Source organism: Fulvivirga imtechensis AK7 (genome assembly GCF_000331535.1).
In the GTDB taxonomy this organism is placed as follows: Bacteria; Bacteroidota; Bacteroidia; order Cytophagales; family Cyclobacteriaceae; genus Fulvivirga; species Fulvivirga imtechensis.
The window spans coordinates 1-57671 of the sequence record NZ_AMZN01000039.1 but is presented as its reverse complement, the minus strand read 5'-3'; the positions used below and the strand labels follow the sequence as shown (position 1 = coordinate 57671).

Annotated in this window: 44 protein-coding genes and 1 tRNA gene (1 of these 45 running past the window's edge); 31 read left to right on the top strand and 14 right to left on the bottom strand. The window is 41.6% G+C overall.

The window, feature by feature from the left end; all coding sequences use genetic code 11:
• The 9 genes from C900_RS11240 to treF form a co-directional block, all read left to right on the top strand.
• A protein-coding gene (locus C900_RS11240; protein ID WP_009579982.1) for a SusC/RagA family TonB-linked outer membrane protein crosses the window boundary here: on the top strand, positions 1–1547 show its 3' portion. It extends 1582 nt beyond the left edge of the window; 1547 of the gene's 3129 nt are visible here — the last part of the coding sequence; its start codon lies off the left edge, out of view; its stop codon occupies positions 1545–1547.
• Positions 1548–1571: 24 nt separating this feature from the next.
• Complete coding sequence (locus C900_RS11235; protein WP_009579981.1) at positions 1572–3143, top strand: RagB/SusD family nutrient uptake outer membrane protein; 1572 nt, start codon at positions 1572–1574, stop codon at positions 3141–3143.
• Between the two features lie 245 nt (positions 3144–3388).
• Entirely contained in the window at positions 3389–6748 is a 3360-nt protein-coding gene (locus C900_RS11230) for a VCBS repeat-containing protein (protein ID WP_009579980.1), read from the top strand.
• Positions 6749–6757: 9 nt separating this feature from the next.
• Positions 6758–10012, top strand: a complete 3255-nt coding sequence (locus tag C900_RS11225) for a VCBS repeat-containing protein (RefSeq protein ID WP_009579979.1) — start codon at positions 6758–6760, stop codon at positions 10010–10012.
• 1 nt (position 10013) lies between these two features.
• Complete coding sequence (locus C900_RS11220) at positions 10014–10901, top strand: GyrI-like domain-containing protein (RefSeq protein WP_040496560.1); 888 nt, start codon at positions 10014–10016, stop codon at positions 10899–10901.
• Between the two features lie 57 nt (positions 10902–10958).
• On the top strand, positions 10959–12968 hold the full coding sequence (locus tag C900_RS11215) for a kojibiose hydrolase (protein ID WP_009579977.1): 2010 nt from the start codon (positions 10959–10961) through the stop codon (positions 12966–12968).
• A 280-nt stretch (positions 12969–13248) separates the two neighbouring features.
• Positions 13249–13806, top strand: a complete 558-nt coding sequence (locus tag C900_RS11210; RefSeq protein ID WP_040496577.1) for an REP-associated tyrosine transposase — start codon at positions 13249–13251, stop codon at positions 13804–13806.
• A gap of 268 nt (positions 13807–14074) precedes the next feature.
• Positions 14075–15439 (top strand): vanadium-dependent haloperoxidase, encoded by a 1365-nt coding sequence (locus C900_RS11205; protein WP_040496575.1) that lies wholly within the window; start codon positions 14075–14077, stop codon positions 15437–15439.
• A 29-nt stretch (positions 15440–15468) separates the two neighbouring features.
• Complete coding sequence (gene treF, locus C900_RS11200) at positions 15469–17082, top strand: alpha,alpha-trehalase TreF (RefSeq protein ID WP_009579974.1); 1614 nt, start codon at positions 15469–15471, stop codon at positions 17080–17082.
• Positions 17083–17265: 183 nt separating this feature from the next.
• Here treF and C900_RS11195 read toward each other — a convergent pair whose 3' ends face one another.
• Positions 17266–18207, bottom strand: coding sequence for an aldose 1-epimerase (locus C900_RS11195; RefSeq protein ID WP_009579973.1), 942 nt, complete (start codon positions 18205–18207; stop codon positions 17266–17268).
• A gap of 748 nt (positions 18208–18955) precedes the next feature.
• Between C900_RS11195 and C900_RS11190 the strand changes: the two genes are divergently transcribed.
• The 4 genes from C900_RS11190 to C900_RS11175 are packed head-to-tail and all read left to right on the top strand — an operon-like array spanning position 18956 to position 24560.
• Positions 18956–19759, top strand: coding sequence for an MIP/aquaporin family protein (locus C900_RS11190; RefSeq protein ID WP_009579972.1), 804 nt, complete (start codon positions 18956–18958; stop codon positions 19757–19759).
• Positions 19760–19771: 12 nt separating this feature from the next.
• Positions 19772–21265, top strand: a complete 1494-nt coding sequence (glpK, locus tag C900_RS11185) for a glycerol kinase GlpK (protein ID WP_009579971.1) — start codon at positions 19772–19774, stop codon at positions 21263–21265.
• Positions 21262–22887: a glycerol-3-phosphate dehydrogenase/oxidase gene (locus C900_RS11180; RefSeq protein WP_009579970.1), complete on the top strand. Its 1626-nt coding sequence runs from the start codon at positions 21262–21264 to the stop codon at positions 22885–22887. Before glpK ends, C900_RS11180 begins: the two co-directional genes overlap by 4 nt.
• 14 nt (positions 22888–22901) lie before the next feature.
• On the top strand, positions 22902–24560 hold the full coding sequence (locus C900_RS11175) for an alpha-glucosidase (protein ID WP_009579969.1): 1659 nt from the start codon (positions 22902–22904) through the stop codon (positions 24558–24560).
• Between the two features lie 287 nt (positions 24561–24847).
• Here C900_RS11175 and dapA read toward each other — a convergent pair whose 3' ends face one another.
• The 8 genes from dapA to C900_RS11135 form a co-directional block, all read right to left on the bottom strand.
• A complete protein-coding gene (gene dapA / locus C900_RS11170) occupies positions 24848–25720 on the bottom strand; it encodes a 4-hydroxy-tetrahydrodipicolinate synthase (protein ID WP_009579968.1) in 873 nt (290 codons plus the stop codon).
• Complete coding sequence (locus C900_RS11165) at positions 25720–26232, bottom strand: DUF6913 domain-containing protein (protein WP_009579967.1); 513 nt, start codon at positions 26230–26232, stop codon at positions 25720–25722. The genes dapA and C900_RS11165 overlap by 1 nt, the downstream gene beginning before the upstream one ends.
• Positions 26233–26235: 3 nt before the next feature.
• Positions 26236–28242, bottom strand: coding sequence for an NAD-dependent DNA ligase LigA (ligA, locus tag C900_RS11160; protein ID WP_009579966.1), 2007 nt, complete (start codon positions 28240–28242; stop codon positions 26236–26238).
• 308 nt (positions 28243–28550) lie between these two features.
• Positions 28551–30431, bottom strand: a complete 1881-nt coding sequence (locus C900_RS11155; RefSeq protein ID WP_009579965.1) for a M1 family metallopeptidase — start codon at positions 30429–30431, stop codon at positions 28551–28553.
• 80 nt (positions 30432–30511) lie between these two features.
• A complete protein-coding gene (gene xseB / locus C900_RS11150; protein ID WP_009579964.1) occupies positions 30512–30712 on the bottom strand; it encodes an exodeoxyribonuclease VII small subunit in 201 nt (66 codons plus the stop codon).
• A complete protein-coding gene (gene xseA, locus C900_RS11145; RefSeq protein ID WP_009579963.1) occupies positions 30709–31947 on the bottom strand; it encodes an exodeoxyribonuclease VII large subunit in 1239 nt (412 codons plus the stop codon). The genes xseB and xseA overlap by 4 nt, the downstream gene beginning before the upstream one ends.
• 304 nt (positions 31948–32251) lie before the next feature.
• The gene (locus tag C900_RS11140; RefSeq protein WP_009579962.1) at positions 32252–33172 is read right to left on the bottom strand and encodes a universal stress protein; all 921 of its coding nucleotides are present in this window, start codon (positions 33170–33172) and stop codon (positions 32252–32254) included.
• Between the two features lie 69 nt (positions 33173–33241).
• The gene (locus C900_RS11135; RefSeq protein ID WP_009579961.1) at positions 33242–34321 is read right to left on the bottom strand and encodes an aminotransferase class V-fold PLP-dependent enzyme; all 1080 of its coding nucleotides are present in this window, start codon (positions 34319–34321) and stop codon (positions 33242–33244) included.
• A 216-nt stretch (positions 34322–34537) separates the two neighbouring features.
• On the opposite strand from C900_RS11135, the gene C900_RS11130 reads away from it, so the two are divergent.
• Genes C900_RS11130 through C900_RS11120 form a run of 3 tightly spaced genes read left to right on the top strand, consistent with a single transcriptional unit; the run spans position 34538 to position 37064 of the window.
• The gene (locus tag C900_RS11130; RefSeq protein WP_009579960.1) at positions 34538–35386 is read left to right on the top strand and encodes a UDP-2,3-diacylglucosamine diphosphatase; all 849 of its coding nucleotides are present in this window, start codon (positions 34538–34540) and stop codon (positions 35384–35386) included.
• Complete coding sequence (locus tag C900_RS11125) at positions 35383–36378, top strand: glycosyltransferase family protein (protein WP_009579959.1); 996 nt, start codon at positions 35383–35385, stop codon at positions 36376–36378. The genes C900_RS11130 and C900_RS11125 overlap by 4 nt, the downstream gene beginning before the upstream one ends.
• A complete protein-coding gene (locus tag C900_RS11120) occupies positions 36375–37064 on the top strand; it encodes a response regulator transcription factor (protein ID WP_009579958.1) in 690 nt (229 codons plus the stop codon). Before C900_RS11125 ends, C900_RS11120 begins: the two co-directional genes overlap by 4 nt.
• A 262-nt stretch (positions 37065–37326) precedes the next feature.
• Here the strand turns inward: C900_RS11120 and C900_RS11115 are convergent, their stop codons facing one another.
• Together C900_RS11115 and pdxH are read right to left on the bottom strand one after the other, a co-directional pair.
• Entirely contained in the window at positions 37327–38607 is a 1281-nt protein-coding gene (locus C900_RS11115; protein ID WP_009579957.1) for a glycosyltransferase family protein, read from the bottom strand.
• Positions 38580–39224, bottom strand: a complete 645-nt coding sequence (gene pdxH, locus C900_RS11110; RefSeq protein ID WP_009579956.1) for a pyridoxamine 5'-phosphate oxidase — start codon at positions 39222–39224, stop codon at positions 38580–38582. The genes C900_RS11115 and pdxH overlap by 28 nt, the downstream gene beginning before the upstream one ends.
• 187 nt (positions 39225–39411) lie before the next feature.
• Here pdxH and C900_RS11105 point away from each other — a divergent pair, with 187 nt between their 5' ends.
• From C900_RS11105 to C900_RS11075, 7 genes are all read left to right on the top strand, one after another.
• The gene (locus C900_RS11105; protein WP_040496557.1) at positions 39412–39996 is read left to right on the top strand and encodes a MiaE family protein; all 585 of its coding nucleotides are present in this window, start codon (positions 39412–39414) and stop codon (positions 39994–39996) included.
• 1 nt (position 39997) lies between these two features.
• Positions 39998–40573: a YqgE/AlgH family protein gene (locus tag C900_RS11100; protein WP_009579954.1), complete on the top strand. Its 576-nt coding sequence runs from the start codon at positions 39998–40000 to the stop codon at positions 40571–40573.
• A gap of 46 nt (positions 40574–40619) precedes the next feature.
• Positions 40620–42593, top strand: coding sequence for a DUF349 domain-containing protein (locus C900_RS11095; RefSeq protein WP_009579953.1), 1974 nt, complete (start codon positions 40620–40622; stop codon positions 42591–42593).
• 131 nt (positions 42594–42724) lie between these two features.
• Positions 42725–42798: transfer RNA gene (locus tag C900_RS11090), tRNA-Thr, on the top strand.
• A 235-nt stretch (positions 42799–43033) separates the two neighbouring features.
• Positions 43034–44131, top strand: coding sequence for a sensor histidine kinase (locus C900_RS11085; protein WP_221408125.1), 1098 nt, complete (start codon positions 43034–43036; stop codon positions 44129–44131).
• Entirely contained in the window at positions 44118–44798 is a 681-nt protein-coding gene (locus tag C900_RS11080; protein ID WP_009579951.1) for a response regulator, read from the top strand. The genes C900_RS11085 and C900_RS11080 overlap by 14 nt, the downstream gene beginning before the upstream one ends.
• Positions 44799–44986: 188 nt before the next feature.
• A complete protein-coding gene (locus C900_RS11075) occupies positions 44987–46441 on the top strand; it encodes a TrkH family potassium uptake protein (protein ID WP_009579950.1) in 1455 nt (484 codons plus the stop codon).
• Positions 46442–46451: 10 nt separating this feature from the next.
• Here C900_RS11075 and C900_RS11070 read toward each other — a convergent pair whose 3' ends face one another.
• Complete coding sequence (locus C900_RS11070; RefSeq protein WP_040496556.1) at positions 46452–47369, bottom strand: DUF6340 family protein; 918 nt, start codon at positions 47367–47369, stop codon at positions 46452–46454.
• A gap of 398 nt (positions 47370–47767) precedes the next feature.
• On the opposite strand from C900_RS11070, the gene C900_RS11065 reads away from it, so the two are divergent.
• Entirely contained in the window at positions 47768–47962 is a 195-nt protein-coding gene (locus tag C900_RS11065) for a pinensin family lanthipeptide (protein ID WP_009579945.1), read from the top strand.
• A 127-nt stretch (positions 47963–48089) separates the two neighbouring features.
• Here C900_RS11065 and C900_RS11060 read toward each other — a convergent pair whose 3' ends face one another.
• A complete protein-coding gene (locus C900_RS11060; RefSeq protein WP_009579942.1) occupies positions 48090–48995 on the bottom strand; it encodes a sensor histidine kinase in 906 nt (301 codons plus the stop codon).
• 286 nt (positions 48996–49281) lie between these two features.
• The gene (locus C900_RS11055; RefSeq protein ID WP_009579939.1) at positions 49282–50232 is read right to left on the bottom strand and encodes a sulfotransferase family protein; all 951 of its coding nucleotides are present in this window, start codon (positions 50230–50232) and stop codon (positions 49282–49284) included.
• Positions 50233–50375: 143 nt separating this feature from the next.
• Here C900_RS11055 and C900_RS11050 point away from each other — a divergent pair, with 143 nt between their 5' ends.
• The 7 genes from C900_RS11050 to C900_RS11025 all read left to right on the top strand — a co-directional run bounded on the left by C900_RS11050 (position 50376) and on the right by C900_RS11025 (position 57603).
• Positions 50376–52037, top strand: coding sequence for a hypothetical protein (locus C900_RS11050; RefSeq protein ID WP_185113970.1), 1662 nt, complete (start codon positions 50376–50378; stop codon positions 52035–52037).
• 90 nt (positions 52038–52127) lie between these two features.
• The gene (locus tag C900_RS11045; RefSeq protein ID WP_009579937.1) at positions 52128–53159 is read left to right on the top strand and encodes a sulfotransferase family protein; all 1032 of its coding nucleotides are present in this window, start codon (positions 52128–52130) and stop codon (positions 53157–53159) included.
• 6 nt (positions 53160–53165) lie between these two features.
• Positions 53166–54512: an oligosaccharide flippase family protein gene (locus C900_RS11040; protein WP_009579936.1), complete on the top strand. Its 1347-nt coding sequence runs from the start codon at positions 53166–53168 to the stop codon at positions 54510–54512.
• Positions 54513–54638, top strand: coding sequence for a hypothetical protein (locus tag C900_RS30835; protein ID WP_009579935.1), 126 nt, complete (start codon positions 54513–54515; stop codon positions 54636–54638). It begins immediately after the preceding gene.
• Between the two features lie 10 nt (positions 54639–54648).
• A complete protein-coding gene (locus C900_RS11035; RefSeq protein ID WP_009579934.1) occupies positions 54649–56121 on the top strand; it encodes an O-antigen ligase family protein in 1473 nt (490 codons plus the stop codon).
• Entirely contained in the window at positions 56118–56816 is a 699-nt protein-coding gene (locus tag C900_RS11030) for a TolC family protein (RefSeq protein ID WP_009579933.1), read from the top strand. Before C900_RS11035 ends, C900_RS11030 begins: the two co-directional genes overlap by 4 nt.
• 226 nt (positions 56817–57042) lie before the next feature.
• The gene (locus tag C900_RS11025; RefSeq protein WP_009579932.1) at positions 57043–57603 is read left to right on the top strand and encodes a CDP-alcohol phosphatidyltransferase family protein; all 561 of its coding nucleotides are present in this window, start codon (positions 57043–57045) and stop codon (positions 57601–57603) included.
• The last annotated feature ends 68 nt before the right edge of the window (positions 57604–57671 follow it).

The following is a 57671-nucleotide window of genomic DNA, read 5'->3' as shown; positions in this document are numbered from 1 at the left end:
GAGGATTCACAGATTATACTAGTTTTAGCGCTATGGAAAATGAACTGCGTGATTCTTATGAAGCGGCCGACGATGCTGCTTCGGCACTTTACGAGGACTACAACAACTGGGGTGTTACTAATGATTTGAGAGATGCTGCCCAAACAACAGGTGGTTTTGTAAGCGGTATTAACCTTGGTGAGGGAACCCTTCAGCAAAGTTATTTTAATAGACCTGCGGGTGTAACTGTTGATGCTATAGCTGCAAATTTTTATGATCAAACAGACTATATTCAATCTTATTTCGGAAGAGGTAATTTTTCAATATCTGACAAATATTTAATCACCGCTACCTTACGAATTGATGGGTCATCAAAGTTTGGTAAAGATAATCGATATGGAATATTCCCTTCTGGTGCAGTTGCCTGGAAACTTCATGAAGAAAACTTCATGCCTGATTTTTTCAATACCTTTAAACTTAGAGTGGGGTATGGTATAGTAGGTAACCAGGATGGTCTTGGATATGGCGAATTTATCAGAAGAGAAAGATATGCAGATGTAAGTGTTGGTTCAGCACGTCAAATAGGTTTGCCTGGCACAACTACTCAAGGTTCTGTCAATCCAGAATTAAAATGGGAGACTACTTCTCAGACGAGTATCGGAATTGACTTTGGAATTTTAGATGAAAAAGTTAGTGGTAGCTTGGATTATTATGTAAAGAATACTACGGATTTGCTACTTAGACGTAATGCTGCCCAACCAGCGGTTGCCACGCAAATATTTGATAACCTAGATGCAACTGTTCAAAACAAGGGCTGGGAATTAGGCCTTACGTATCTTGCTGTTGATAGATCAGAAGCCTCTTTCAGCATCAGTGGAAATGTTTCTCACAACAAAAATGAAGTTCAGGATTTTGCAGGAGTTTTAGATGCAGGTACTATATATGGTCAGGGATTGACTGGTGCGTATGCTCAGAGATTAGCCGGGGGATACCCCTTATTTTCCTATCACTTAAGAGAGTTTGAAGGATTTGATGATAACGGCCAACCTATTGGCGATAATCAAACATTTGTAGGGAAATCTGCTTTACCAACCTGGAATGTTGGATTTTCTTTAAATGCTCGTTATGAAGCATTTGACTTAGCCATGTATTTTTCAGGTCAATATGGTCATTATATTTACAATAATACAAAAAATGCATTCTTTACAGCTGGTTCAATAAATAATGCCCGGAACGTAACTCCCGATGTATTGACAAGTGGAGAGTCAGGAACAGCTGAAGCTGCAGTTTCAACCAGATTTCTGGAAAAGGGAGACTTTTTAAGAATGCAAAATTTTAATTTGGGTTACAACGTCCCTATGAAAGAGGCTGGTTTTATCAAAAATTTGAGATTATATTTTAATGCTCAAAACCTGTTTGTAATTACTGATTACACTGGATTGGATCCGGAAGTAAGCACAAGTCCTGCTGATGATGGTCTGTTGAACGGGCTTCCGACCGCTGGTATTGATTATGCGGCATATCCCCGACCAAGGACGTTTACAATAGGATTAAATGCATCTTTTTGATATAACTATTTAAAATAGATAAACATGACTAATAATATAACAATCAAAAACAGACTTTTGATATCAGCAGTGCTACTTAGCTTCCTGTTATCTTCATGTAGTCTGGACATTGATGAGACAGATTCATTGATAACTGAAGGTGGCTCTTCAGTTTTTAACGGGGTTGAGAATCCCGCTGGGTCTGTTGATAACCTGTACAACAACATTTCAGGTCAGATAGCATCTCAAGAAGAAATGTATGCTTTAAGTGAGGTAACATCAGATATATTGCTTGTACCTACTAGAGGTACTGACTGGGGAGATAATGGGGTTTGGAGAACTTTACATGCACACACGTGGGGACCAACGCACCGAGATATTGTAAATGTTTGGAATAATAAGAATGGCGCGGTTTTAAGAGCTACAGAAGTCATTGACCCTTTGAGTAAAGCCACAGTGGAGCAGGTTGCTCATGCTAAATTTGTTAGGGCATATAATATGTGGATAATTATGGATTATTATGGTCAGGTTCCATTTAGGAATCCTACTGATGGTCCCGATGTTATCCCTACAGTTTACAATCGTTCAGAGGCTTATGATTTAATTGTACAGGACTTAAATGATGCAATTGCTGGTTTGCCTGCCAGCAACCCAACGTCCGACAATAAAACCAGGGCTGTAAAGGCAACCGCCAGATTTTTACTTGCTAAAGTAAAGTTGAACGCTGAAGTATATCTTGGCTCGTACGGAGCTAATGATTTACAAGATGTCATTGACCTGGTTGACCAAATTGAAGCCGATGGATATTCTTTGGTAGGAGGTTCGTACTTTGATCTTTTTGTTGGGCCAACATTCACCAATTCGGACGTTATATGGAATGTAACTGCGGATGTAGGCACTAAGATGTGGAGTGCTTTACATTACAATCAGGCGCACCCGGAAAATGGAGGTGGTGGATGGAATGGATTCACTACTCTAGCTGAGTTTTATGATAAATTCGAGGGACCCACTAATGACAATTCCATCGGTTCAGGTCAGGAAGAAAGACGCGGGTACACCCACACATTAGCTTCAACTAATGCTGATAACCAAGGTTTTGGATATGGTTTCCAACTAGGTCAAATGTATGGCTGGAGAGATGGTGCGGCAGTACCATTAGAAACCCGAACAGGCGCTCCACTTGCGTTTACTAAAGAACTACCAGGTCTTGTGGGTAATAATGAAGTAACGGGAATGAGATTACTGAAATATTCGCCAGCTAATGGAGCCTTTACTTCGGGAACTGTTTTAGCAAGATTCGCTGATGCGCATTTAATGAGAGCTGAGGCCATGCTAAGATTGGGAAATACTGGTGGTGCACTTGCAGAGGTTAATGAACTTAGGGCCTTAAGAGAGAATACTCCACCACTGTCTTCATTGGATGAGCAAGGCTTACTTGACGAGAGAGGAAGAGAACTTTATCAGGAATATGTTAGAAGAAATGATATGATCCGTTTTGGGGTATTTGATGATGCATGGGAATTTAAAGAGGCTGGTGATGGACATACCAATCTATTCCCTATTCCTGCAAGCGCATTACTCTCTAATCCAAATTTGGTGCAAAACGAAGGTTATTAACCTGTTTATTTTTGAAACTTTAAATTTATATAAAAGGAGGGCGCTAGCCCTCTTTTTTATAGTATTTTGGGACAACAATATTTTTTTATGCATAATAAACGCAATCCGTAACTGATAATTATGAAATTAGTATGGAATATGAATTTTAGTCATTTAATTCATTTTTTGACTCATCAGCTATCTTTAAAATGACAAGAAAGAGTATTTAATGAGAATTAATGTAATATGGCAAAACTGTTAGCAGTATGAAGAGATTGATATTAAGAAACGGACTGAAATATGTCTTGATATTCTTTGGTTTATTTGGTTGTTCTGAAAATCTTAGAGAATCAATCAAACAGAAGGGAGATGGTTTATTTGTCAAGTTATCTGCAGACCAAACAGGTATTTCATTTGTCAATGGAATTGAAAATCAACGGAATTTCAACATTTTCAAGTATAGAAATTTTTACAATGGTGGAGGGGTGGCCATAGGAGATATAAATAATGACGGGTTGCCCGATATATACTTTACTGCTAATATGAAAAAGAATCGTCTTTATCTTAATAAAGGTGATTTCAAATTTGAAGATATAACAGATTCAGCAGGCGTTGGTGGTAATAAGCCCTGGAGCACCGGTGTGGTAATGGTGGATATAAACGGAGATGGTCTTTTAGATATCTACGTCAGCAATGCTGGAAATATGGAGGGAAATAATCATGATAATGATCTTTATATCAATAATGGGGATTTAACATTCACTGAAAAAGCCAGTGAGTATAATCTGGCGAAAAGTGGATTTTCTACACATGCTGCATTTTTTGATTATGACAAGGACGGCGATTTGGATGCTTATTTATTAAATAATAGTAATATTCCAGTAAGCAGCCTGGGCTACGCTTCTGACAGAGAAAAAAGGGCCAGTGAATGGGAAGATGTACCTGAAATTTTCAGAGGGGTTGGTGATGTTCTACTACGAAACGATAACGGTAAATTTGTTGATGTTAGTGAAGAAGCTGGTATTTATGGCAGTTTGATAGGTTTTGGTTTAGGTGTGTTTGTATGCGACATAAATAATGATACATATCCGGATATATATGTTTCCAATGATTTTTATGAAAGGGACTATTTATATATAAATCAGAAGGATGGAACCTTTTCAGAAGAAATAAAGAACTGGACTTCGCACTTATGTTTGTCAGCAATGGGTGTAGATATGGCAGACATTAACAATGACGGATTGAACGATATATTCGTTACTGATATGATGCCGGAGAAAGACCAAAGGATCAAAAGTGTAATGGAATTTGAAAGCTATGATGTTTTCAAGCTGAAGCAAGGGAGAGATTTTTACCAGCAGTATATTCAAAATACCTTGCAGCTAAATAATGGGAATAATACGTTTTCAGAAGTTGCCTATTACAGTGGCGTTGCCAAAACAGACTGGAGTTGGGCCGGTTTGATGTTTGATATGGATAATGATGGGTACAAAGATATTTATGTCACTAATGGAATTATTCATGATTTAACTGATATTGACTTTGTTGATTTTTTTGCCAATGAGGTAATCCAAAACACGGTATTAACTGGGGAGAAGAAAGAAATAAGCTCCATAATTGACAAGATGCCATCGGTACCGCTTCCTAACTACGCGTACAAAAATAACCAAGACCTTACATTTAAAAATGCTACCAATGAGTGGGGCTTGGAAATCCCGAGTTTTTCTAATGGGTGTGCTTATGGAGACCTGGATGGAGACGGTGATCTAGATCTGGTGGTGAATAATGTAAACATGGAAGCTTTTATTTTTGAAAACAGAAGTAGCCAATTAACAGATAACAACTTTTTACAAATTCAATTAAAAGGCATGGGGGGTAATACCTTTGCCATAGGAACTGCTGTTAAATTATTTGTAGGAGGCTTCACTATATTACAAGAGCAGATGCCATCCCGTGGATTTCAATCATCAATGGATTACCTAATGACTATTGGATTAGGTGCCCATGAGACTGTAGACTCTATCTCAGTACTATGGCCTGATAATAAGATTACAACGTTAAAAAATATAAAGGCAAATCAAAAGATATTACTTAACCAAAGTGAAGCAACAGAGTATAAGCCACGCGTGAAAAAGAAACAAAAGGGGCAATTTTTGACAGAAGTCGATCAGCCTTTAATGGAATCTCATAAAGAAGATGCGTTTGATGATTTTGATCAGGAGGGCCTTATTTATAAACAGGTGTCAAAGGAGGGACCTGCACTGGCTGTTGGAGATATTGATAATGATGGAAATGAAGATGTTTTTGTCGGTGGGGCAAAAGGCCAGCCAGGCAGTATTTATAAACATACTGAAAACGGGAAATTGAGGCTTTTGAAAAGCCGGTGCTTCCTAGATGATGCGGGGTTTGAAGATACAGCAGCAGCATTTTTTGATGTAGATGGCGATGGAGATTTGGATTTGGTAGTAGGGTCCGGGGGAAACTCCAGTGCTGATAAAGATAATTATCAAACTCGTCTGTATCTGAACAATGGCAAAGGAGAATTTACAAGATCTCAGAGCAATTTACCTTTTGCCAAAACAAATATTTCCGTAATAGCACCTAATGATTTTGATTCAGACGGGGATATTGACTTATTTATTGGTTCAAGAAGTGTCCCGGGTATTTATGGAATTGATCCTCAACATTTATTCTTAATAAACAATGGCGATGGTACTTTCACCGATGGTACTGAGAGGTATGCCTATGATCTAAAAGGTGCCGGAATGGTCACTGATGCAAAATGGGTGGACATTGATAATGATAACAAGGATGACCTGGTTATTATATCGGAGTGGGGCGCTCCGCTAATTATGAAGAACTCAGGCAGAAGGCTAAGTAAATTGGATAGCAACCTGGATTCACTAAATGGGTTTTGGGGAGGCCTCGAGACTTCTGATTTGGATGGTGATGGCGATGTGGATTTGATTTTGGGTAATATTGGATCGAATGTTCCTTATTTGGCAACACAGGAGAATCCGATGAAGTTGTGGATCAATGATTTTGATGGAAACGGCACAATTGAACAAATAACAACTTCTTATTTCACTAATGGGGATTATCCGATTCATATGAGGAAGGAGTTGACAGCTCAATTACCAGGCTTGAAAAAGCAAAATTTAAAGGCATCGGATTATGCAAAAAGAACTATACAGGAACTCTTTCAACCTGATGTAATCGACAATTCTGTAGTAAAAACCGCTAATATCTCTGAATCAGTTATTGCAGTTAATAAAGGAAATGGGAAATTTTCGATCATTAAGTTGCCCCCTAAAGTACAGTGGTCAAATGTTTCTGCAATAGCTTGTACCGACATCAACAGTGATGGAAACATGGATCTTATCATGGGTGGCAATAAATTTGAAATGAAACCTCAATTTTCACGTCAGGATGCGAGTTATGGCCATGTTTTAATTGGTAATGGAAAACTTGACTTTACGTGGAAAAATTATTCTGAAAGTGGCTTTTTTATTCGGGATGAAATAAGGCACTTAAAGTCTTTTTTTGACAAAAATGGAAGCAGATATATAATCGCTGCCATTAATAATGGCATACCAATAATTTTCACTTCGAATAGACAAGAATAATACGATTTTATGAAAAGGGCTATTGAGAGTTTTGTGATATTGACTTTGTTTTTTGTGGGCTGCAAAGACCAGGATCAACTATTTATAAAACTAGACAATGAGAGATCAGGAATTGATTTTAAAAACAAATTAACCCAATCTGAAGATTTTAATATCATTGATTATCTATACTTTTATAATGGTGGCGGTGTCGCCATCGGAGATATTAACGGAGATGGGTTACCCGATTTATTCTTTTCAGGAAACCAGGTAAAGAATAAGTTATATTTAAACAAAGGGAATCTTCAATTTGAAGACATTACGGAGCAGGCCGGTGTTTCAGGTAATAGTTCGTGGAATACTGGCAGTGTTATGGCTGATGTAAACGGAGACGGTTTATTAGACATTTATGTATGTGCCGTGGTAGGATTGAAGAATTTAGGAGGTCATAATGAGCTGTTCATTAATAATGGCGATAATACTTTTACTGAACGTTCTAAAGAGTTTGGCCTGGATTTCGATTCCTTTTCCTCATCTGCAGTTTTTTTAGATTATGATTTAGATGGCGATTTAGATATCTATTTGCTTAATCATGCTGTGCATACACCTGAATCTTTCGGTCATGCCAAACAAAGAAATGTCAGGAAATATGAAACCGGGGATAAGCTATTAAGAAATGACGGCAATAAGTTCGTAGATGTAAGCGAAGAGGCCGGTATTTATGGTGGAATTAATGGGTATGGGTTGGGAATAGCCGTTGCTGATTTTAACCTTGATGGATATCCTGATATCTATGTCGGAAATGATTTCCATGAGGACGATTACTATTATATTAATAATGGTGATGGCACGTTTCGGGAGCAATTAAGAGAATCATTCACATATTCCAGTCGATTTTCGATGGGCAACGATGTAGCTGACATTAACCATGATGGGTTCCCGGACCTGATAAGTTTGGATATGTTGCCTGAAGATGAAGTTATTTTAAAGCGATCGGAGAGTGACGAAGGTATCCATACACTTAATATGAAGGTGAATCAATTTGGCTACTATTACCAGTTTGAAAGAAATATGTTGCAAATTAATCAAGGTAATGGTCGGTTTATTGAAACCGGATTAATGAGCAATGTAGCAGCAACAGATTGGAGTTGGAGCGCCTTATTTGCTGATTATGATCAAGATGGGCATCAGGATGTTTTTATTTCTAATGGAATACCCCGTAGACCAAATGACTTGGATTATATCAAATATGTGTCCAGTGAACAAGTCGTGGATATTATTGGTGCTACCAAAATTGTAGATGAAAAGGCAATGTCACTTATGCCTTCAGGCAAAATTCAGAACTATATTTATAAAGGTTCGGGCGATTTTTTATTCCATAATATGTCAGATCAATGGCTACCGGCAGAAAATACCTGCTCTACCGCAACGGGACTGGCGGATTTGGACAATGATGGTGATTTAGACATTATAGTTAGCAATGTGGATCAACCGGTTAGTATTTATATTAATCAAACAAATGAGAAGTTCAACTATCTCAAAATTAAACTTGACTATCTTAACCCGAATAAATATGGAATAGGCACAAAGCTCTATGTGTATAGCGAAGGCCTTATGCAGTACAAAGAGATGTATACGGTGCGTGGTTTTCAGTCCTCTTCAGAACCTGTTATTCACTTTGGTTTTGGAAAAAGGGCGAAGATCGACTCATTAGTAGTGATCTGGCCGAATTCTGAAGTTCAGAAATATTATGATGTCTCTGTTAACCAAACTCTTGAAATAGAAAAAAAAGATAATTTGGCTAAATTTTCATATGAAAATTTAAAGAAGCAAGCTCCGCTGTTCTTGCCTATTGATCCTGGTCAATTTGGATTGGACTATACTCATACCGAGGATAATTATACGGACTTTGATAGAACGAAATTACTGCCTTATCAGCAATCTGACAGAGGCCCCGCTACAGCCATCGGAGATATTAACAACGATGGGTTAATGGATATTTTCTTTGGTGGATCAAAGAGAATTGCAAGTGAGATTTTTATCCAAAACGATTCTGGTTTTGAATCCGCGCATTTCCCAATTATAAGAGCGGATTCCATAAAAGAAGATATTGAGGCTGTTATGGATGATTTTAACAATGATGGCAAAACTGATTTAATAATAGCAAGTGGCGGAGCAGATTTCTACAATGACTCACCGCCATTGCTGGATACCTACTATGTATCTTCAGAAAGTGATCAGTTGATCCGAAAAGATATTCCTGATTATTTTGAGAATGCCTCATGTATTAGGGTAAGTGATTTTGACGGAGACGGTGATAAGGATGTTTTTATAGGCAATCAATCCGTATCAAATGATTTTGGAAGTATGCCAAAATCATATTTATTACTCAATAATGGAGGTACATTCACATCCATCCAGCAGGATTTATTTCATAATATTGGAATGGTCACGGATGCCGTTTGGACAGATTTCAATAATGATGGTGCGGTGGATTTAATTGTTGTTGGAGAATGGATGAGTCCGATATTTCTAAAAAATGATAATGGTACCTTTGTTAAAGAAGAAAGGCTGTCAGCTCCATTAAATGGGCTATGGCAGTCTATTACGGCTTTTGATATTGATAAAGATGGAGATCAGGATTATATTATTGGTAATTGGGGACTTAATTCAAAGTTTCGGGCTACAGAGAAGTACCCTATGAAGATGTATTACAATGATTTTGACAATAATGGAAAATCAGAAACGGTGATTGCTATAGAAAAGAATGGAAATTATTATCCTTTAGATTCTTATGATGTTTTGGCTGGTCAAATCATTAGCCTGCATAAAAAATTTACATCCTATAAAGATTTTGCAGGTAAAACTATAGATGAAATATTTACTAAAGACCAGTTGAAAAATTCTAAACTCTATAGTATCCAAACACTTGCATCAGGTTACTTAAGTAATGAAAATGGAAAATTTGAATTTGTGGCATTTGATAATCATCTTCAGGTGGCACCTATTATTTGCCAATTAAAGTATGACTTTGATGCTAATGGAGAAGATGAAGTTTTGCTGGGAGGTAATTACTTTGGAATGAAACCTTTACATGGAAGATATGGATCATTTGAAGGAGCCTTGATTAAAAGTGATGAGGATATTATACTAGGAGTTGATCTTGGCCTAAACTTATATAATAGATCAATTCGACATTTTAATATTATCCCTTTTAATAAAGAAAATTATCTTTTAGTTACTATTAATAATGGGGGGGTCCAACTCTATAAATTGCATAACTAGAATGCAGAAAATTTTAATGCCAGCATTGGTAGTGGGAATTTTAGCGTTGGGATTATATATTTTTATAATCCCATATCAATTCGTTATTAAATTTAAAGCTAAAACAACTCCTGGCGATATCATTCAAACTATTCGACTATGGGATCGAAAGTATATGAATTATACAGTTGTTAAGATTGATTCAGTAAACAAATTGTATCAAAGAATCAAGTTGGATAAGAGTGATTACTTTTTCACATGGAGGTTTGAGTTAGATAGCGATTCAATTACTCATGTTCGGGTAGAAGTTTCTGAGCCATCAAATTCTATAAAAAACAAGTTACTAGTTCCCTTCACAAAAACAAAAATGGAAGAGGATTCAGAAATACTTGTAAAAGAATTTTATGATGTACTTAACTCTCATTTAGAAATTACAAAAGTTACGATCGAGGGGGAGAATGAGAATATTAATTCTTTTTGTGCCTGTCGAAATTTAAAAACGGCTCAAATTGATAAGGCTCAGGGAATGATGAAGGATTATGATGTATTGACTTCATTTGTTTCTGAGTTTGATCTTACGCTAGATGGACCCCCAATTGTAAGAGTAGAAAAATGGAATCATGAAAAAGGAACATTGGAGTTTGATTTTTGCTTTCCGATAGTACAAACAGACTCCCTTCCCAAAGTCAAAGAAATTGACTATAAACTCATTAAAAAAACTAAAGCACTAAAGGCCATATATTATGGGAATTATATTACATCAGATAGAGCGTGGTATGCATTGGTTAACTTTGCCAATAGGAATAACTATAAAGTTGATGGTTTGCCGATTGAATACTTTCACAGTAATCCAACGTTAGGAGCGAACCAACAGGATTGGAAAGCAGAGGTATATTTGCCAATTGAGTGATATGATAGTTGCTATTTTATATAACATGAATAATTGTATTAAAACAGAAAAAGACTCATGAAGATTAGCGTAATTGGTTTTGTAATATTCTTCCCTATCGTTGTTTATGCCCAGGACTTCAATAGGTCCCCCTGGCATATCGTAGCTGACGATATCAATCCCAATAATTATTATGGCGTGACAGTAGCCAATGGCATGGTAGGGATAGTGTCATCTCCGGAGCCTATGAAAGTGACAGACGTGGTACTCAATGGCGTGTATGATTATTATCAGCGAGGTAGGGTGTCCAACATCTTAAAAACATTCAATCATGTGAATATGAACCTGGATGTGGATGGAAGTAGGGTTTCACGAAAGAACATTACTAATTATAAGCAGGTGCTGGATATGAAGCAGGCTGCACTCACCACAACATTTGATGTTGGGGACAAAGCGAGTGTAGAACACACTATGATGTCTCTTAGACATTTGCCCTATACCGCCCTGACAATAATAAGAATAAAGGCGAAAAAGGCAGTACAAATCACTCCGATGAGCGTGATTGAAGCCCCCAATCATCTCGTAGATGTACGGAATTATTACAGTGAAATAGATCGTCCGCATGTGAAGATACCGTTGCTGACCTCGGTGGGCAATAGCCCTTCAGGAAAACATAAAGTGGCAGCAAGTAACAGCTTTATTTTCAGTGAGAAACATGGTGAAGAACCTGACTTGATCCACGAAGATTGGGATTACAATATGCACCTGGCTAAATTCCACAAAAAACTCAAAGCAGGCGAAACTTATGAATTTGCCGTGGTCTCATCGGCAGTTTCCAGTGAGCACTATGAAGACCCGCATAATGAGGCCGAACGGTTAACTATCTTCGCTATGTTAGAGGGTACCGACCGGCTACTGAAGCGCCACCACGCGGCATGGGGTGAATTATGGGATAGCGATATTGTAATTACCGGTGATCTGCAAGTGCAAAAGGATGTGCGATCTGCTTTATACCACCTGTACTCATTTGCAAGAAAAGGCACTGCATATAGTTTGTCGCCTATGGGTCTATCCGGGCTTGGGTACAACGGCCATGTTTTCTGGGACACGGAGCTGTGGATGTACCCTCCGATATTGATGTTACAGCCTGAAATCGCTAAATCTTTACTCGAGTATAGGTTCCAGAGACTGGAAGCAGCGAAACAGAATGCCTTTGCTCATGGCTACAGTGGCGCTATGTACCCGTGGGAGTCTTCTGATGATGGGTCAGAAGATACTCCGGTTTGGGCATTGACCGGTCCTTTTCAGCATCACATCAGTGGTGATGTAGGTTGGGCCTTTTGGAAATATTATCAGGTGACAAAAGATAAGGAATGGCTAAAATCAAGAGGATATCCCGTGCTTAAAGAGGTAGCTGATTTTTGGACTAGTCGCGTGGAAAGAAATGGTCCAGGGCGATACGATATTAATAACGTAATAGGGGCGAACGAATGGCAGGAGAATATTGATAATAATGCTTTTACTAACGGCATGGCCAAAGTTACGCTGCAATATGCTACGCAAGCGGCAAAAGAGTTGGGCCTGGAACCTGATGCTGATTGGATGCATGTAGCTGAAAATATTCCTATATTGAAGTTTCCTGACGGTACTACCAAGGAAAACGCCACCTATGACGGGGTGGATATCAAGCAGGCTGATGTTAACCTTTTGGCATTTCCTCTTGATGTAATTGCTGACGAAGAGCAGATAAGAAAGGATCTAAAGTATTATGAGCCAAGAATGGCCGCTGATGGTCCTGCGATGGGGCAATCGGTACTGGCTGCCCTCTACGCCCGATTAGGTGAACTGGATAAGTCATATGAACTGTTTCTGAAGAGCTACAGACCAAATGAGGTGCCACCATTTGGAGTAATATCAGAAACTGCAGGTGGAACAAACCCTTATTTTGCTACAGGGGCGGGAGGAATGCTTCAGGCAGTGCTTTCCGGATTTGGTGGACTTGAAATAACCGATGAAGGAATTGTTCAAAAAGAAAAGAGGATACCCAAGCAGTGGAAATCCCTGGAAATAAAAGGGTGGAAAAAATAAAAAACACACCCCACCAATAGTTCAAGTCTTTAGCGCAGCGATGACTTGGACTTACGATGCTCTAAGTCTTCAGACTTAGGTGAGTAAATATAGAACGTAAGTCTGAAGACTTACAAAATAATAGGCACAAGTGACGCTACCGCTTAACACTTGCGCCAGTGTAAGGGTGAAATAAAAAGCACCTGCCATAGTTCAAGTCTTTAGCGCAGCGATGACTTTGACTTATAATACACTAAGTCTTCAGACTTAGATTAACACTTGTGCCGGTAACTAGTAAATGATGAGTAGGAAATATAAATTCAGAGATCAGGATAAATTATATTTCGTAACATTCAGCGTTGTTGATTGGGTCGATGTTTTTACACGAAGGATTTATAAGGATATACTCATTGATAGCATGAGGTATTGCCAGGAGAATAAAGCTTTAGAACTATATGCATATTGCATTATGACTAACCATGCTCACATGATTATCGGACAGGCGGGGGGTGCGAATATTGAGCATATTGTTCGCGATATGAAAAAATATACTTCATTTGAAATTACTTCTGCCATTGAAAGCAATGACAGGGAGAGTAGGAAGGACTGGATGCTAAGGATGTTTGAATACAATGGACGTAAAAATCCAAACAACAAGAAATATCAATTCTGGCAACAGCATAATCAGCCTCTGGAATTAAATACCAATGAGCTAATGCAGCAAAAATTGGATTATATTCATCAAAATCCAGTAAAGACAGGTATTGTGTTGTCGCCAGAGGAATATCTATATAGCAGTGCTAAAAACTACTATGGCTTAGCACATGAGGCTTTGTTAGATGTGATAATTATTGAATAAAAGTAAGTCTGAAGACTTACAAAATAATAGGCACAAGTGACGCTACCGCTTAACACTTGCGCCAATGTGGGGGTGAAAATAAAAATCACCTTGTAATAGTTCAAGTCTTTAGCGCAGCGGTGACTTGGGCTTATAATGCACTAAGTCTTCAGACTTAGGTTAGTAATTATGGGACGTAAGTCTGACGACTTACTGAATAATAGGCACAAGTGATATTAGTCAAGCACTTGAGCCAGTAATTTTTTGAGGTATGGAAAACACAGGCAAAATGAAAGGAATTTTTAAAAAGGCTTTACTGATCGTACTCGCATCAGGCACGATTGCTTGCGAATCATCTAAGCAAGATGTTGATATCGAGGCAGACAGATTACATGCATCCATGCAGAAAATCACGGATATAATTGTTCATGACATATTCTCTCCACCGGTTGCAAGTCGTATCTATGCTTATTCAAGCATCACAGCATATGAAATTCTGGCTAAGAACGACTCATCCTATAGGTCTTTGGCGGGGCAACTCACGGGCCTGGAGCCAATACCCGATCCTACGGCTCCGATAGATTATGATGTTGCGGCCATTGATGCTGCTATTTTGATGGGAAAAAAATTGATTTTCTCTGAGGAAAAAATGGAGGAATACCGTCAGGAATGGCATAAGGAATTGACAAATAAGGGTTTAGATGAAGAAATATTCAACAATTCGCTGGCATATGCCCAACAGGTAGTTGACCACATCACTGCGTGGTCAGGAAAGGATAATTATAAAGAGACCCGAACATTTCAAAAATATACTATTACCGATCAGCAAGCCACCTGGCAACCTACTCCGCCAGCTTATATGGAAGCCATAGAGCCTCATTGGAGTAAGATAAGACCCTTCGCCATAGATTCTTGTAATCAATTTACTCCGGAACGTCCTACCAAATTTGATATGACTGAAGGTAGTGATTTTTATAAAGAGGTTTACGAAGTTTATGAAACGGGCAAGAATCTTGATCCTGAAAAGAGAGAAATAGCCAGCTTCTGGGATTGTAATCCATATGTGATGAATGTTCATGGCCATGTGATGTTTGCCACCAAGAAGGTTACCCCTGGTGGCCACTGGATGGGGATTGCCAAAATTGCATGTCAGAAAGAAGATGCAAGCCTAATGAAAAGCGCTCAGGCATATGCTCTCACCTCTATCGCTCTCGCTGATGGCTTCATCAGTTGTTGGGATGAAAAGTATCGAAGCAACCTTATCCGTCCTGAAACGGTGATCAATAAGTTCCTGGATGAAAATTGGGCGCCTTTACTTCAAACACCTCCATTCCCTGAATATACGAGCGGGCACAGTGTGATCTCGAGTGCAGCAGGGGTTGCGTTGACCTCCATTTTCGGAGAGCCGTTCCATTTTGTGGATAGCACTGAAGTGAGATATGGGCTTACAGCACGGGAATTCAATTCCTTCTCAGAAGCATCCGATGAAGCGGCTATTAGCAGGTTGTATGGGGGAATTCATTATATGCCCGCTATAGAAAATGGCGTTGTTCAGGGTAAGGCCCTGGGGCAGTACATCATCAGCAAGATACAAATGACCCATGATGACAAGCCTATGATTGATTCAACTCAAACCGTGGCAACAAAAGAATAAGAAGCTAACGATCATATAACCCCTGATTTATGAAATTATACAATAGACTTGTAACACTAGTTATACTAATCATAGCATCAGCTTGTGGTTCAGCTACCGTTGAAACAGAAACAGCAGGCGCTTATGACTTCTATCAATCGGAACTGTTTAAGGAAGTGCAACTTTCAGGTATATTTCCTGATTCAAAGACCTTTGTTGATTGTACGCCAAAGCAACCGCTTACGAAGATCAACGACCAATACATTGCAGGTAAAGACCAGGAGGGTTTTCAGCTTAAAGAATTTGTATTGAAGCATTTTGAACTGCCTAAAAACCCTGAAACAGGTTTTGTATCAGACACAGCGGCAAGTATGCAGCAACATATTGTTAAACTCTGGCCTGTACTCACCCGCCAACCGGATGAGTATGATCCATTGTCTTCTCTAATTCTGCTACAGGAATCATATATTGTTCCGGGCGGAAGATTCAGAGAGATCTATTACTGGGATAGCTATTTTACTATGGAAGGGCTGGTGGAATCCGGGCAGGAACAAATGGCGGTAAACATGGTGAACAATTTTTCATTGCTAATAGATACCCTTGGTTTCATACCAAATGGTAATCGCAACTATTATCTTGGCAGATCACAGCCACCTTTTTATGCTTTGATGGTTGACCTGGTGGCTTCAGACAACAGAGATATGTATAGCCGCTATTTGCCTAGATTAGTAAAGGAGTATGAGTTTTGGATGAGTGGGGCTGACAACTTATCTCAGCAAAATCCGGCTATCAAAAGGGTAGTGCTTATGCCAGATGGAAGTATTTTAAACAGATATTGGGATAACTTCGATCTTCCAAGACCTGAGTCATTCAAGGAGGACTATGAATTGGTGAATGAAAACAGCCTTGATCCATCAACAACATACAGGCATTTACGGGCAGGAGCAGAGTCTGGCTGGGATTACAGCAGCCGTTGGTTTAAAGACCAGAATTCACTTATGACTATCCATACCACAGACATAGTTCCTATTGACCTGAATACCCTGTTGTATTATCTGGAATTGAAAATTGCGCAGGGTTACAACTGGAATGAAGATCTTGAAACCGCCAAGGCATACCTGGAAAAAGCTGATAAGCGTAAAGCTGCTATTAACAAGTATTTATGGGATGACACTGCTCAATTCTTTGTAGATTACGATTATATAGAAGAAGCGCCAACAGGTGTGCTTTCCTTAGCTGGCGCATACCCTTTATTTTTCAGGGTCGCGTCAAAAGCTCAGGCCAGGCCGGTGGTAGATCGGTTGCTAAGTGACTTTTTGAAAGCCGGAGGTTTTGTTACCACGCTAAACGAGACAGGTCAGCAGTGGGATGCTCCAAACGGGTGGGCTCCATTGCAATGGCTGACCATCAACGGGCTATATAACTATGGCTATGGAGATGAAGGAAATGATGCCGCTGAAAAGTGGCTTAAGCGCAATAGAGAGGTGTATGAGGCAACTGGTAAGATGATGGAAAAGTATAACGTGGTTGATACTACGCTATTGGCCGGTGGCGGAGAATACCCGTTGCAAGATGGGTTTGGATGGACAAACGGAGTGGCTATTGCCCTGGAGAAGATATTGGAAAATAAAGAGAAAGTGTTATTAGAGGAAGTTATCGAATAATAAGATTTCCGGTGACCGATGGCTGTTGGCCAATTATTGGTCACCGGCTGCTCAATGTTGTTAAGTTCATTTATTAGCTTTTTCTTTGCTGATTCTGATTACTCTTTATTATATTATAAAATAAGGTTGTCTGGCCAAACCAGCAACAAGAAACCAGATGCCAGAAACAAGCAACAAGAAAAACTAATATCCTACAGCAAGCGAAACCCCAAATGAGGTGTTGAAAGATTCATGAGGCTCCAGCGATACAATTCCCATCTTGTTATTCAAAGCATCAATGTTGCAGGTCATGGGTTCTATGGCAACACAATTCCTTTCAGGGGTGTATACCTGCAGATAGGGGATGGTGCTTACGTCTCGCCAGATATCCAGCCCTATCTTTCCATTTTTTAATGTGGCCATATTCTTTTGCTGATCAATAAGGGCGAAACAATCATCAAGGCATAGTTTCCCGACCCCCTTGAAGTGAGTAAGGGCGGTATATTCATTGATATTTCCGGATGGCAATGCGCGTTCATCAAGCTCTATTTGATCAACTTTACTAATTTTCAGCTTCACATTTTCCCATCCCGGCAGAGTGAAATAGGGATGCCACCCAAGTCCAAATGGCATCGGTTCACTACTGTTATTGCATACTTCAATGGCAATAGAAAATATACCCGGAGCTTTTAGTGTGTAAGTAATTAATAATTCAAATTGAAATGGATAGTAATGCAGTTGAGTATTATGTTTGTAGCTCAACCGTATCTCTGCTTCATCTTCAGTAGTATTGACTGCTACCACATCAAACAACTTATCAGCGATAAACCCATGAATGGCATTGTTGCGTTCCCTTTCATTCACAGGAAACTGGAATGTACTTCCATTAATTGAAAAAGAGCCGTCCTTTAAGCGGTTTGGAAAAGGAAAAAGGAGCGCACTTTTGTAATACTGATCATTGGCAATATCATCGGCCGGCTGAAAACCATCTATAACTTCAATGCCTGAATCCTTCGTGGTAGAGAATTTCAGGCTATTTAATCTGGCGCCAAACCCCGGAATAACTTCAAAGCCTGTCTGGGTTTCCGGATTGTACAATTTTGCTACGGTATAATCTCCCAGTTTATACTGTGTAAATACAAACATTTCCTATAGTTATTATTTCGATTATTTTATCCCTGCGTATTATTATCTCTCTTCCCGAGCTTAAAAAGCTCCCTTCCAAATCTTGCTCATCGGGAGCAAACTGTGCTGGTGTGTGAATGGAACTTGGGCACCAATATAGATGGAAATTTTCGGATAAATTGAAGTGTAAACCCTATATTTTTCCGCAAACGATTGCATCAGGATTATAATAACACATCTCCAATGACTGCTTATTTAGTGTTTGTAAGAAAACTCTAAGCGGCTTTAAGGAAAAGTTCCTGTCAAAGAGCGGGACGAAGTCCCAAAAAGCGGAGCGTACTAAGGTAAGAGAGCATTTTTGGGACAAGCGTAACGCAGACATTGACGTTTTCTTGGAGACACTATTTAACGTGAGTTCGATATAGCAGAACCGATTAAATTGCATTCGTATCTAAAAACAGACCTAAAAAACCTCTTTAAGGTCATTCTGCCTGGCCCGAACTTGCCTAACTTGCCTCGGGAAGGCACGAAGAATCTTACTAAGTTCAAGGATACTATTAACAACTTAGGAAGATCCTTCTCCCGAAAGCCTTTTTTAAAGCCTTTTTCAGGATAGGATGACTGCTTTTTTTAAGCATTTTATATAGAACTCACGTTATTTATGTTATCATTTGAGCCTCTGATTTTTCCTGGAGTATTAACTGTTTTAGTTCAATATTAATGTGGCAGCAGAGGGATTTTATCAATTGCTTTTGGTAAATTAACTGCCATGTCTGTATATCTAGGTGAATTTCTCGGAACAATGCTCCTCATCATATTGGGAGGTGGCGTAGTGGCCGGTGCAGTTTTAAAAGGTACTAAATCAGAAGGCGCCGGCTGGTTAGTAATAGTTGTAGCCTGGGGCCTTGCGGTAGCTTTCGCTATTTATGCGGTGGGCAATATCAGCGCTGCCCATATCAACCCGGCAGTCACGCTGGCATTGGCCTTTATCGGGGAGTTTCCCTGGGAAATGGTTCCTGGATATGTTATTTCACAGACACTGGGCGCTCTTGCGGGCGCTTCATTAGTATGGCTGCATTACCTGCCTCATTGGGGCAATACTGATGACCCTGCTGCAAAGCTGGCCGTATTCAGTACGGCTCCGGCAGCGCGGTGCTTTGCCTCAAACTTCATAAGCGAGATGATAGCTACCATGATCCTGGTGATGGGGATCCTTTTTGTGGGCGCTAACGAATTTACTGAAGGGCTGAACCCACTGGTTATTGGCGGATTGGTCATGGTTATTGGCCTGGGGCTGGGAGGAACCACTGGCTTTGCGATTAATCCTGCCAGGGATCTGGGACCACGCATTGCGCACTGGTTGCTCCCGATAAAGGGTAAAGGCAGCTCAGATTTTGCCTATGCCTGGATACCGGTGGCAGGTCCAATACTGGGAGGGATGCTTGGGGCGGCTTTGTATAAAATTTTTTTTCAGCAAGAGTATACAATCGCATATGGCGTGGTTAGCGCTATTTCAGTATTCGCAACCATATATGCGGTAATTGTCAATTATAAAACAAAGATCGGCACATAGAAGGCTTAAAAAATGAGGGAAAAATATATAATAGCACTAGATCAGGGCACCACCAGTTCTCGGGCTGTACTCTTTGATCAGAATGGTAGCCTTATAGCCATTGAACAGAAGGAGTTCACGCAGTACTTTCCAAAACCGGGGTGGGTGGAGCATGACCCTGAAGAGATATGGCAAACACAGCAGAATGTATTAATCGATCTGATCAAACGCCAAAAGATAGAGGCATCGCAAATAGCAGCCCTTGGTATCACCAACCAACGGGAAACCACAATAGTATGGGATAAAAATACAGGAAAACCTATTCACCGGGCCATCGTATGGCAGGATAAACGGACTAGTGACATTTGTACCAGGCTAAAACAACAAGGTTGGGAAGATCAGGTCAGGGAAAGGACAGGCCTGGTGATCGATGCTTATTTTTCAGCTACAAAGGTGCAATGGCTACTGGATAACGTGGAAGGTGCACGTGAAAAGGCTGAGCAAGGTGGCTTACTTTTCGGGACAGTAGACAGTTGGCTGGTTTGGAAACTGACTGAGGGTAGACAACATGTTACCGACTATACCAATGCCTCTCGTACAATGATCTATGATATCAGAAAACTTCAATGGGATGAAGAGTTGGCCGCTCTTTTTAACATTCCAGCCTCTATGCTTCCTGAAGTCAAGCCTTCAGCGGCTCATTTTGGCATATGGCATTATAATGGGTATGATATTCCCATTACCGGGATAGCGGGGGATCAACAGGCAGCATTGTTTGGTCAGGCTTGCACAGAGCCAGGTACAGCTAAAAACACCTATGGCACAGGCTGCTTCATGTTAATGAATACCGGGGAAAAACTGCAATTGTCGAAAAACGGACTTATTACCACTATTGCCTACGGTATCGAAGGTAAGGTGAATTACGCTCTTGAAGGTAGTATCTTTGTTGCAGGTGCGGCCATACAATGGTTGAGAGACGGACTGAAACTGATTGCTGATAGTGCGGAAACAGAAGCACTTGCAGAGCAGGTAAAGGATAGTCATGATGTGTATGTAGTGCCTGCCTTTGCAGGATTAGGGGCTCCGTATTGGGATATGTACTCAAGGGGAGCCATATTTGGGCTTACACGGGATACTGGTATCGGTCACATCGCTAAAGCCACATTGGATTCCCTGGCTTATCAGACACGTGATATTTTAGAGGCTATGCAAAAAGATTCAGGAGTAGAACTGACGTCTTTAAAGGTTGACGGAGGAGCTGTGGCCAACAACTATTTGATGCAGTTTCAGGCTGATATTCAGGGGGTCGAGGTAGTGAGGCCGGTAGTGATCGAGTCAACAGCTCAGGGCGCTGCCTATCTGGCGGGTATAGGCGCCGGGTTATGGAAACGCCAGGACCTGGAAAAGTTGCAAAAGATCGATCAGGTGTTCAAACCAGCACTGAATGAAGAAAGTCGTCAAAAGCTATATCTAAAATGGCAGAATGCTGTTAAAAGAACAATGAACTGGGCAGAAGAAACCGAATGACCTCACTCTCCGCATTGCACCGACCTGAAGTCTTGCAGCGCCTGCAGTCAACTCACTTCGACCTGCTGGTGATCGGTGGGGGTATTACAGGAGTTGGGATAGCCCTAGATGCAGCCTCCAGGGGTTTGAAAACTGCCCTGATCGAGAAAGAAGACTTTTCCTCGGGAACCAGTAGCCGTTCTACCAAACTTATTCATGGAGGGCTTCGGTACTTAAAGCAATTTGAGATAGCATTAGTAAGAGAAGTAGGCAGGGAGCGTGCTATTGTTCACAGGTTGGCTCCACACCTGGTTACTTCTGAAAAAATGCTGTTACCACTCATTAAGGGCGGGACTTTTGGTAAACTACTAACATCCTTCGGCCTGATGGTGTATGATATTCTCGCTGGGGTAGAAACCATAGACCAGCGCAGGATGCTTACCAGGGAGGAGACGCTGAAGCGCGAGCCACTACTCGATGCGGATAATCTGGAGGGTGGCGGGCTTTATGCAGAATACAGAACAGATGATGCCCGGCTTACAATTGAAGTGATGAAAACCGCTGTCAGGTATGGCGCGACCTGTGTAAATTATACAGTAGCTGAGGATTTTATTTATAAAAATGAAAAGGTCAGTGGGGCTAAAGTAAAGGACATACTGACGGGTAAAACTTTTTCAATTACGGCTTCTCTGATCGTGAGCGCAGCCGGCCCTTGGGTTGATGAGTTGCGCGATAAGGATCATTCACTGCAGGGTAAAAGATTACACCTGACAAAAGGGGTACATATCGTAATACCCCACGAAAGATTTCCTGTCGGTCAGGCCATTTATTTTGATGTGCGCGATGGCAGGATGGTATTTGCTATCCCAAGGGGCAAGGTGACTTATATTGGCACTACTGATACCGACTTTACAGGGGATAAAGATCATGTGGTTACAGACCAACAGGATGTGAATTATCTGTTGGACGCAGCTAACAATGCTTTTCCATCTTTAAAGCTTGCTACAGATGATGTAGTGTCCAGTTGGGCGGGCTTGCGTCCGCTTATCCACGAAGAGGGAAAATCAGCTTCAGAACTCTCCCGAAAGGATGAAATTTTTATATCAAAAAGTGGATTGATCTCCATAGCCGGGGGCAAACTCACCGGCTATAGAAAGATGGCCGAGCGTGTGGTGGATAGAGTGGTGAAGCAATATGTGAAAGAGAACCCTCACAAGACGTTAAAGGATTGCTTTACAGATAAAATTGTACTTGAAGGAGGGGATTTTGCTGATGCCAGGGACGTAAGATCGTATTGCCATTCAATAGCCAAAGAGCATGAGCTGGAAGAAATTGATGCAGCCTACCTTGTCGGTAACTATGGGAAACAAAGTGGAAAAATCCTGGATCAATGGCAGAATGGACACTTAATTGATGCTGAGGCTGATTTTTGCATCAATCAGGAAATGGCAACAACATTATGCGACTTTTTTATCAGGCGTACGGGCAGACTGTATTTCGATATAGAAAGTGTAAAGGAGCATTACAAGCGCGTGGCAGAACATATGAGATCTGCTTTTGGTTGGGATAATAAAAGATATAAAATCGAAGTATTTCACCTGGAAGAGGCGCTGTATGATGCTTCTCATTTTAAACCTGTATAATCCATTGATACTGTATGAAAAAAAACTGGTGGAAGGAAAGCATAGTATACCAGATATATCCCAGAAGTTTTAAAGATTCAAATAAAGATGGTATTGGTGATATCCCTGGCATTATAGAAAAGCTGGATTATATCAGCTCGCTGGGGGTAGATGTGATATGGGTTTGTCCTGTTTATAAATCTCCAAATGACGATAATGGATACGATATCAGCGACTACCGCGATATTATGAATGAATTCGGGACTATGACTGACTTCGACAAGTTACTAACCGAAGTACACCTGCGGGACATGAAGCTGGTAATGGACCTGGTACCCAATCACAGTTCTGACGAGCATTTCTGGTTTCAGGAGTCGCGTAAGTCAAAAGATAACCCTTATAGAGACTACTATTATTGGAGACCCGGTTATCAGGGTGGACCACCCAATAACTGGCCTTCATTTTTTGGAGGCAGTGTTTGGCAATATGATGAAATTACTGAGGAATACTACCTGCACCTGTTTTCAAAAAAACAGCCTGATCTCAATTGGGAGAATCCAAAGGTAAGGCAGGAGATCTATGATATCATGAGATTCTGGTTCGACAAGGGAATAGATGGCTTCCGAATGGATGTGATCTCCCTTATCTCCAAAAGAATAGATTTCCCTGATGCTGATATTAATCAATTCAATGAGATCATCACCAGGTACTATGCCAATGGTCCGCGTGTACATGAGTTTTTGAAGGAAATGCATGACAGAGTGCTTTGTGAGTATGATATCATGACAGTGGGCGAGGGGCCGGGTATCGATCTGGCCAATGGCGCTGAATATGTTGGTGAGTCAAGAGGGCAACTGAATATGATCTTTCATTTCGGGCATATGTTCATTGACAATGGGCCCGGCGGTAAGTACGATAAGATACAGTGGCTATTGCCTGATTTCAAAAGGGTGTTCAATGAATGGGACGAATTACTCAAAGAAGATGGTTGGGGCAGCATCTTTCTTGGTAATCATGATTTCCCTCGCATTGTATCCAGGTTTGGCAACGACAGGGAATATTGGAAGGAGTCTGCCAAGCTGTTAGCCACCTTACTGCTATCACTTCGAGGCACCACCTATACCTATCAGGGCGATGAGATCGGCATGACCAATGTAGCACACCTCTCGATAGAAGACTATAGGGATATAGAAACGCTTAACAGTTGGAAAGAAGCCGAGGCAGCAGGCAGACCAATGGATGATTTCCTGAAGATCGTACACCTGAACAGCAGAGACAATGCACGTACACCGATGCAATGGGATGATAGTACATATGGAGGCTTTTCACTGGAACAACCCTGGATAAAAGTAAACCCCAACTATAACAATATTAATGTGGCCAGTCAGGAAGAAGATCCTGATTCTATTCTGAACTATTATAGAAAGATGATCCGTTTCAGGAAGAGCAATCCTGCCTTGGTCTATGGCGACTACAAATGCCACCTGAAAGAAGATCCGAATCTTTTTGTTTACGAGCGATGGGATGACCAGAAGCATTTCCTCATACTGCTGAACTTCACTGATCATGAAATAGAATACCAAGAAGAAATAAAAGGCAGGCTGGAGTTAAAAATCAATAACTACAATACAAGGAACAAAAGCATGTGGCTGAGACCCTGGGAAGCAAAGATATTTGAAGTTATAAATAGCTGATTTTAATCATTTTGCATAAATATAATTCAAGTAAAATTATATCTAATTTAGACGTACCTAAACTATTGAAAAAGTATCCTAAACCCAAAACAAAGAATAGAAGTTATACCCCGAACTGAGGAAGACCCTTCGTTCCTCAGGGTGACTAGCTTGGTGGCGAGTGTCATAGTTGGAAAACCTAGAATGGTCTTCATTTAGGGCATTCTGAACGATAGTGAAGAAACTTACTAAGACTAATAAAGCGCACCTCCTATCCACAAATCGGCTTCACACCACTTTTTCCTTATTCAAAATGGCTGCAAACCTCTGGCGATCTGCTGTTGTAACTCATCGGAGGCTGCCACTAACGGAAGCCTGACGTGGTTATCGCAAACACCCATCATCTTTAGCACCTGTTTAATGCCTACCGGGTTGCTCTCCACATACATCAACGGATTAATGTCCAATAGCTGAAAAGCTGCCTCAGAGGCTTTCCTGAAGTCATTATTAAAAGCAGCGTCTTTCATCATTTTAAATACATCGGCAAACGCATTGGCTAAAACAGAAATAACACCAACTGCGCCCATAGAGTACAACGGTACCGTGAGCATATCGTCACCTGATATTAGCATGAAATCATCCTGTTTGTCGCGACTGATCAGCATGATTTGTTCCAAGTTTCCGGAGGCTTCCTTTACACCAATAATATTTTTATGCTTTGCCAGGCGTAAAGTAGTAGCTGCGCTGATATTGGAAGCTGTTCTTCCCGGTACATTGTATAGGATAACAGGAACCGGAGACTGGTCTGCTATTGCCATATAATGCTGATATATACCCTCTTGGGATGGTTTGTTATAATAAGGGCTAACTGATAGAATAGCATCAACTCCACTGAGATCTGTATGTTTTATAGTATCAATAACAGCCTGGGTATTGTTGCCACCAATGCCGTAGACGATGGGAAGCTTGTGAGGGTTATTTTCTTTGACAAATTTGAGAATGTCGGCTTTCTCACCCGAGGTCACCGTGGCTGACTCTCCGGTAGTACCTTGAACTACATAATAATCCGTGCCCTTTTCCGCTGTGAACTTCAGCAGGTTATTCAGGCCATCATAGTCTACTTTTCCACTGTTCTCGAAGGGAGTAACCAATGCTACGCCCGTTCCATGCAACTTCAACATTAGCTTAACAATTTTGTATATCTGTACATTTCACTAGCCAGCTCCTGTGTGCTACCATTAGTTGTCTGGATCATTAATTCGCAAACAGCGCTGTTTTCATCATCAAACTTCCCAATCCTGCACCTGGCCTTACTCATAGCAAGTATGTTCTTGATGAGGGGGTTGCTTACGGTATCCATATAAAAGAGAAAATCAAACGGTTTTTGAGCGAACTCCATCACCTGACTTGCTGTAAAGTTACCCCAGAAGGAAATATCTTTTACAGTAAAAAAGTCAAAAAGAAATTCAAAATTTTGGTGCCCCTTTGGTAAAAAAGCTAACACCTGGGTCTTTTTACCATCTTTTTCCAGTTGTTTGATGAATTTTTTTATTGTTTCATGCTTTTTAAGGTCTTCTATGGAGAAAATAATACCAATGCTCCGAGCCTCGCTATAGCTGATACTTCTACGAACGACTGTATTATTCGTTACCAGTGATCTGGTTTTGTAAGAAAGTATTTTCTTGTTCAGCATACCCTACTTTATCAAAGCATCAAATTCGGCTTCGGAAATGATATTTACCCCCAGTTGCTCAGCTTTTTCCCTTTTTGCCGGCCCCATTTTATCTCCTGCCACCAAGTAATCAAGCCTGCCGGAAATGGCAGAAATAACCTTTCCTCCATGATCCTGAATAGCAGCCTTTAATTCATCCCGGCTATAGTTATCAAAGACTCCCGAAATTACGAAAGTTTTTCCTTCCAAAACATCAGACACCTGAGTATTCTCACTTTCAGCTACTTCCATACTCACCCCCGCAGCTTTCAAACGCTCTACTTCTTCAACATTAGATGGATCTTCGAAGAACCGGATAATGCTGGATGCTATCCTTTCTCCAATTTCAGGTACTGCTATCAGTGTGTCAAAGTCTGCAACAATTATATTGTCAATATTCTTAAAATGAGAAGCTAATTTTTCCGCCACTGTTTTGCCTACGTATCGAATACCCAATGCAAACAAGACATTCGCGAAAGGGGTATCTTTTGACAGCTCTATCCCTTTTAACAGGTTATTGGAGCTAAGCTCTTTAAAGCCTTCCAGTTGATAGACATCATCAAAACTAAGATCATACAGGTCGGCCGGGCTTTTTACCAGTCCTTTTTCATAAAGCAGGTGTATTGTTCTTTCTCCCAAGGAGTTGATATCCATGGCCTTTCGTTGGATGAAGTGTTCTATGCGGCCCTTGATCTGAGGCGGACAACCTTTCGTGTTCCGACAGTAGTGTACGGCTTCTCCTTCATAACGATCCAATTCGCTGCCACATGCAGGACACCTCTTGATATAGTTGACCGGCTTCAATTCAGGAGTGCGGGCAGTCAGATCCACACCTGTTACTTTAGGAATGATCTCGCCACCCTTTTCCACGAACACCATATCCCCCACACGAAGGTCGAGCCGCTGAATTTCATTAGCATTGTGCAAAGAAGCTCTTTTGACTGTAGTTCCGGCAAGCAAGACGGGTTCCAGTTCAGCCACTGGTGTGATGGCGCCTGTTCGGCCCACCTGGTAGGTAATGCCTTTCAATGTAGTAACAGCATTTTCCGACTTGTATTTATATGCCATTGCCCATCTCGGACTTTTGGCTGTGAAGCCGAGCTGCTCCTGCTGGGCGATGCTGTTCACCTTTATAACAATACCATCAGTGATCAATGGAAGCTCAAGTCTTTTGTGTTCCCATTCATTGATGTAGTCCAGCACTTCTCCGATATTAGTACATTTTCGAAAAGTTTTTGATACGTTGAATCCCAGTTTTATGAGTTTTTCTATCGCTTCGGAGTGAGTTTTTACACCAATATTCTCACCTGCCATTGAGTACAGGTAGCAATCTAGCTTCCGTTTTGCTACAGCAGCGGAATCCTGCATTTTTAAGGTTCCTGAGGTAGTGTTTCTGGCATTGGCATAGGGCTCTTCGCCAACTTCTATACGATCTTTGTTTAACCGCACAAACACGTGATTCGGCATGAATGCTTCACCACGGGCCTCAAATTCCAGTGGATAATCACCTTTTAATCTTAGAGGAATACTTCTTATTGTTTTGACATTATTGGTAATATCATCACCACGCACACCATCACCTCTGGTGACACCACGGACCAGAACGCCATTTTCATAGGTCAAACTGAGAGCGACACCGTCAAATTTTAGCTCACAAAAATATTCGTAAGATTGTCCTTGTAGTCCCTTTGCCACCCTGCGATCAAAATCTTCCAACTCTTCTTTTGAGTAGCTATTGCTCAGGGAGAGCATCGGGGTCTTATGATATACGGTATCAAACGCTTTGGTTACCGTTCCTCCTACACGCTGACTGGGAGAGTCGGGATATTTATATTCCGGAAATTGATCTTCAAGCTTGATAAGCTTCTCCAGAAGCATATCAAATTCATAATCAGATATTTCTGAGGTATCATGAAGATAATATTGCTCGTTATAGTAGTTGATCTTTTTGGTAAGTTCGGCTATTTCTTGATGTGCTTCTTCCTTAGTCATGTCGTACTTGTAAAAGCCGTAAATCTAATCAAAGAATGTATAAAATGGAAGGTCTTATTTTGCAGCCTTGAAATGATCATGTAACCCAGAGGAAGCGGAGTAGTGCGATGAAAAAAGATCCTACTAAGGTGCTCAATGCAAATTTCTTAGTAGGGTCTTCCGCATAACTTATTTAGTGTTTGTACGAAAACGTTCCCGACAAAGCGTGGAGAAGTTTCAAAAAGTGGCTCGTACTGAGGTACGAGAGTATTTTTGGAACGTGTGCACACGGACATTGACGTTTTCTTTCAGACACTACTTAGTACCAGTTATTTAGTGGTATGCTGAAAAGCTTTCATTTTTTCACTCAGTACTATGCTATTATTAGACCGATCAATATCCGCCATTCTATCGGTTGGATCTATCTCAATGCTTTTAATCTTTGATGCACGGTTATTGATCTTTAAAATATATTCGGGATGCGTCCAGGGCCAGGCTTCTTTGGTAATACGCTGCACATCCATATTTTCCACCTCTTTAGCGCCTCTCATGATCTTTAGCGGGATATAATGGATCTCTTTTGAGCCATCTTCATATTCTACATACAGGTCAACAGGCATCATCATTTCGCCAATACGCTCCAGCGTAACATAGGTAGCATCATCACTTCCAATGACGGTCTTTATTCCGTAGTCTATCTGATCAGTAGTGTAAACGAATTTTTCCAGGTACCAATCAAGTTGTATGTCTGAAACCTTCTCCATAATACGAATAAAATCAATAGAGGTAGGATGTTTGAACTTCCAGGTATTAAAATACCTTTTCATGCCTTTCATAAAAGTTTCCTGTCCAATGACATAACTCAACTGATGCAGGAATACAGCGCCTTTGGAGTAGGAGTTGATACCATACGAGCGGTTGGAGTGATACATATCAGCATGAGTAGTCAGCGGCTCTTCTTTGCCACTATTGGCCATAAAGAAATAGCCCTGATACGACCCTGCATGGGGGTTCCTGTCACTGTCAGGGTCTAGCAGGTGCTTTATCACCACGTCAGAGGCATAAGAGGTAAAACCTTCATCCATCCACGGATAAAGACTTTCATTGGTCGCCAGCACCCCCTGGTACCAACTATGAAGTAGCTCATGTATGGCAACCCCAAGCAGACTGTTAAAATTTCTGTTTCCGGTGATCAGCGTAGCCATAGGATATTCCATACCTCCGTCACCACCCTGGATGAAGGTGTATTGATCGTATGGATACTTTCCAAAGTTATCGTTTAGAAATTGGATGGCCTTGACCATTAACTCAGGAAGCTTTGCCCAGTTTTCTCTATTCCCTTCGGTTTCCTGGTACAGAAAGTGAAGAGTAGGACCACCAGGTACCTGCGCGGTCGTATGCTTGTAATCAGGATCTGCTGCCCATGCAAAATCATGTACATTAGGCGCTTTGAAGTGCCAGGTAAGAGGCTTATCCGATTTGTTCACCTCTGTGCCTTCCTTCTGATAACCATATCCTGTTTTTTGTGGGTTTTGTAAGTATCCTGTTCCTCCAATGATATAGTTGGGATCAATGGTGATCTTAACATCAAAATCGCTCCAAACTCCATGGAATTCCCTGCCGATGTATGGGTTGGTATGCCAACCGAGGTAGTCGTACTCGCTTAACTTAGGATACCACTGGGTCATAGAGTAGGAGATACCTTCGTCACTATCTCGTCCTGTTCTCCTGATCTGAAGCGGCACCTGAGCTTCAAAGTCCATATCGAAAGTAGTCTTGGCTCCCGGTAGTATAGGTTTGTTCAATGTTACCTCGAGGATAGTGCCATCAATACGGTAAGAAACATTTTTACCATCTTGCTTCAGGGAGTTGATGTGCTGATAGCCGATCTCATTGTCCTTCAATTGAGAAATACGGTCGCCCACTCTTCTGTCCGGATCCTCTATATTAAGAGATCTGACGTCCATCATACTTCCCGGCTGAAAAGCATTATAATAAAGGTGGTAGTAAGCTTTTGTAAGGGTATCAGGAGAGTTGTTATGGTAGACCAGCTTTTGCTTGCCTTTAAACCGGTGAGTATTCACATCCATATCGATTTCCATGGTGTATTCTGCCCTTTGCTGCCAATAGCCTGTGGAAGTGGGTTGGGCCGCTGCGGCAAAAGGCAAGACCAGCAAAATACTAAGTATCCATCTTTTGTAAGTGTGCATATATAGGTTTTTAATATGTTCTGAATAGCGACCAAAATATCAAATTTGATGTTATAATCAAACCTGATTGTGAAGGATGGTCAATCCTCCAGCTCCCCGAGAGTTTGAGAAAGGTCCTCCTCGGTTCTTCTAAGCTTCTTTTTGCATTCCTTTATTAGTGTTGCGGCACGTTTAACAAGTGCCGAAAGCTCATCAATGTCGGGCTCACCACTTTCTATCTTCTGAATGATGTTTTCTATTTCTTCTAATGATTCTTTGTAGGTGACGTACTTATTGCTCATTTCTTATCTTTGTGACTTTCAACTTTACTGGTAATTATTTTATCAGCGGTTTCCGTGGTTAATTCGTCTCCTGATTTAACCTCACTTTTGCTCAAAAGTTTGCCGTTAACGGTAGTAATACTATAACCCCTGCGTAAAATAGCTTGAGGATCAAGCAGTTGTAATGATTTTTCAGCCAGGTCCAACTGCCTGGACTGGCTGGCGATAAAATCTTTATATCCTCTTCGGAGTTGATCTGTACAGTTATTCAACTTGTATTCGGCCTGGGCCATTTTTTCACGGCTGATGGCTTTCAGGTGATATCCGAGGGTGCTTAGCTTCTGGTTTTGAAGGTTAAGCACATTACGGGTGTGGTGGTAGATCCGGGCATAGTAGTCGTCCAGTTGCTCTTCGAAGGCCCTGATACCGCTGATCAAAAATTCAGCTACAGCAGTTGGTGTTTTCATTCTGGTATGTGCCACCATGTCGGCAATAGTTTCATCGCGCTCATGACCAATACCGGTGATAACGGGCAGAGGAAACTGCGCTATGTGAGAGGCAAGTTCATAATCATCAAAGCAATCAAGATCTATCTGGCTGCCACCACCTCTGATTATGATCAGAGCATCGTAGTCTTGCATACCCTGGTGCACCTGCAGCATAGCGTTGATCATGGAGCCACAGGCTTTCTCTCCCTGCATCAACGCTTTAAACAGCTTTACATGAAAAGTATAGCCATAACTGTTGTTGTGCAACTGGTCCATGAAATCACCGAAACCGGCTGCAGTGGGAGAGCTGATAACGGCTATACGTTGAGGAGCTATTGGCAGGCGATGCTCCCTGTTCATATCATATACACCATCCTTGATCAGTTGTTCTACGATCTTTTTTCTGCGTTGTGCGCGCTCACCCAAGGTGTAATTGGCATCTATGTCTTTGATATTGACACTGATGCTATACAATTCATGAAACTGAACCGCTACATTGCATAGTACCTTAAGTCCTGGCCGCAAAGGCTGTCCGGTAATGCCTTCAAACCAGGTGGAGAGGTTTCGATAGGTGTAAGCCCAGATGGTTCCCCTCATTTTTGCTATCACACGGTCATCCTCTTTTTCCAGCAGCTCCAGGTAGCAGTGGCCATTTTGATTGGTACGCATTTCGCCTATTTCAGCAATCACCCAGTATGATGGGTCGAGTTGAGTATCCAGTGTTTCTCTGATGAGTTTGTTAAGGCCAAATAAGGTTAGATGTTCCATATTAAGAACATCAAAATTATCTAATTAAGGTGAGTTCGATATAGTAGAACCGATTAAATTGTATTCGGTATCCAAAAAATAACCTAAAAACCTCTTTTTAAGGTCCTTCTGTCTGTCCCGAACTTGCCTAACTTGCCTCGGGAAGGCACGAAGAATCTTACTAAGTTCACGGGTACTATTTATAACCCGAAAGCCTTCCGCCATATTCAAGCATTCTATAGAATTACCTGGACGTGTTGACTGCCGTTTTAACCCTTTGCCAAGCTGCAACAATTTAGCATGCGTTGATAACCCGGGAAGGATTTCAAATTTCTCTAAGTGTTTCTATCAAGCCGGCATTTTTCCCTTTAAACCTTACGATGAGCAGTGGGTCTTTCATGTTGTCATGAACCATCTTTTCTGCAAGGCTACCCAGGAATAAGGCGGCCGCGGCAGTTCTTCCTTTGGCCCCGATAATAATGACATCCGGCTTGACCTCTGCCGCAAGGTCATAGATATCGCTTGCCAGATTGTCATTGGTATCTAAAGAGTAGACATCGGTAATTTTTATACCACGGGGATTGATCTTTTTGAAGAATTTATCAAACGCTTCCTTAGCATTCTTCTTCATTATTTCAGCAAAGTCTTCGAATGACTTTCCTGTGTAGTGATAGCCCGTAGGAACACTGTAAACGTTTTGACATATAATCTCTCCTTTACCACCGGTTCGTACTGCAAAATCGATTGTTTGCTCAAGCGCCAGCTTGGAGTAGTTGGAGAAGTCAATGGGAACCAGGAATTTATCGACTTTTGGTTCGGCATTTTCAGGAACGATCAGCAGGTTGCAACTGGCCCTTCTTGCCAGACGTACTGTTGTTACCCCTGTGCCAGGCAGCGTTTTTTTCTGACCTATAATGATCAGGTCGGTTTTAGCCTTCTCAGCCAGCTCCAATAGCATGGGTGGCTGCCCTTTTTTGACCAGATAAGTGACCTTTACCTTCTTCTTAGGCTGAAAGTTGGCTCTCACCACCTCCTTGATCTTGTTTTTACGCTCACTAATGGCATTTTCTATAATATCCGGAAATTCCTTTTTTACCTCCTTGGGGATATTCAGGTTGCGGATAATGTTAACAAATGTCACTTTTTCGGCAGAGGTATGGTCAACCAGAAATGAAGCATATTTAACCAGGGTGGGGTCTAGTTCTGAAGTGTCAAGTCCTACTAATAAATTCTTAAATGGTTCCATAGGTTTACGATTGCGCCTGCAAAATTAGGCCAAAGTAATACTATAAAAATAATATTACCACTTAATTTCTTATTCAATTTTAATTAATTCATCAGCCAGCATTTCCACCTGCTCTTTGGAGTGGGTGGGGAAGTTGGCAATCCGGATATGCTGCTCCTTAAATTTGCTGTATCCACTGCCAATAACAAGTCCTTTTTCTGAAAGTTTTGAAATAATGCCAGCGCTTGGGTTAGTACTTTTTGCTACAAGCGTGGTCTTAGATTGGTGTTCCCGGTTGGAGACAAAAGCCGATAGCACGGGTGACTGATCAAAGGCCTGGTACAGTACTGCTGCTTTATACTCTGTTTCACGTCTGATCTGATCTATGCCTTTTTTTAGCATATCTTCGGCTACTTTACCTAATAAATATACTCCCAATACATTTGGTGTCTCAGGAGTTTGATTTTTTGCAGCTTTTTCCATTAAAGCCGGAAGGCTGTGGTAAGACCCTATAACCAGCCCTTCATTCATCAGTTTCTCCGCCTTTTCAAAGCACCTGTTGTTGACCACCCATACCCCCAGACCAGCCGGCAAACCGAAGCACTTTTGTACGGAAAAGTAAGCGGTGTCTACCAGCGAATAGTCAATGTTGATATAAGGAGTGGACGATACCACATCTACCGCAATCAACTGATTTGGAAACGCCTTTCTTATAGTATAAATATCCTCGACAGGCTGGGCTGCGCCTGTACTGGTTTCATTCTGGGTAATCGCAATCAGCTCTGTCGTTTCGGGGATGAGCAGCTTTTCCACATCCACCACCAGCCCTTCTTTCACTTCATTGGACAGCGCATTGATGTTATAGTTTTGCGCGATTTCATGAAAACGTTTGGAAAAAGCCCCATTTACAAAATGAAAAGATTCAGTACGGACCAGGTTCTGTATGATCCTTTCCCAGACCTCTGTTGCAGATGAAGTAAAAAAGACATGGTAGTCTGCCGGTAGTTGCAGTAGCTGGCGTACACCCTCAACAGCAGCAGCATGTATATTTTCATACGCTCTACCACGATGAGATAAGGATGGTACGCTCTCTTTTAAAGCTGTCTTTATATGTTCTTCAACAGTAAAGTATAGTTGCGAAGGACCAGGAGTGAAGTAGAATTTTCTCATAATCAGTGTGATGCTTTAAACTGACGCCAAAATTAGTTAACACATTTCATATTGAAATAATATAAGTGTGATTATTCGTAATGGTAGCTTAACCCCGGGGACAATTTAGAGTAATAGTCACTACCTACATTTGTATCGTATGGGTTTTATAAAGATACCCTATGGGTTTAGGTTGAAATAAAACTTTTTAGGGTATCTTTTTTCACTTTACTTTTCATGAAGGAATATAAACGCCCCGTAGATGTAGTAGTAATATCAGATGTACACCTGGGCACCTACGGCTGTCATGCCGAAGACCTGCTCCGCTACCTCAAAACAATCAGGCCAAAAAAGATCATTCTTAATGGCGACATTATAGACATCTGGCAGTTTAGCAAACGCTATTGGCCTAATGCCCATATGCAGATCATCAAATACATTACCAGTATGCTGAGCAAAGGAACAGAGGTGGTGTATATCACTGGTAATCATGATGAAATGCTGCGCAAGTTTGTTGGTTTTAAACTGGGGGGCTTTTCTATTGAAAATAAGATCGTACTGGAACTGGATGGCAAAAAAGCCTGGATCTTTCATGGTGACGTTTTTGATGTTACCATGCAGTATTCCAAATGGCTGGCCAGGCTCGGCGCCATCGGCTATGATACCTTAATACTCGTCAATACATTCGCCAATTTTATATTAAAAACCCTTGGCAGAGGGAAAATATCCTTATCTAAAAGAATAAAAGACAGTGTAAAATCCGCTGTGAAGTTCATCAATGATTTTGAAACCACTGCCGCAGACATAGCCATTAGCAATGGATATGATTATGTATTGTGCGGACACATACATCACCCTGACATACGAACTATTCGAACAGAGAAAGGGGAGGTGGTGTACTTAAATTCCGGTGACTGGGTTGAAAACCTCACTGCGCTGGAGTATAGCAATAAAGAGTGGAACATTTACAACTTTTCTACTGATATGGTAGCAAAAACGGTAAAACTGAGCAAACGGGGAAAAGCCTCTCTCAATAATGAAGATATTTTTAAAGACATGATCAACGAATTTTTAATGGTAAAATGACACGTATTTTATATGCCATCCAGGGTACCGGCAATGGTCATATCAGCAGGGCTATGGATGTAGCCCCGGAACTCGAAAAATATGGACAGGTGGACTACCTGGTGAGTGGAGCGCAAGTAGATATAGCCTTGCCACAAACCGTAAGGTACAAGTCAAAGGGTCTGAGCTTTTATTTCGGAAAAAATGGAGGGATCAATTTTTTAAAAACCTTTACCAACAATTCTTCAACAACGCTCTACAGAGAGGTCCGGGACTTTCCCATCGATAATTACGATCTGATCATCAACGACTTCGAACCCATTACCGCCTGGTCTGCAAAGTTAAACGGGAAAAAGTGTGTGGCGCTTAGCCACCAAAGCGCTTTGTTGTCAGATAAATGCCCAAAACCTAAGTCAAAAGATGTAGTGGGTAAAATGATATTGAAAAACTATGCCCCAGCTTCTAAGCACTATGGTTTCCATTTCAATGCCTTTGACAGCAACATCCACACCCCGGTGATCAGGAAGGCTATCAGGAGTATGGATGTGCAAAACCACGGGCATTACACCGTCTATTTACCGGCCTATAGCGACCATAGAATTATTGAAATACTGAGCCAGGTGAGGAGTGTGAAATGGGAGGTATTCTCCAAACATAGTCAGAAAGCCTATGAAATCGGAAATATCAATTTATCTCCGGTCAGCAACCAGGCTTTCGTGAAGAGCATGGTTTCCTCGGAAGGGGTGCTGTGTGGTGCTGGCTTTGAAACACCTGCCGAGGCTTTGTTTTTAGGGAAAAAGCTTATGGTGATACCGATGCGTGGTCAGTATGAGCAACATTGCAATGCCGCTGCTCTTCAGGAAATGGGCATTCCGGTAGTAAAAAAACTAAAAGGCTCATCCATTGAAAAGATAAAGAATTGGGTGAAAGACGGAGAAGCGATCCAGGTAAACTATCCTGACGAATTGGAAAAAATTGTGGCTGGTGTTATAGAAACGGAGGTGGGAAAATGAGTAGAGAAATATCTCATAAAATATTGATCATAGACGATGATAAAGACATACTTGACCTGCTGAAATACAACCTGAAAAAGGAAGGGTATGAAGTAATGGTAGAGCGCAAAGCCTCTAAATCTCTGGAGGTCGCCAGGAAATTTCAACCGGACCTGATCATACTGGATATCATGATGCCTGAGGTTAACGGGATAGATGTGTGCAAGATGTTAAGAGAGATCCCGGATTTTAACAAGACCTATATATTCTTTCTTACCGCTAAGTCGGACAAAGGTCTGCAGTCGCTGGCTTTAGGAACAGGGGGTGATGACTACATAGAAAAAATTACCGGACTCAGGGCTTTGATGCACAAGGTATCTACAGTATTAAAAAAGGACCTGGTGATCAGCAAGAGGATAAAGAAGATCCATTTGGGAGATCTTTCGCTTGAGCGGGATAAAAACATGATCTCCTACAAGAACAGGGTAATTATTCTGCCAAAAGATGAATTTGAATTGCTGTATTTTTTTGCTCAAAATCCAAAAAAGGTCATCACACAAAATAGTCTGCTCAATAACATATGGGGGTCAGACGTCTATATATTCAGCAAGTCTGTCGATGCATACATAGCCAGTATCTGTCAAAAGGTAGGTACGCACCTGATTACCAGGACGAATAAGGGGCAGTATAAGCTGGTAACCTCATAGTGATTTACGATTTTTGATTTACGATTTACGAATCTATAAGGCGTACAGTCATCTCGCCAGTCCCGAGCTTGCCCTCAGGAATCCAATCCCATGCAAGCCAGGGACTGACTTCAATAAAAAGGTTTGTCATGCCGACTTTGGAGGTATCTTACTAAGACTTTTATCCACATATTCTTAGTAAGTTCCCTCTTTCATCGGGATGACAGCCCTTAACGTAACCGCATTGATTTACGATTTATGAATTACGAATTGGAATTGCATATTATGGGTGAGCGGGATTCCGATCTCTTTCGCGGTAAGCCAGCAAGAGGTCCCGGCTTGAAGTTGGCACGGTGAGGCCCAGTTTCTCGAATAGTTGTGTTGCCGCTATTGCCACAGGAACGTTAGCGTAGTATTGATCACGAGCAAAATGGATATACTTTAATACTTTGAAACCGTCAAACCATTGAAAAAAATGTCTTGAAAAGGTTTCAGGAGATGCTGAATGGCGATTGATCCTTTCTACATGATTCTCAATATCATTGCTTTGAAGAAACCCTCTGAGTGACTCTGGAAGAGATTGCATCAGATCAAAAAAGGCCTTTGGGGTTACTTGATACAGGTTGGCGACCGTATCCAGGAATTGCTTCAGGTCCTCGAAAATTTCAGGTGCATAGGTGTGCAATTGCCGACTGACCAACCAGTCATTGACTGCCTTGCCGGTTCCGAAAGGTACACGATCTGACCGCCTTGGTGAAGGGATCACGCGTGTATTGTTTATTTCACCAAAATTGCCCAGCGGAATGATCTTGTGCAGGAAGTAAAAATCTTCGCCAGCTTTGCGTCTGTTCATTCCACCCTGCTTTTGGTATGCAGCGCTTCTCACCGCCATACTCGAACCAATGGTTTCATAGGCATATGGAAAACCGGCATATCGCAGTGCATTCACATAATACCTGAGAAAGAGTTCGTAATCAATAATCGCCTCATAAATATCCTTTTCATAATCGCCCTCCAGTGGGTGTTCGAAATATATTGAACAGCCGGGTGCGTGTGGGTTCTTCCTGAAAAAATTATAGATAGCCTGCAAGTAATCGACTTCGCATATGCTGTCAGCGTCAAAACAAACGATCACACCTTCAGGCTTCTTCCAATATTCAAAGCGCCTGACGGCTTCATCCATGGCTATTTTACGGGCCAGGCCCACACCCGCATGCTTTCCGGGCAGATCGTTTTTGTAAAGGATATAGAACCTGAGATACTCAGTAGAATGAAGTGCAGCCCATGCCGTGGCTTCTTCAAAGGTGCGCTTGTTTTGGGCCGAAACAGTTGGAGATGCCTCTATGGATTCGTTGATCACCACGATTACTTCCGTATATACGGCATCGGTGATACATTGCCTGAGAGATTGCAGACTGCGGATCAACTGCGGCTCGTTATAGCAGGGAATAGTAACAATGAGGTCGAGCTGAGGGTGGGGGAGATCAGTGATAAGCTGTTCCCCATAAGCATATCTGGTGAGATAAAGATTGTTGTTTATGGCGCCAATCTGTTGATCTTCCATGAGTTATCCTTCAGTGTATAAACGATCCTGTCGTGAAGTCTGCTGGGCCTGCCTTGCCAGAATTCTACTACAAAAGGCCTCACCAGGTAGCCGCCCCACTGCTCAGGCTTGGGCAATACCTCCTGATCTTTATACTTTTCAGCCAATACTGCTTCACGTTCTTCGAGGATCTTTCTGCTTTCTATAACAGTACTTTGAGGAGAGGTCCAGGCACCGATCTGGCTGCTTTTGGGGCGGGTCTGGAAATATTTTTCCGATTCTTCTTTACTGATCTTTTCTACCGTGCCCTGCACCCGTACCTGCCTCTCCAGCTCCGGCCAGAAAAAGTTAAGTGCACATACGGGATTAGCTTCCAGTTGCTTACCCTTGCTGCTCTGATAGTTGGAATAAAATACAAACCCCTTTTCGTTAACCTCTTTTAGTAGCATTATTCTCGAGGCAGGGATGCCATCCGCGCTGCTGGTAGCCAGATTCATAGCTGTTGGCTCTGTTACCTTGGCATCTAAGGCTTCTTCAAGCCAGGTTTTAAACTGATCAATGGGATCATGATGTACATCTTGTTCACTTAATGAATGTCTGGCATACTCCAGTCTGATGTTGGCGAGACTCTTTTGCATAGCTGTTAATTTTTGTGGTCAAATTTAAAATCTTTGATCATTATTAGGCTAAGGATTTTTAATAAATAAATCTTTTCCTTTTAATTGAGGATTGAACGAAATTGTAATGAGTACCTGGTCGTGAGTCGCTGGTCTTGAGCAAGAGATTTCTCGATACTGATACGAATTTCTAAATACTGAAAAAAATATGAAGTTAAGCATAGAACTGGCATGTAAAAGCAGTCAAGCCTGGATTGATACAGTGATGAACGACTTTGATTCGTTCCTTCAGGATCATGCAAATTGTGAGCGAAAGGCTTCTGCCATGGCCATGAGTTTTGTAGCTAAATATCCTGACCGGGTGGAGATCATTCCTGAGCTGATCGAAACCGGGATCGAGGAACTTGAACATTTCAAGGCCGTATACAGCGTTATGGAGAAGCGCGGGGTGAAGTTACCTGCTGAAATGGGACAAGATATATATGTAAAGCAACTGATAGATCACTGCCGGTCAGGACGCGAAGATCGCTTCATGGACCGATTGCTATTGGCTTCCATCGTAGAATGCCGCGGAGCAGAACGCTTTAGAATGGTATACGAAGCGCTGGAACCTGGTGAGCTGAAAAGCTTTTACCATAACTTGTGGGCCTCAGAGGCCAAGCATGGTAATATTTTTGTCAAGATGGCTTTAATTTATTTTGATAGGGATAGTACTTACAAACGACTGGAAGAATTAAACTTAATAGAGGCTGAGGTGTTATCATCTTTACCTCTTCAACCCGCATTGCATTAATATGGATTATTTTAAATTTAACAATAATCAGAAGCCGGAAAAAGGGAGTTTGCTCATTTCAGAACCATTCCTTCCTGATCCGAATTTTGAAAGGACAGTTGTGTTGCTTTGTGAACACAGCAGCGAAGGATCATTCGGCTTTGTGTTGAATAAGGTTTCGGCTGTTACGCTTGAAGAAATCATGGAAGATGTCAACAGCTTCAACGAACCGGTGTACATAGGCGGACCGGTTCAGCAGGATACACTGCATTTTATTCATCGTGCGAACTATTTGGAAGGTGGTGTAGAAGTGAGCCCGGGATTGTATTGGGGTGGTAATTTTGAACAGTTGATGATCCTTATCGACACCAAACAGATCAAAGCTGAGGACTTCAGGTTTTTTATTGGCTATTCCGGATGGGGTGCCGGACAACTGGAAGATGAGCTAAAAACGGATTCATGGATTGTGGCTAACCATGCTACTCCCGACCTGGTTTTCGAAGAAGATGGAGAAAATCTTTGGAGAGCAGTGTTAAAACAATTGGGAGGCAGGTATAACATATATTCAAATTATCCAACTGACCCACGTTTAAATTGAATGATTTTATTATTTTTACAGTTATAGAGGTTGAATACTGGTACAAATGGATAAAGAGAAGGACATCAAGGAAATAGAAAATTTAGATACTGACAGCCAGGATGTTGATGAACAGCAGAAGGTATCTCAGGAAAAGTCTGCCGAAATCGAGGAACAGACTTCCGGGGAAAAGGATACTGCTGAGGAAACAACTAAAGAGGTTGTAGCCGATACTTCCGGGCAAAGTCAGGAACAGTCATTGGATTCAGAAGTAGATCTGGGCGAAAAGGACAGCGAGGAAGAAGACGAGGAAGAGCATGACGAAGAAATAGATTATTCTAACTTTTCTAAAGAAGAATTTGTAGAGCTGATAAAATCATTGGCCAAAGACGATAATGTTCAAAAAGCTGAGCGTGTAGCTCGTGAGATCAAGCCTCTTTTCGATGAGATAAAGGAGAAGGAGCGGGGTGAAGCACTCGAAAGGTTTGTTGCAGACGGTGGTGCGGAGGAAGATTTTGACTTCAAATATGATGAGCTCACCACCCGCTTTGATGCTAATTATAAACTCATCAGAGACAGGCGTGCTCAGTTTGTAAAGGCCAAGGAAGAGCAAAAAGAGGCTAATCTTAAAAAGAAACAGGCTATCCTTGAAAAGCTTCGTGAATTTGTTGACTCAGAAGAGACCAATATCAGCTTCAATGAGTTTAAAAACCTACAAAACGAGTGGAAGGATGTGGGCCCGGTACCAGGGGCATATGCCAAAACACTTTGGGCAAACTACAATGCTCTTGTAGATCGTTTTTACGACAACAGAAGTATATATTTCGAACTAAAAGAGCTCGACAGGAAGAAAAACCTGGAGTCGAAGATTGAGCTATGTGAACGCGCTGAAAAGCTGGTGGAGCATGAAAACCTGAAAGAAGCCATAAAAGAGCTCAATGAGCTGCACCATGAATTCAAGCACATCGGCCCTGTGCCACAAGAAGAGCAGGAGCCCCTGTGGCAGCGTTTTAAGGGCGCTTCTGATGCCGTTTACGCACGGAGGAAGGAGTTCGTGGAGCAATTGAAATCGGAACTGGAGGAAAACCTTAAGGTAAAAGAGCAGCTTGCCGAAGAGGTGCAGCCATTTGCATCATTTGACTCTGATCGCATCAAGGAGTGGAACGCCAAGACCAAAGAGATACTGGATGTGCAGAAGAAATGGGAAGCAGTGGGTGGGTTGCCTCGCGCTAAGGCCAAGGTAGTAAACAAGAAGTTCTGGGGTACCTTTAAAACATTCTTTAACAATAAAAGTGCCTTCTTTAAAAAGCTTGATGCACAGCGGGAAGGAAACCTGGAAAAGAAGAAGGAGCTGGTAAACAGAGCAGTGGAAATCAAAGACAGTATTGACTGGCAAAAAACGGCTGATGAGTTTAAGCGGCTGCAGCGGGAGTGGAAAGAGATCGGCCCGGTACCTGAAAAATACAGAGAGTCTGTTTATAAGGAATTCAAAGAGGCTGCAGACCATTTCTTTGATAAAAAAAGGTCTAAAAATAACGAGGTAGAGAAGGAATTCGAAGAAAACCTGAAGAGGAAAGAAAACATCTGTGATCAGATAGAAAAGATGGCAGTAGAAAAATCTGACGACCTTGAAAAGTTCAGAGACCTTCAGGATGAGTATCTCGACATTGGATTTGTACCGCGCAAGAGCATATCGAAAATAAAGAGCCGCTACTCAGAAGTAGTTGATAAATTCATCAATGGCATGGAGGGGCTTTCCAATGAAGATCGCCAGCAGATCCGCATAGAAAACCAGGTAAACAAACTGCTCAGCGGACCGAATGCAGATCAAAAGATTCACCGAAAGGAGCAGGCGATCAGAAAGCAGATCAACAAGGTAGAACATGATATTGCTCTGTGGAAAAACAACCTTGAGTTCTTTGCTGATTCGAAAACAGCCGACAAATTGAAAGACGAATTTAACTCTAAAATTAAGTCTGCCAACAACGAATTAAAGAACCTGAAACAGCAGTTGAGAGTGATCAGAACAGTGTCTGACTAAAAAAGTAAAAAAAATTTTTTAGCGAAGGTTTGCATTTAAAATATCGTGCATTACATTTGCAGTCCCTTACGGTAACAACCACTCAAAAGTGAGGAGAAGTTAACCAATAAAGGGTTTGATTAATAAAAGAAGCCTCCATAGCTCAGCTGGCCAGAGCAACTGACTTGTAATCAGTAGGTCGTTGGTTCGAATCCGACTGGGGGCTCTGATAAGCCTTGTAAACGAATAATTTGCAAGGTTTTTTTGTTGCTAACCTTGTTAGGGAAAATTGCTCTGCGTCATGACTATCTCTAGTGCGCATCACTCTCCAAAGACAATTCACACTCAAATCTTCGAAACGTTTACTGAATCATCAAAGTTTAGATAAAGCTACTCCATTTTTCGCATCCGAATTGTTAGAAAATCCTTGTTTCTATTAAGTAGATTTGTACGAAAAGAATTTGGCGTACAGATTAAAAACAAGAAAACCTGATACAAGCACCCAATACCTGATCAGTTTAATGCTTATCGTATTGGTGACGATTACCTGTTACTTTTTAGCCAATCTTATAGGCTACAGGGAAGTAGCCCTTGTGCTACTACTCGTAGTCTCTATTCTGGCAATGCTCTTTGACATTTTCCCGGTACTTACCGCTGCAGTCTTAAGTGCCCTTATCTGGAATTACTTTTTTATCCCGCCCACACATACTTTTCATGTTGGAACTCCCGAAGATGTACTACTTTTTTTGATGTATTTCGTTATTGCCCTGATCAACATCGTGCTGACTTCCAAGATCAGGAATTTTGAAAGGAAGGCAAGAGACAAAGAGGGTAGAGAAAAGACCATTACACTGTATAATACCCTTATCAATTCGTTGTCGCATGAATTGCGAACACCTATATCCACCATTGTGGGTGCCGTTGATACTATTCGGGAAAATGACACCAAGCTTTCAGAAGAAGATAAAGCAGAGCTTATTAATGAAATCGAAATTGCGGGTTTCAGACTCAACAGACAGGTTGAAAATCTTCTGAATATGAGTCGATTGGAAGCAGGCGTACTTCAGCCTAAACTCGATTGGTGCGATGTAAATGAACTGATGCATACAGTCATCCGAAATTACCGGGATAGTGCTACAGACTATAAGATATATTTTGAACAGAATGAAAATTTGCCTTTATTCAAAATTGACAGGGGACTGATAGAACAGGCGCTGAATAACATTCTCCACAACGCCCTGCACTACACTCCCAAGGGATCATCGATCGAACTAAGAGTATTCCAGAGTGATAGCGGTTGCGTGTTTTCAATTTCCGATAATGGCAAAGGTATATCCGAAAGTGATGCTGCTTTTATTTTTGATAAGTTTTATCGAGGTGCCCGGTTTTCTACCGGAGGGTCAGGCTTGGGTCTTTCTATTGCCAAAGGCTTCACTGAAGCGCACAACGGAACGATAAGATTAAAAAATAAAAAGGCCGGTGGTGCCGAATTTATTATTGAGCTCCCTGCGAAAAGCATGTTTGTAACCGATGATGAATTAAAGGATGAACAAGGCTGAAATACTCATTATAGATGATGAACCGCAGATCCGTAAGCTTTTACGAATTACATTAGAAAGCAATCAATATAAGGTTGTACAGGCCGCCTCCGGAAAGGAGGGCCTGGTAGCGGCCGCTAATCATCCACCCGAGTTGATCTTGCTGGACATAGGTCTGCCGGATAAAGATGGGCATCAGGTGCTAGCGGAATTGCGAGAGTGGTATCATAAGCCCATAATTATTCTGTCCGTAAAGGACAGTGAGCAGGATATCATTTCCGCTCTGGATAATGGTGCAACTGATTATATTACCAAGCCGTTCAGGTCTGGAGAATTGTTGGCTCGAATACGTTCAGCGATACGTTTGGGGCAGAATATGCATTTACAGGAACCCTTGATAACAGCAGGAGATTTGCAGGTTGATCTTATAGCAAGGGTAGTAAAGCGAAATGCTGAAATTGTTAAACTGACCTCAACAGAGTACAACTTACTTGCCCTTTTTGTCAAGAATGCAGGTAGGGTACTTACGCATCAATACATTTTAAAGGAGATTTGGGGCGTTGGCTATCAATCCGAAACACAGTACTTAAGGGTATTCGTTGCTCAACTGAGGAAAAAGATAGAGGACAACCCCAATAATCCCCGGCATATTATCACTGAAAGTGGCGTAGGCTATCGCTTTAGCTAGGTCTTTATAAAATCTTTATATCCACATCATTTTTTTTATCCTTCCCTTATATCATATCAACTTACTTTGCCTATATAATCCTTCTCCCTGATTGGAAGGGAATAGCTGATGGTGTTAAGTAACGATGTTGTGCGAATGAAATTGAGAGGACGTACTGTGGTTCACACTCGCCCCCGAACCAATGGCTTATGAGACTAAACTACAAAGTCATATTTAATCTTCTGGGGCTGTTATTGATTTTCAATGGCCTTTTTATGTGGTTATGTCTTCCATTTTCAATGTACTATCATGAAGATGTCAGGCCAATATTCATTTCCGGGGCCATAACGGCAGGGGTCGGACTTTTTGTTTGGCTCGTAACAAGGAAGACCAGGAATAAAGAACTAAAGAAAAGAGATGGTTTTTTGGTAGTATCGCTTGGGTGGATATTAATGTCGGTATTTGGAACTCTTCCATTTTTACTTTCGGGTCATATCGATAATTTCACCGATGCATTCTTCGAAACAGTGTCTGGCTACACTACAACCGGGGCTTCCATTCTCAATAATATAGAAGCGCTACCTTACGGCCTGCTATTTTGGAGAAGTACCACACAATGGGTAGGAGGAATGGGTATAATTGTTTTGGCCCTGGCGATACTGCCGACATTGGGGATAGGAGGTATGCAATTGTTTGCTGCAGAAGCTTCAGGAGTAACACATGACAAACTCAAGCCAAAAATCAAGGACACAGCCAGCCGTCTATGGTCAATTTATCTTGGACTTACTATTCTGGAAACGGTCATCCTAATGTTTGGAGGGATGACTTTTTATGATGCTTTAAGCCACTCGTTTACAACTATGGCGAGTGGGGGCTTTTCTCCTAAAAACAATAGTGTTGCCTACTATGATTCACCATTTATACAATATACCATCATTGTGTTTATGATCATTGCCGGCACTAACTTTTCACTGTTGTACTTCTTTTTTAAGGGAAAGTTCAAGAAAATATTTGCTAATGAGGAGTTTCGGGTATACATACTAATCATTGTGGTGGTGTCTCTGGTAACAACGGTGATAGTATTTTCACAGACATGGAATGAGTTTGAGAAGGCATTTCGCGATGCCCTGTTTCAGGTAGTTTCAATTATTTCGTCTACCGGATTCGCTACTGCTGACTACACTACATGGACATCTCTTGTCTCTTTCATATTCCTGTTGCTTATGCTTTCGGGGGCATCTGCAGGTTCTACATCAGGGGGGATCAAAGTGATTCGATTTACCCTACTTCTAAAAAATAGCTTTTTGGCTGTAAAAAGGCAGTTGCATCCTTCTGCGGTCATGCCTGTTAGAATCAGTGGACGTGCTGTTAAGGAGGATACCATGTTCAATGTCATGGCTTTCGTTATCCTCTATTTAACGATATTCGTTTTTGGTGTGTTTATTCTCACCTTTACGGGAAACGACATTGTAACCTCTTTGGGAGCAGTAGCTACTTGTCAGGGAAATATAGGCCCTGGTTTGGGTACAGTTGGCCCGGTAAATAATTTTGCGCACCTCAATGATATAAGCAAATGGACGCTGTCAATAGTGATGATCCTTGGCCGTCTGGAGCTATTTACTATATTGGTTTTACTGACACCAAATTACTGGCGAGGCTTGTAGGGCTTACTAATCAATTATACCAGGTCGGCATCTTATCACCCAGCTTCTCTTGCGCTACTCCATACCAGTAAGTCATCTCATCCAGGCGGTTGAGGTTTTCACAAAGCACCGCCATATTGTAAGCAGCCCGGCCTGCTATTTTTGATTCTTCTGATCTGGTTAGTGGTAAAAGTTCATTTTCAACCTCTGCCCAATGGCCCATTTGGTATGCCTTGTAAGCTCTGCTGAACCCTTTGGTATGGTAAAATTCACGTTGTTCAACAACTGATACCGGATAGAATTTGTGTATGAACTTCCTGCCCAATTCGTCAGAAATGAGCTTGGCATTTTTGTCTGCCTTACCCATCGATGGTCCCACGGCCAGAAGTCCGCTGATCACAGACCTTTTATCGTGCTGGATCCTCAACTCATCGCGATAGCGATCCAATACCTGTCCGTATCGGTTATACATCCCGATGTAGGTCTCCACCACCAGGTCGTAGTAGGCCGTTCGTTCCTTAGTGCCATCCTCTAACTTCACCACGTCAACTTCCTGGTCAAAGTAAAGATTATATGCATCCAGAGTCAGCAGATACCCTTTATTGTGGATCGTACAAAGCTGTTCTGCACGTGTGGCACTCAGATCATTAGCCGGTTCTACGGGCGCTGTATTACCTATAATAGTATCAGCCAGGGTAAGGTGAAAGTATCTGCTGGTATCAAAGCCGGCACTAAGTCCCTGCAAAAAGGCATTATGTCCAAGCTTAAAAACTTCTACCTTGTTATCGTTATTAAAAGGTAGGCTGTCGGCATTGAATCTGCTGATGAAAAGGAAGTCTCCCTTGTTATCAGGTAAGCGAATTTCAGGTGGAAGTGTCTTACTCACCGGTACAAAGGTGCTGCATGATGCCATTATAATGGCCAAAGCAAGCAATAATAGAGGTCTCATGGTATGGTTGATCGAAATTCAAAAGGTTAATTTCGAGCAAATAACCCGAAAAGCAAATGAAGTTCCTGACAATTTTAAATGAAACCGCCTATCGCTCCGCTCTCTGCCCTTCGCCCTTCGCCGGGTCAAGTACCGGGAAAGCTTAGCGCCTGATCGGACTTCCTCAACAGTACGGTTTGCCAAACTTTCAGAAGTTTAGTAAAGCATCCCTGAAGTTTTTGCCTTAAGCACATTGAATGTAAAATGGATGTCTACCCTCAGCACTCAGCGCTTATCGCTCCGCCTCGTTATCTGTTTAAACTGCTAATATCACGGTTTTCCGTGATGTTTTATTAGGCTTTTTGGTAGTAGGTTTGTTTTGTAAAATCAAAATCAATTAAAAACCAAACTAAAAACGCATGAAAAAGTTTAAAATCGAAAAGATCAAAGTGGAAAGCTTCGTTACCGAAATGGAAACTAAGCAAAGTGAGACAGTAAAGGTAATGGGTGGAGCTTCAGCAACTGTATGCGGTAAAAATGAATGCCCTACGGTAATTACATTCGGCTACTGGACGCATTGCTGTGGTGACTCTGGATATTACTGCGAAGCATAATCTGATCTTGAAGCCGGCTCAGAGAATTTCCATCACTTTGGGTGTCATTTCTGGCATTTGTTACTTTGGTTTAGGTTGAAAGTAAACATGCTCAGGCAGGCAGTCCCTGCTTTGGGACGGCTTCTTTTTACGAATTATCTGTCAGTGGTATCAGCGCAGTGAAGGTGCTACCTATTCTTTCCGTACTATCTACCAATACTTTTCCATCCAGTCGCTCTACTGCCAAACGCACTATATGCAGCCCCAGCCCACTGCCTTTTGAGGCTTCGGTGCCTTTGTAAAACATATCAAATATACGGTGCATACGACTTTCATGTATGCCTATGCCATTGTCTTTAACCTTTATGGATAACCCCTCTCTGGTGCGATTGATCAACACAGCTACTTCAGGAGAATCACGATATGGAGCGGTGAATACAATTGCATTCTCCAAAAGCTTTTCCATGATGAGTTCAAGCAGGTAAAGATGAGACTGACATTCCTTGATATTAAGTTGACTAACCATGTTGACTTTGTTGGCGAAATCGGGGTTTTGCGCTTGTAAGCGTGCGAAGATTTTTTTTAGCAGGGCCGGGAAATTTACCGGGGCCGTTTGTAAAGGCCCTTCGATAATATTGGTCAACTGATCAAGGTCATATATCAGGTGATCGGCTTTTCTGGCTGATTGTTCTATATGGGTGACCATTAGCGGCATATCTTTATCATGCCTGTTCATCTGCATAAGCGCTGTAAGTCCAAGAATTGATTTGACAGGCCCTCTTAAGTCGTGTGATGCTTTATAAAAGAATAGCTTCAGGTCCTGGTTAGCATTGCGAAGCTCAGCTATCTTATTATTCAGATGCTTTTCATACTGTCTGCTTAAAGCAAATATTAACAGCGCTGATAGTACCACAAAGGTCCATCCTTTGTATGTCTGCAGTTCGCGTATTACGTGCTTATCATCGAAAAAAGTATCTACAGCCACATCCGATAATAAAATCCATGTAGCGCCAATAATAAAATATATCGTGGCAATTCTTAATGAAGGCCTCATTTTAGGCATTGGCTATCGTCTGTTAAGTCTTAGAATAACTGCCACAAATTACCCGCTATTATGCTCCTTTATAAAGGGTATGTAATATTATATGTGGTTTTAAATAAAGATCCATTACAGAATATATACTCCGGGAATCCACTCATGATGCTTCAACAAACCTCTGTTAACCCTGCGGCCTCAGCTTGTTATTGTTGCGAGAGAAGGGGCTTACCAAGGTCAACTGCACCCATGAGTATTTAGCATCACTCACTGTTGTAACTTCAACCCGTTTACCGTGACCATATTATGCCCTGACACCCGCACTTTTAGGCGTCAGCCAATGACTCAGATCCCTGTTGAGCATAGTTCCCAGTTGAGTGATATCTTCTTGATAGATTTCGTTTGTTATCTGATCGTGCAAAGCAGGGGAGAGTTTGGGCTGCTCCAGGTTCCTGTTTTGAAGGTTGTTGACCATCTTTTGGAGCCAAATATTTTCCTTGGCTTTATTATAGATGGTTGTTGGCGCCATTTTCTTGATCATTACCTTAAAAACACTGTTGTGACCCAGGGTTCTGTCATAAAATCTATTTTTGATGATCCCGGATTTATTGTACTTAACCGAATCATTGATGGTTTTCAATGGCTCCACCCCCAAAAAGTTAAAGATGTCTTTCATCAGGGCCAGCGAATCTTTTCTCAGATCATCATTTAAATATACCCTGATATTTTCATGAGGAAATAATTCATAATACCGCGACAGGTTTTTATAATAGAATCCCTCTTTTACAAGATCATTGCGTTGCCACCAGATAGAATTTCTATCAAGTACATCGTTGAAGTTTTCTGATGGCAGGCGCTTGTCTCTTGCAAGATGTAAATAACGTGAATATAGTCGCTCCGTTGGCTGGCGGAGGATGGCAATGAGCTTAACATCCGGAATGTAGTGTTTGATACGTTCAGCGGCATGTTCTACTGTCAGATAGGTATTGGAGGTTTCGCCTTTAAGCTGGTCTGCTTTGGCCTCCTTGAAAAGCTCCTGGTAGTCTGTAAGATTGGTAACGGATTGTTTATAATGCCTTAATACATATTTATCCATTTTATCCGTTGATACATTGTCATAGGCGAAAAAATTGGGTTCCTTTACCTTGCTAAAAAATAGCCCGGGATGTTGCTTGAGATAGTTATCCAATGAGGTAGTTCCTGACTTACCCGCTCCAATAATTAAAAAATCGGGCAACAATTGTTTATCAGACATAGCTGTTTAAGTAATTGATCGTGAAAAGTTTAGTTAAAACTATTTTAAATTAACCAAAAAGGATGAAGTTTGTTAAAGGAACAGAATGATTTAACCCAAAAGCCTTTTGAGTATTTGGCAAAGGGCTATCACGTCTCAAATTTATGAAAATAATGTTAGGATTTATATTTATAATTTTCTCATTTGTTCTGTATCATAACCCGCTTGCACAGCAGGTCGGGTACGATGAAATTTCACGTAAGGATAAGCCTGCTTTTGATGAATTCCTGGGCGTTAATTCGGTACGGGAATCAACGATAGAGATGATCCGGGATCAGTATCGCGTGGCTACGTACCATAGGATATTTGCTATGGATGCTTACCTGTTTACCGGTGAAGAGATTGTGGTTGACAGGAGGGGTAATAACCTAAAGGTTGATCTATCTATACCTCATGATGAATATCCCAACGATAAAATGGGATTTAACCCTTCAAAAGGGGCCGGTGGTTTTAACTTCGATGAATTTTTGCTTCGAATGAAGGAGAATGGTCTGCATTCCATTCCGGTTTTAGCTCGTAATCTACTGTATGCCAATGTGCCAGAGAATAATATTATTAACGTATGGCAATTGCCATACGACAACGGTGGTAACCCTGAGGACCCCATGTCGTACAAGGCATACTCCTCATTTTTATACCAGTTTGCCGCTCGCTATGGAAAGAATAAGTTCAGGAACGAAGGTGGCACCATAGACCCTGCCACCCTTAAGCTCACCGATTCCAACGAGCCAAAAGCAGGTTTGGATCTCGTTTACGCCATAGAGCCTGGTAATGAGATGGATAAAGACTGGATTACTGATAAAGAGCAGATGACACCCCCGCGCATGGCGGCCTTTTTATCTGCCGCTATTGACGGACATATGGGGCAAATGGGGCCTGGCCATGGTATACGCACTGCAGACCCCGAAATGAAAATACTATTTCCCGGACCGATAGATATAAAGCCTGATTATATACTGGCTGTGAGGGATGAAATATTGAAATTACGGGCCAACGCTAAAGAATTGGGATATCCGGTAAACCCTTTTGAGAATTTTGTGATGACCGCACATATCTATCCCTTCAAAGGAGGCCGTGCTCAGAAAGGAGAGGGGGGTGAAGTGATTGAAAACACCGATATAGTGACCAAATCACTGGAATTTGTTGCAAAAATGAAGGAGGCCTTTGATGGCTGTGAGGTGTACCTGACCGAAATAGGCTATGACAAAGTGGTGAATGCCCACAGTCAACTGGGGACCCCGGCAACCCTCTCCGACCCGGTAGGTTCGCATCAGATCAGTACGTACTCACAGGCCAAGCATATCAGCCGTCTGATCATGAATGTTTTCGCTACCGGATATGACAAAATGTTTCTCTTCACCCTTAAAGATCCTGCTATGATCGGTCATAGTGGCTACAAAGTAAAATTTAGCACTTCAGGGCTGATCCGAAAAAACGGTGTAAAAGATCACTCATGGTTTGCTGTCAATACTATGAGACACCGGCTAAAGGGCTTTGTTTTCGATTCTCTGGAAGAGCAGGGAGACCTGAGAGTTATGCGCCTGAAAAACGGAGAAAAAATGGCTGTCGTTACCTGGTTGACCTCGAACAGCGATGCCACCTGGAAAGGCTATACGCTGGACCTTGGGGATAATTATAATAAAATAAAGCTCATCAAACTTGAGGATAATCAGCCTTTAGGGAGGGAGTCGCTTCTTGCCGAAGACAGCGAGACAGTTGAGCTTACAGTAGAAGAATTTCCTAAAATTGTGATTGCTGAAAATTAATTAACACAGTCAACATCTATCAATCCTCCTATTGGTTATTTTTTTGAATATATTGCAAAAATTATTGTTGCTTAAGTTTTAAACCTAGATATGAATAAAGAAAGTGCGCCCGCAAAACCCTGGGCCAAAGTATTGAGAAAAATGCTGGGACAGCGTTTGTACAGTGATATCAGAGCTAACTTTTTATTCAGGTCCTCCGACAGCCCCTTCCCTCTATACCCGGACACACCCTTTAATCCACATTGGGATCATTTCCTCAATGCAGATGCTAAGAGCAGTGGCGCGGCTACGGGGTCCATGGTTTATATAGTTTCGCCTACCCAACGAAGTGGCACCAACTTTCTGGGTAATCTCCTGGAGAGGCACCCTCAATTGCAAGCCCCGTATGGCGCTGAGCTGCCCATGGAGCAGTGCCTGTATTCATACAGCCATTTTATAAAAAACTACTGCTATAAAACGGTGAGCACATGGAAGAAATGGGTAGAAGGGGGCGATGAAAGACTGGAAAAACATGCCAAAATGCTGATGAAACACATGGGTGACGGGCTCATATCATACTTCAAAGGCTTTATAGAAAAAGATTGTACACTGCTAATGAAAACGCCCGATGCCGGTAATTTGGACAACTTTTTCCACATGTTTCCGGAGGCAAAAGTGGTTATTCTCATCAGAGATGGCAGAGATACCATGGAGTCATTTTCCAAATCGTGGGGTGGCTCAGGGGCATTTCGGCAGATGAGCCAGCGCTGGTCACAACGAGTAGATACTATTCTGAAGTTTCAACAACAGGCGGACGAGGCCGGGTATTCCGACCAGCACATGGTAGTAACCTATGAGCGCCTCAACGAAAATACCCCGGAAGAACTCAAGCGTATTTTTAATTTCCTTCATATAAATCCAGCACTATATCCCTGGGATCAGGTCGAAGAAGTGCCGATATTAGGATCTTCAGCCTATAAAGGGGATGATCAGCAGGTGCATTGGAAACCAATCGAGAAGACGAAGGAATTTAAACCAAATCAAAAATGGGTAAGCTGGAGCAGTAAGAAAAAGGCAACTTTCAAAGCGGCTGCAGGTAAGAACCTGGTGAAGCTTGGTTTTGCTAATAACAACGATTGGTAATTGGCTATGTTTAAAAAAATATTCGGATCATACTGGTTTAAATCAGGATCCCTTACTTTACTCAACAGGGTTTCAATTACTGCGTTTGGCTTACTCAATTTCTTTTTCCTTATACGGGTGCTAAACCAGAACGATTTTGGAATATGGGTTGTCTTTTTATCGGTAACAGCTCTTTCCGAATCTATACGAAATGCTTTTATTTACAACCCGCTGCTCAGGTATCTCAACTCCGAGGATGAAAAGAACAGAGATGATATTATCAGCGCCTCACTGGTACTCAACCTTATCGCAGCGACTATCATCTCCGTAATATTCGTAGGCGTGGCTTTTACCATCAATTTTATGATGGATGCACCACCATTGCGGAACATGCTGCTCATCAGCATTATCGCTATCTACGGATTTACGTGGTTTGCCCATTTTAGCTTCCTGCAACAGGCTAATTTTAGATTTGCAGGCACCTTTTTTAGTACTTTTCTACAGAAGTTCACCCTCTTTGCTTATATCCTCTATGTCTATATTTTTGATGTGGATACTTCCCTGTACCTGCTGGCGCTGGTATACAGCCTGGGGTATGTGCTCAGCTCCACAAGTGCTTATATATTTGCCAGAAATGAGCGAGCCTTCAATAAAAACTTTAATCGCGTATGGCTATCGAGATTGTTTCATTATGGAAAATATACTCTTGGTACAAATGTGAGTACTATGCTGAACAAATCCACCAAGGAATGGTTTCTTGCCGGTATGATAGGTAATGCGGCGGTAGCTATTTTTTCTCCCGCAGTGAGGGTAGCCAATCTTTTTCAGATACCTCTTGATGCTATAGCTTCGGTTTTCTACCCGGAGATGATCAACAGGGTGAAAAATGAAGGGTTTCAGGCTGCGAAGTATCTTTATGAAAAGTCTGTGGCCATGATATTGGTAGTAACGGTTCCTGGAGTGCTGCTGGTATTTTTTCTGGCTAAATACATAGTGCTTTTCATAGCGGGACCTGACTATCCTGCGTCCATACCGGTTTTACAGATCATGGCTTTTTATGGTATTTTTGAGCCCTTTCAAAGGCAATTCGGAGTTACGCTTAACGCCATTGGTAAAGCACATATTAACTTTTATTTCATTATACTCAGCTCTATTCTTGGTATTATCATCACCTATTTTTCCATTAGATATTATGGCATAATAGGGGCTGCTTATGGTACGTTAATAACATATTCACTTGCGGCAGTGGTGATACAGTACATTCTTTATAAACAAATTGGAGTGAATACGCTTAATATATTTAAGTTTAGTGGTCAGGCTATCCGGCAGGGATATGAGACGGTAATAAAATCAACAGCAAAAAAGCTTTTATAAATGATTGAGCCTGAAGAAGATAAAGACAGTGGGAAGAAGGTGATTACCAGTGTATATAAGGTGATCGTTCTTGGCTTTATGGCTATGGTATATCTTCTGATCTTTCTGAAATTAATGTTCTTTTAGCTAAGTAATTATGAGACAGTGGCTATTTGATAGGATCGTTGTAGAGAAGTTTAACAACTTCTTTGGCTTGCTGATACTGTTGATACTCAGCCTGGCCGCGGTTGTAGCCATTATACATATGGGTGTAAAAGGGGGAGTGATGATATTTTCCCTGATTGTAGGTGTGCCCGTAGTGCTTTATAGTCTGGGGAATACACGCTTTGCCTACATGGTATTGATCGTGTTCACCACCTTCATGGCCTTTATCACACGGCTTTTCTCAATAGATGTTCCCTTTGGGGTCGGTATCGATGCCTTTCTGCTCTTGCTGCTCTTTGGAACTATTGTAGAGTATATCTTTTCCCAAAACAGAGCTTCGATAGCAAAGGAATTTTCATTTACCAACCCCATATCCATCGCTATCATTGTATGGACGGCCTACCTGTTGCTGCAGGTGGGAAATCCCTCCGGTACCTTGTCCGGGTATATGTTTGGATTAAGGAATATACTACGCGGATTGGTGACGTTCATTATAGCACAGCGTGTTTTTACCCGGCTGAGCTTCGTGCATTTCTTTGTTACATTCTTTATAGCGCTGGGGGTTATTATTGCTATATATGGCATTTACCAGGAGTTTGCCGGATTGCCTTCTTTTGATCTGAAGTGGGCAACGCTGACAAAGGAACGGATCAATCTTTTGTTTATCCAGGGTAAGTGGAGAAAATGGTCTGTATTGTCGGACCCCGCGATCTTTGGCCTGCTGATGAGCTTTGGAGGTATTGTGGCCTGCCTGATGGCGTTGGGGCCATTTACCTGGAGGAAAAAACTATTCTTCGTCTGCTCTGGATTACTAATGCTGCTGGCCATGTTCTTTTCAGGAACACGAACCGCCTATGTAATGATCCCGATTGCACTGGGTACCTATGTGATCATTAATATTGCCAAAGTAAAAACATTGGTTTTTGCCTGCTTGTCAGCGCTGATATTCATCATCATCTATTTCGGGCCTTTCTATGCCAAGCCTATTGTCCGGTTCAGATCGGCTTTTAATCCCTCCGAAGATGCCTCAATGAACCTTCGTGAATATAACCGCGAGCGTATCAGGCCTTATGTGCATAGTCACCCGATAGGTGGGGGGCTCACGACAACGGGAGGATATGGCGAAAGGTTTTCCCCGGGGCATCCTTTATCCGGATTTCCACCTGACGGAGGATTCATGAAAACACTGCTTGAAACAGGATGGATAGGACTTTTGTTAGAAATGGGCGTTTATTTTACTATTTTGGCAGTTGGTATGTCCAACTATTATAATTCCCGTGACCCGGTGATAAAAACCTACTACGCGGCATTTGCCGTAAGCTTTTTTGCTTTGACCATAGCCCTATATGCCAAAGAAAATATTACACAATTTCCTTTGAACTTCATACTTTATGGTATTTTTGTCATGATGTATAAGTTGAAAAAGTTTGATTCCGGTTTAATCTCAAAACATAATTATAAATGAAAAAACTAATCGTACTGTTAATGATCTTCTTACCGCAGCTCATTCATGCTCAGAAGGTTGACTACAATGCTGTGATCTTACCTGATAATGTTACGGATATCAGCTTTGCAGAAAAGCTGGTAAGACTGGCCTGGAGAAATAATCCGGCCAATGATATACTGGTGCATGAACGGGAAATTTCGGATCTGGAGATCAAACAAGCACGCTGGCAGTGGCTTGACGACTTCAGGGTGCAGGGTAACCTCAACGAATTTGTACTGAATGAAGACGCTGACGTGGCCGGCCGGGCTGCTTTTTTTCCAAAATACAATATTACCGGCCAGATCCGGTTAAGCTACTTCGTAGGACTTCCTATTGAGGTTAAGAAAAAGAAACAGGAAGCGCTGATAGCAAAGTCGAACCAAGACCTTCAAAAACTGGCTATCAGGGCAGAAGTGCTGACTCGCTATGAAACGTACCTGATGCGTAGAGAGCTTTTAAAAATACAGACAGAAATACTGGAAGATATCTACGCTTCGCTTTCTATAGCAGAGCAAAAATTCAAAAACGGGGAGATCACACTCGACATTTACAACAGGGAACTGGACAGGTACAATGTCCAGAAGGTAAGACAGGTGACTGCTCAAGGTGAATTCAACATCTCCAAAGTGGCGGTAGAGGAGATGATCGGTGTGAAGATGGAGGATGTGCAGTGATTTAGATGTTAAACGTGAGATGTTAGATTTGAGATTGCTTGTAGCATAAAGCCTACAGCTTGAAGCTTATTGGTGCAGAGTGATCTGCACCTTTTTTATTTATGATTGACGAATGACGAATGACGATTTGGGATTTTCAGAATGACTATATGCTTGTAGCCCGAGGCTTACAGCTTAAAGCTCCGCTTCCTCAAACACTTACCGTTTTGCAGCGTTGTAAAGGCGAATGAAGAAGCTAAATATAGCAGATTGGTTTTCTGTGTACCGCATTGCGGCATTGCCTGTGATCATTGTAGCTATTCTTCTGGATAAAAGGACGATGACTGGCTGGCTGCTGATCATCAGCTTTTTGACGGATGCCATTGACGGCTATCTGGCAAGAAAGAAGAAGATAACTTCCAGAAGAGGGGCGAGGTTGGATTCTGCTGGTGATGCCCTGACTTTTTTGGTGGGAATTTTTGGAGTTTACATATTTGGACTGGAAAAAATATTCCAGCATTTCTATGTTATCAGTGTTGCACTCAGCTTGTACCTTTTTCAATTGATCCTTGGTTTTATCAGATATGGCAAGTCCAGCAGCTTGCACACTTATTCTGCTAAAACGGCCGCTGTATTGCAAGCCACTTTCCTCGTTATTTTTTATTTGCATGAATGGGTGCCCTGGTTGTTTTGGATAGCTATTATCATCAGTATCATTGAAACCATTGAAGAGATCATTATTATTTTTATTCTGCCAAAATGGGAAACTGATGTAAAAGGACTTTACTGGGTGCTTAAAAGAAGATAGTTTTTATGACTAACTGATTATTAATTAACGTGAGTTCGATATAAAGATACTAATCAGAGGGGCAAAAT

Excerpts from the sequence above, each read along its gene's own strand:
- glpK (WP_009579971.1), top strand. The coding sequence starts at position 19,772 with ATGAGGGAAAAATATATAATAGCACTAGATCAGGGCACCACCAGTTCT.
- C900_RS11035 (WP_009579934.1), top strand. The coding sequence starts at position 54,649 with ATGAGACAGTGGCTATTTGATAGGATCGTTGTAGAGAAGTTTAACAAC.
- C900_RS11165 (WP_009579967.1), bottom strand. The coding sequence starts at position 26,232 with ATGCTGAACAAGAAAATACTTTCTTACAAAACCAGATCACTGGTAACG.
- xseA (WP_009579963.1), bottom strand. The coding sequence starts at position 31,947 with ATGGAACATCTAACCTTATTTGGCCTTAACAAACTCATCAGAGAAACA.
- C900_RS11040 (WP_009579936.1), top strand. The coding sequence starts at position 53,166 with ATGTTTAAAAAAATATTCGGATCATACTGGTTTAAATCAGGATCCCTT.
- C900_RS11135 (WP_009579961.1), bottom strand. The coding sequence starts at position 34,321 with ATGAGAAAATTCTACTTCACTCCTGGTCCTTCGCAACTATACTTTACT.
- C900_RS11230 (WP_009579980.1), top strand. The coding sequence starts at position 3,389 with ATGAAGAGATTGATATTAAGAAACGGACTGAAATATGTCTTGATATTC.
- C900_RS11190 (WP_009579972.1), top strand. The coding sequence starts at position 18,956 with ATGTCTGTATATCTAGGTGAATTTCTCGGAACAATGCTCCTCATCATA.
- C900_RS11070 (WP_040496556.1), bottom strand. The coding sequence starts at position 47,369 with ATGAGACCTCTATTATTGCTTGCTTTGGCCATTATAATGGCATCATGC.
- C900_RS11075 (WP_009579950.1), top strand. The coding sequence starts at position 44,987 with ATGAGACTAAACTACAAAGTCATATTTAATCTTCTGGGGCTGTTATTG.
- dapA (WP_009579968.1), bottom strand. The coding sequence starts at position 25,720 with ATGTTGAAGTTGCATGGAACGGGCGTAGCATTGGTTACTCCCTTCGAG.
- C900_RS11210 (WP_040496577.1), top strand. The coding sequence starts at position 13,249 with ATGAGTAGGAAATATAAATTCAGAGATCAGGATAAATTATATTTCGTA.
- C900_RS11125 (WP_009579959.1), top strand. The coding sequence starts at position 35,383 with ATGACACGTATTTTATATGCCATCCAGGGTACCGGCAATGGTCATATC.
- C900_RS11180 (WP_009579970.1), top strand. The coding sequence starts at position 21,262 with ATGACCTCACTCTCCGCATTGCACCGACCTGAAGTCTTGCAGCGCCTG.
- xseB (WP_009579964.1), bottom strand. The coding sequence starts at position 30,712 with ATGAGCAATAAGTACGTCACCTACAAAGAATCATTAGAAGAAATAGAA.
- C900_RS11045 (WP_009579937.1), top strand. The coding sequence starts at position 52,128 with ATGAATAAAGAAAGTGCGCCCGCAAAACCCTGGGCCAAAGTATTGAGA.
- C900_RS11115 (WP_009579957.1), bottom strand. The coding sequence starts at position 38,607 with ATGGAAGATCAACAGATTGGCGCCATAAACAACAATCTTTATCTCACC.
- C900_RS11080 (WP_009579951.1), top strand. The coding sequence starts at position 44,118 with ATGAACAAGGCTGAAATACTCATTATAGATGATGAACCGCAGATCCGT.
- C900_RS30835 (WP_009579935.1), top strand. The coding sequence starts at position 54,513 with ATGATTGAGCCTGAAGAAGATAAAGACAGTGGGAAGAAGGTGATTACC.
- C900_RS11235 (WP_009579981.1), top strand. The coding sequence starts at position 1,572 with ATGACTAATAATATAACAATCAAAAACAGACTTTTGATATCAGCAGTG.
- C900_RS11065 (WP_009579945.1), top strand. The coding sequence starts at position 47,768 with ATGAAAAAGTTTAAAATCGAAAAGATCAAAGTGGAAAGCTTCGTTACC.
- C900_RS11175 (WP_009579969.1), top strand. The coding sequence starts at position 22,902 with ATGAAAAAAAACTGGTGGAAGGAAAGCATAGTATACCAGATATATCCC.
- C900_RS11140 (WP_009579962.1), bottom strand. The coding sequence starts at position 33,172 with ATGGAACCATTTAAGAATTTATTAGTAGGACTTGACACTTCAGAACTA.
- C900_RS11100 (WP_009579954.1), top strand. The coding sequence starts at position 39,998 with ATGGATTATTTTAAATTTAACAATAATCAGAAGCCGGAAAAAGGGAGT.
- C900_RS11155 (WP_009579965.1), bottom strand. The coding sequence starts at position 30,431 with ATGCACACTTACAAAAGATGGATACTTAGTATTTTGCTGGTCTTGCCT.
- C900_RS11120 (WP_009579958.1), top strand. The coding sequence starts at position 36,375 with ATGAGTAGAGAAATATCTCATAAAATATTGATCATAGACGATGATAAA.
- C900_RS11060 (WP_009579942.1), bottom strand. The coding sequence starts at position 48,995 with ATGAGGCCTTCATTAAGAATTGCCACGATATATTTTATTATTGGCGCT.
- C900_RS11030 (WP_009579933.1), top strand. The coding sequence starts at position 56,118 with ATGAAAAAACTAATCGTACTGTTAATGATCTTCTTACCGCAGCTCATT.
- ligA (WP_009579966.1), bottom strand. The coding sequence starts at position 28,242 with ATGACTAAGGAAGAAGCACATCAAGAAATAGCCGAACTTACCAAAAAG.
- C900_RS11220 (WP_040496560.1), top strand. The coding sequence starts at position 10,014 with ATGCAGAAAATTTTAATGCCAGCATTGGTAGTGGGAATTTTAGCGTTG.
- C900_RS11025 (WP_009579932.1), top strand. The coding sequence starts at position 57,043 with ATGAAGAAGCTAAATATAGCAGATTGGTTTTCTGTGTACCGCATTGCG.
- C900_RS11095 (WP_009579953.1), top strand. The coding sequence starts at position 40,620 with ATGGATAAAGAGAAGGACATCAAGGAAATAGAAAATTTAGATACTGAC.
- C900_RS11105 (WP_040496557.1), top strand. The coding sequence starts at position 39,412 with ATGAAGTTAAGCATAGAACTGGCATGTAAAAGCAGTCAAGCCTGGATT.
- C900_RS11130 (WP_009579960.1), top strand. The coding sequence starts at position 34,538 with ATGAAGGAATATAAACGCCCCGTAGATGTAGTAGTAATATCAGATGTA.
- pdxH (WP_009579956.1), bottom strand. The coding sequence starts at position 39,224 with ATGCAAAAGAGTCTCGCCAACATCAGACTGGAGTATGCCAGACATTCA.
- C900_RS11055 (WP_009579939.1), bottom strand. The coding sequence starts at position 50,232 with ATGTCTGATAAACAATTGTTGCCCGATTTTTTAATTATTGGAGCGGGT.
- C900_RS11215 (WP_009579977.1), top strand. The coding sequence starts at position 10,959 with ATGAAGATTAGCGTAATTGGTTTTGTAATATTCTTCCCTATCGTTGTT.
- treF (WP_009579974.1), top strand. The coding sequence starts at position 15,469 with ATGAAATTATACAATAGACTTGTAACACTAGTTATACTAATCATAGCA.
- C900_RS11195 (WP_009579973.1), bottom strand. The coding sequence starts at position 18,207 with ATGTTTGTATTTACACAGTATAAACTGGGAGATTATACCGTAGCAAAA.
- C900_RS11050 (WP_185113970.1), top strand. The coding sequence starts at position 50,376 with ATGAAAATAATGTTAGGATTTATATTTATAATTTTCTCATTTGTTCTG.
- C900_RS11225 (WP_009579979.1), top strand. The coding sequence starts at position 6,758 with ATGAAAAGGGCTATTGAGAGTTTTGTGATATTGACTTTGTTTTTTGTG.
- C900_RS11205 (WP_040496575.1), top strand. The coding sequence starts at position 14,075 with ATGAAAGGAATTTTTAAAAAGGCTTTACTGATCGTACTCGCATCAGGC.